Here is a 49273-nt window from a genome sequence, read left to right on the forward strand (position 1 = left end):
GCGGCAAGAAACGGAAAAAGTCTGAAGCGACACTAAGCGGAAAATTAACACCTGCTCAATCTAGAAACCCGGCAAGAAATGAACTGTATCTAGTAGAGGGCGACTCAGCGGGTGGATCAGCCAAGCAAGGACGTGATCGAAAATTCCAAGCGGTGCTGCCGCTTCGAGGTAAGGTCATTAATACAGAGAAAGCAAAGCTTGCGGATATTTTCAAAAACGAAGAAATCAACACCATTATCCATGCTATTGGCGGCGGGGTTGGTGTCGATTTTAATGTAGAAGACATCAATTATGACAAAATTGTCATTATGACAGATGCTGATACAGATGGCGCGCATATTCAGGTTCTATTGCTTACATTCTTCTACCGCTATATGAAGCCGCTGATTGAGCATGGCAAAGTATTCATTGCCCTTCCGCCTTTATATAAAGTCAGCAAAGGCTCAGGGAAGAAAGAAGTCATTGAATATGCTTGGTCTGATGAAGAAATGGATGACGTACTAAAGAAAGTTGGAAAAGGATATACGATTCAGCGCTATAAAGGTTTAGGTGAAATGAATGCCGACCAGCTATGGGAAACGACAATGAATCCAGAGTCGAGAACGCTTGTCAGGGTGAAGATCGATGATGCTGCACGGGTGGAGCGCCGCGTCACGACACTGATGGGTGACAAAGTAGAACCACGCCGTAAATGGATTGAAAAGAATGTCGCCTTTGGACTTGATGAGGAAAGCAACATTCTTGAAAATGAAAACTTGTCGCTAGCTGAGGAGGTTTAAACATGGCACAACAAGAACGATTTCATGATTTACCGTTAGAAGAAGTGATTGGGGACCGTTTTGGTCGCTATAGTAAATATATTATCCAAGATCGTGCACTTCCAGATGCACGTGATGGATTAAAGCCTGTACAACGAAGAATTTTATATGCGATGTATGCAGAAGGAAATACACAAGATAAAAACTTCCGTAAAGCTGCCAAAACAGTCGGTAACGTCATTGGTAACTATCATCCGCATGGTGATTCATCTGTTTATGAAGCCATGGTGAGAATGAGCCAGGATTGGAAAGTGCGAAATGTGCTGATTGAGATGCATGGAAATAACGGGAGTATCGACGGAGATCCTCCTGCTGCCATGCGTTATACGGAAGCAAGGCTTTCTGCCATTGCATCAGAGCTTTTAAAGGACCTCGACAAGGAGACGGTCGAATTTGTCGCGAACTTTGATGATACAAGCAAAGAGCCTGTTGTCTTACCAGCGATGTTTCCCAACCTTCTTGTGAACGGGTCAACAGGGATTTCAGCCGGTTATGCGACTGATATTCCGCCGCACCATCTAGGAGAAGTAATTGATGGCGTGATTAAGCGAATCGAACAGCCGCATTGTACGGTTGAAGATTTAATGACAGTCATCAAAGGGCCTGATTTCCCAACAGGCGGGATCATTCAAGGTGTGGATGGTATTAAGAAGGCATATGAAACAGGAAAAGGAAAGATTATGATTCGCGGAAAAGCGGAGATTGAAACCATCCGCGGTGGACGCCAGCAAATCGTGATCACAGAAATTCCTTATGAAGTGAATAAAGCCAATCTTGTCAAAAAGATGGACGAGTTCCGCATTGAAAGAAAAGTAGAAGGAATTTCTGAGGTTCGGGATGAGACGGATCGTACCGGCCTTCGGATTGTTGTAGAGCTGAAAAAAGAAGCGGATGCGAATGGTGTCTTGAATTTCTTATATAAAAATTCTGATCTGCAAATCCCATATAACTTTAATATGGTCGCGATACATAACAGAAGACCGACTTTAATGACGCTTACAACTGTACTAGACGCTTACATTGCTCATCAAAAAGAAGTGGTGACGAACCGCTCAGCATACGAGCTTCGAAAAGCAAAAGAACGTCATCATATTGTAGATGGATTAATTAAAGCTCTTTCCATTTTAGATGAAGTCATTGCGACGATTCGTTCGTCTAATGATAAGCGTGATGCGAAAAACAATTTGATGGAGAAATATGATTTTACAGAAGCACAATCAGAAGCGATCGTTTCTCTCCAGTTATATCGTTTAACAAATACAGATATCACCCAACTAAGAGACGAAGCAAGAGAGCTTGACGTGCGAATTGCAGAACTTGAAGACATTTTAGCGAATGAGAAAAAGCTGTTTAAAGTCATTACGAACAACTTGAAGAAGTTGAAAAAGACGTATGCTGATGAAAGACGATCTGTCATTGAGGAAAAAATTGAAGAAATTAAGATTAACCTTGAAGTGATGATCGCATCAGAAGACGTGTACGTCACAGTCACAAAGGATGGATACATCAAACGGACAAGCCAGCGTTCCTATGCTGCATCAAACGGTAAGGACTTCGGTATGAAGGATACAGACCGACTGATTCACCAGTTTGAAATGAATACAACAGATGTTCTTCTGCTCTTTACGAATAAAGGGAGCTATATTTACTGTCCAGTTCATCAGCTGCCAGATATACGCTGGAAAGACATGGGGCAGCATATTACGAATATTATTTCGATTGATCGCGATGAATCCATTCAAAAAGCGATCCCAATTAAAGAATTCGATGAATCATCGTATCTCCTGTTCTTCACAAAAGGCGGTATGGTGAAGAAAACAGAGCTTCTCCAATATAAAGCGCAGCGTTATTCAAAACCGCTTGTCGCCTTGAATTTAAAAGGTGATGATGAACTTGTAGATGTTCATGTCACAACAGGTCAGCAAGAATTGTTTATTGCAACGAAAAATGGCTATGGATTATGGTTTGATGAAGAAGAAGTGAGTGTGGTCGGTCCGAGAGCGGCTGGTGTGAAAGGCATCAATTTGAAGGACGGAGACGAGGTGGTCTCTGGACAAATGATTGATCCGAAGAACAATGTGCTTGTTCTCACGACACAAAGAGGTGCTGTGAAGCGGATGAACCTCTCTGAATTTGATAAGACATCAAGGGCAAAACGTGGAGTGATCATGCTAAGAGAATTAAAGAAAAACCCTCACAGAATTGTTGCTGTGATTGCTGCTTCACTACACGATACACTTGAGATTGATACGGAAAAGGGTGCCACGATCCCGCTCGATATTTCCACACTAAGGGCAAATGATCGTTATAGCAATGGATCGTTTATTTTAGATGAGGAAGAGCAGGGAGAAGTAACTCAAGTTCTTTTATCACCTGCTGCATCTGACCAAGATGACAATAAATAAGCAAAATGAAAACCCCCTGCGTAAGGCAGGGGGTTTTTTATGATGAGGTCAATTTAACTCTCGTGATTGCCAAACATGCTTGTGATGGCATGCACTACTTCAATTCCTTGGTAAACGAAAAGAGAAAGTGAAGTGACAGAGAACAGACCTAGAATGAATACTCTTAAGAAAAATAACATCGTGTAAAACCTCCCAATTTTTGTTTGATTTAAATGGTTGGGTTAACACGAGCTACTCGGAAATTCGAAGACTGGTAGAACACTGCAAGTAAATGCTTCTTTTTCCGGTCAAATCGATCAGTATAAGTGATGCGTGCAAATCCAGCTGCCATACTGCCAATGACTAGCAGTGCTGTAAATGCCGCAAATACTGCGTTCACATGTTTTTGTTTCTTTTCATCGCCTGCTGTCTGAACGATTTTCATTTCATGTGATTCTTGATCAGCAACCACCTTTGCATGATGGTATACCTGAACGGAATGAGGCATTGAGAACAAATGAAAACTTGCAAGTGCTATGAATAAGACTGCTAATTTTAACAGCATATTTTTTTTCATTTTTCTCACCCCTTCCTGTTTATTTTCATGATCTTACCACGTTTTCAGTTATTTGAAAAGTCTTATTTTTTTACTTTCCCTCTTTAAAAAAGCGCTAAACATCAAGACATCTATAGGACTGTTTCACTTCATGAAAGGTTTCAATTTTATTTTTTAAATTTAAAAAAAGTACCGAGATCAAAGATCTGGCACTTTTCAAAAAGAATGTATTGATGTCGGTTTTGCAACAGCTTTTGTAAAGATTCCTGCAATACAAATGGCAAACAGAACAAAAATAAACGCATGAAGCAGACCGACTTGATTGGCGAGCAGTCCTAAAACAGGGGGCCCTGATAGAGAGGCTGTATACCCAGATAAAGTGACGATACTGACACGTTTGACAGCATAGCGGCTATCATCACCAGCTGCTGAAATGGTCAGCGGGAAGCCTAAGGACGCGCCAAGTCCCCATAAAAAGATAGATATCATACACACGACGAGTGAAATCTTTAAAATCACCAAGAATAGTCCGGCGGCAGCAGATAAGATCGCGATTCTTAGCAATAGCACCCTGCCAAAGCGATCAATGAAACGTCCGCTCAGTAGTCTTCCACTAATCATCCCGCACAAAAATAATGCATAGATGACCGTACTCATTGAATGAGAAACCTGATAGCCATCAACCATTGCTAGTGGAATCCAATCATTTGCAGAACCTTCTACAAATGCGAGACATAAGGCAATCATCGCTAATGAGATCGTCCGTTTGTTCAGCCATGATGTTTGACAAGCCTCAACTGATTCTGACTGCGTCTCATCCGGATCTTTTCCTGTCCCGTGCGGAATAAACCGTGTACAAATCAGGATACTGAGAAAGAAAAGGAGTGCAATGGTGAGAAGGTGAATGAGGACAGACACACCTAAATAAATAAAGAGAATTCCGGCACCTGCACCAATTAACGTTCCAATACTGAAAGAAGCATGCAAAATCGGCAGGATCGTTCTCTTGATCTGATACTCAATCTCCGTTCCTTCTAAGTTCATGGCTACATTGCACATGCCTGATCCTGAACCAAAAAGAAAAAGGCCAGCAGTGACAATTAGCGTAGAAGAGAGGGCGGCTCCGATTGCAAGGGTTGAGAATCCAATAAACATCAAAAAAGCGCTGACCACAATCGCCACTCGGCCGCCTTTTTTGCGAACGAATACATTGGAAAGAATCAGCCCGACAATGGAACCTACAGATAGGCCGAGTAAAATGAGTCCCATAGTGCCTGTATCTGCTTGCAACAAATCTCTCACTTCTGGTGTTCTTGAAAACCAAGTGGAGATGGAGATCCCAGACATCGTAAAAATAACAATGATCGCTTTATACCACTTTAATTTCATCTAATCCCTCATATCTATGTAGTCATACAGAACAAATCTACTCGATTATAAAGGAGACTTCCTGATTCGTAAATAACATGAGGGAGGATCATCATGAAGAAAATATTCCAACTTCATCATTCTTTGATAGAATAAAGACAAAAGGGGCGATACATATGTCATATCGAATAGGTGTTTTAAAGGGAGACGGGATTGGACCGGAAATTGTTAATTCTAGTATGCGTATTTTAAAGACAGCGCTGTCACAGTTCAATGAACCATTTGTGGAATTTGTAGAGTGTCCTATCGGTGCTGAAGCCATTCATTCTCATCAAGATCCAGTGCCAGCATCTACTATAGCCGCCTTGAAAAAATGCCATGGCTGGATATTAGGACCTCATGATTCAGCTTCATATCCTGATCAATTGAAAGAAAGAAGAAATCCAAGTGGAGAACTGCGTCATACATTTGATTTATTTGCAAATATTCGTCCATCGCAATCGCTGCCAGGTGTGAAAAGCGTTGCCAGTGGCGTCGACCTTGTCATTTTTCGAGAAAATACAGAAGGCTTTTATCCAGACCGGAATATGTATCAGGGGACAGGAGAGTGGATGATTACACCAGATGTCGCCATATCTACAGGTGTGTTTACAAAAAAAGCAATTACCCGTATTGCCCACGCAGCCTTTCAACGTTCAGTGGAGAGGAGGGGGAAAGTCACCATTGTTCATAAAGCGAACGTGATCAAATTAGGATCTGGCTTGTTTTTACGAACATGTCAAGAGGTAGCGAAAGCATATCCACAAGTGGAGGTTGAGGATATTCATATTGATGCGATGGCTGCTCATTTAGTGAGACGTGCAGGTGATTTTGATGTGATTGTGACAGAAAATATGTTTGGCGACATATTATCTGATCTTGCAGGGGAACTAGTCGGCAGTTTAGGAATGGCACCCTCATTAAATTGTAACGAAAATCAAGCGATGGCACAGGCGGCACATGGATCAGCACCTGATATAGCTGGTCAAAATATCGCCAATCCAATGGGCATGATTCTTTCTACAGTGATGCTTTGTAACTGGCTACATGTGAAATATCAAGATGAAAGATTAAAACAGACAGCCAGTCTGATCGAACATACTCTTGGTGAGACCTTAAAAAAGAACTTGAAAACGAAGGATTTAGGAGGAAATGAGACGACGACACAATTCACCGAGGCATTCATTCAAACGATGAATGAAGTTTCAATAAAAGGGAGATGAACATGAAAACAGAAAAAGAAAAGATGATCAAGGGAGAATACTATCACCCAAATGACCACACATTGATGAAAGATCGAGCAAAAGCGCGACAATTGACATTTGCCTATCAGCAAACAAATGAGCCATCACAGAGAATGGCCATTTTAAAGGAGCTTTTAGGCGCTTGCGGAGATGATGTGGTATTTGAAGGCAGAATACAATGTGATTATGGATACAATATCGAGGTTGGCGAGCATTTTTTTGCAAATTTTGATGCTGTGTTATTAGATGTTTGCAAGATTACAATTGGAGATCATTGTTTGTTAGGTCCGAATGTCCATATATATACAGCTGGACATCCGTTAAATCCAGAAGAACGTCAAACAGGTATTGAATTCGGCAAACCAGTCACAATTGGACATCATGTATGGATTGGCGGTGGTGCCATTATCAATCCAGGTGTGACAATCGGAGATCATGCTGTCATTGCATCAGGATCCGTTGTGACAAAAGATGTTCCGTCAAATGTGATTGTTGGCGGGAATCCTGCAAAAATCTTAAAACATTTAGAGGAATGAAAATCTGACGAATCAACCGTTGGATTTTCATTTTTTATTTTATCTCAATAAGATAAGTATACTTAATAATGAGACAAAGAAAATTCAATTGTTTCTTAACTTCCTAGAATATATATTATGTAAACTAGATATTAATTAATGCAAAAAGAGAATCTTTGACTTGATCCTCTTTATTATTAGATTTTATATTCAATCGACTCAAACGCAGCACTACTTTCCAGTCTCAGCAAACTGTTTCAATCGATCTCCAATTTCATCTCTTACCCTTTGGAAAAATGACCACTTCTCTTCTTCTGTTCCTTCTGCTTTTGCTGGATCATCAAAGTCCCAATGGACACGTTTGACATGAGGTGGAGTCATCGGGCATTTATCAGCTGCGTCCCCGCATAGTGTGACGACTAAGTCAGCGTGATGCAATATTTTCTGATCAATCAGGTCAGACGTTTGATTAGAAATATCAATCCCTATTTCTTTCATTGCTTTTACAGCATTCGGATTTAATCCATGAGCTTCGATACCAGCACTATAGACCTTCCACTCATCTCCAAGATGTTTTTTAGCCCAACCTTCAGCCATTTGACTGCGGCAAGAATTACCGGTACATAAAAAGTATATTGTTTTCTTTGACATGTTGATCGTCTCCTTTAATGTATAATCATTAGCCAGAAATACAATGCTAAAAGTGTGATGAATAGCGTTGGTACAGTTAAAATGACCCCTATTTTGAAATATGTCCCCCAGGAAATCTTCACACCTTTTTGAGAAAGGACGTGGAGCCATAGTAGTGTTGCTAAGGAGCCAATGGGCGTAATTTTTGGTCCTAAATCAGAACCAATGACATTTGCGTATATTAACGCTTCTCTCATCATTCCTTGTGTATCGGTGCCGGAAATGGCTAATGCATCGATCATGACCGTCGGCATATTATTCATGACAGATGAAAGAATCGCTGCGATAAATCCCATACCAAGAGTCCCTGCCAATAAACCTTGATCTGCTACAGCTTGAATCACGCTAGAAAGAGCATCAGTAAGCCCTGCATTTCGCATGCCATAGACAACAACGTACATACCTATGGAAAAGAATACGATCGCCCAGGGAGCTTCTTTTAGAACGCTTTTTGTTTGAACAGCAGGGCTTTTTTGTGCAATGACCAAGAATAAAATGGCAATCACTCCAGCTATGACCGATACAGGTATAGATAAAAATTCGCTTGCAAAATAACCAATCAACAAAAAAGCTAATATATACCAAGATAATCTAAACATCTTTGGATCTTTTATTGCTTCCCTAGGTTGCTTTAACTCAGTCATATCATAGCGTTTTGGTATACTCTTTCTAAAGAAAAGGTACAGCACAGTGATACTCGCTAGCAATGAAAAAAGGTTTGGAACAACCATTCTGGATGCATATTCAATAAACGTAATGTTGAAATAGTCGGCTGTTACAATGTTCACCAAATTACTTACGACAAGTGGAAGCGACGTTGTATCTGCAATAAACCCACTCGCGATAATAAAAGGGAATACAATTTTTTCATTGAAGTGTAATGCTCTGACCATGGCTAAAACAATGGGTGTCAAAATAAGTGCTGCACCATCGTTTGCAAATAAAGCAGCGACGATTGCCCCAAGGATGGTCACATACACAAACATACGTAGCCCACTGCCTTTTGCAGCCTTTGCCATATGCAATGCTGCCCATTCAAAAAAGCCGATTCGATCAAGTATAAGTGAAATGACGATAATGGCGACAAAAGCTAAAGTCGCATTCCAAACGATGCCTGTCACGGTGATCACATCGTCAACATTCACAACACCTACGATTAAAGCTAAAATAGCTCCTCCACAAGCGGACCACCCTATGGATAAATTTTTTGGCTGCCAAATAACCAATACCAAAGTGAACAAAAATATGATTAATGATAAAACGGCAAAACTCAAACCCATCCCTCCTTACGAACAAGACATGTTTGTTGCTTTATGTTGTATACTTTTTATAAGGTCGTCTTCTTTATCAATTTGATTTAAGATGATCCGAATCGTCTCAAATTCTGGACACAGTGTATTGATTGAATAATAACGCCACTGCCCTTTTCTGTTCTCCTGAACAAATCCAGCTTTTTTTAATTTTCGTAAATGCTGACTAATCGCTGGTTGACTCATTTCGAACATATCTACCAGTTCACACACACAATATTCCTTCTCCAAAAACAATTTCATCATGATCAGTCTTGTTTGATCACTGAGTGTTTTTAAACAATTCGACATATGTGTCACACCAATTGAAACATCTGTAGTCACAATGATTCCCCCTCTTTTCAACTCCTTCAATAGTATATAACTGAAAACTTATATAATCAATTGATTATATGAATTCAAACAAAGATTCATTCGTGTGAAAATGATTGATTTAAATACCCACTTCTCTTCTTTAAATGAAACCACATAGTTATTTAAATAGCCCAGTCCTCCTAATTGGCAAAAAGGTGTTGATAAAAACAAAAGACAGAGGTCTTGTGCCTTTTATCATTCGAGTGAAATTAAATAATCAAGAAGAAAAAACTTACGAGCAAAGGCGGTTATACATGCCACTGGTACGTGGAAAAACCCTAACCCAATAAATGCTGAAGGGATTATGACAGAAAATGAACAATCGAATGGTATTCCTGATATTTTAAATCGCGATCTGACTCGGTATCAGAATTGCAGTAGTTGGCATTGGGCATTCTGCTGTTAACACTTTGCTCGAGCTGCCAAAGCTAAAGAGAGACATCAAAAAGCACAGAAATGATATGGATTTTAAGAAAGCAGGATATTAGTGAGGTATTAAGAGGAGAAAACAATGATCAATTGCCTGCAAGAGGTCAACTAGATGGAAAGGACCCTTCTTGGTGTCCTTTGATCAGAAGGAGAAAGAGGGTCCATTAATAAAGATACAGTTATTGTTTCAACTAATTAAAGGACCCTTGTTCTTGACTTGGTACAAATTAGATAGTTCATAAAGGTTTTTGGGGTAATTCCATTATTTGAATCTCCATTCCCCATGAAGTTGTGATATAGAAAAATCCAAGAGGGCTCAGCTCTCTAACTTTAACATCAGACTGTTCTGCAAAATATTTTAAAGCCTCTTCTATATTGGTGACTGTAATAGCTAGATGGGCTACACCGATATCACTGGGTTTTAGGTGAACATTCTGTTGATCTGGCGTCGACCATTGAACCAGTTCAATCTTTCTACCGCCATATTGCAAAAATGCCGCCCCTTCTACAACTGAATGTTCGTGAACCCCAAAGTATCTTTTTAAACTATCGTCTTCAAACTGCATCCGTCCTGGCCGGAACAAGACTTCAAAACCCAAAATATGAGTGAAGAATTCAACTGCTACTTCGATATCGGGTACTACAAATCCTGAATGCTCGATTGTGCCTTGGAAAATTGTATTTTTCATATCGCTAAACCCCTTTGATTTTTGGAAGTAAATGTTTCATTATAAAGTGGTATTTAAAGTAGCTATATCAATCTTTTGTGATTTCTATATCTTTTTTGAATATCCATTAAAATTTACATGTTCCATCTGAACAATATTCATCGAGCGACGACTCTAATTTATGCTCTTCAACCTTACGATTCCCGTACTCTTCTTTCCATACCTGTTGTAATGTTTCTAAAAACACTTCGCTAGGTTGTGCTCCTGAGATGACATATTTATCATTCACAACGTAAAAGGGCACGCCCTGAATCCCAATTTTAGATCCCTCGGCTCTATCAGCTGCGATATTCTCGCTATATTGATCATTTGATAAAACATCCAAAGCTTCGTTGCCATCAAGACCTATTTCACTTGAAAGTTGAGCAAGTGTTGCGTGATCACCGATATCTAGTGAATCTGTGAAATGAGCTTTCAAAATACGTTCCATAAACTCCCGAATCTTCCCTTTCTCTTTTGCATAATAAGAAAGACGAAGTGCATCATATGAATTCGTAGGAATCATTGTATCAAATTGATAATCTAACCCAACCTCTTTTGCTTTCTGTTTCAATTGATTGTTCAGTACTTTTGCTTTTTCATATGGGACACCATGCTTAGAGGATAATACTTGATGGATATCCATTCCTGTATTTTTTTTCGCATATGGATCTAATTGAAAATGTCGAAATAAGACTTCGACCTCTTCTTTATGTTCAAACTGTTCTAACCCTATTTCAAATTGACGTTTGCCAATAAAACAAAACGGGCAAACAAAATCAGACCAAATTTCTACTTTCATCCTATGTTCCCCCTTTATGATTTTAATGAATGTATTTTGTCTATTCTTCTTTATTACGCTTTTGAACGTGCGAGGTGGGATGATGTTAATTAAAATCTTTTTAACTAATCCCACCAATGCTCTTTTTTAAAACGTTCGTGCTACCGTTTTTGCTTTTTCAATTGTTGAAGTAACAATTTCTTCTTCTTTAGTTGGATCATAGTCAATACCTTCAACAAAAATCGTTGGTTCCACTTCAATTCCAACAAACTTCAGCGCACCTCTTACGTAACAATCGGAATGTTCCATTCCAATTGCCTGCGAATAAAATCCTCCCATACCATGAATATGGATTGCTTTTTTCCCTTTCATCAATCCTTCTGGACCTTCTGATGTATATTTAAACGTTTTTCCAGCACTCATGATTGTATCAAAATAGGCTTTTAATAAAGGTTGGATTCCTAAATTCCACATTGAAGACTGAATGATATATTTATCTGCTTCCATAAATTGCTTTGTGAATGCATTCACTGCTTCTATTTTTTGTGATTCAACATCTGTTAGCACTTCCCCACTTCTTAACTTCTTTTGTCCAGTTAAAAAATCAGCATCGATTAATGGCACATTTGCATAATAGACATCTACTTCTATTATTTCATCCGTTGGATTTACTTTCTTATATTCAGTGATAAATGCTCTAGCAACTTGCGTACTTCTTGATTGTTCCTCACTTTGAGGTGTTCCTTTAACAAATAATACTTTTGACATGATCATGTCCCCTTTATGATTTTGATTTTGAATACTTATAAAAAGAATGCACACGCAATATTTTGGTATGACCCTAAATGATTCCTATAATTTCTGCTGAATCAACAACCTCATACAAAAAGCTGATTTAATGATTATAGACAATGGGCATTTTTCCGATTAATTGGTGTTGCCTAGCAGCGTCATACATGAGTTTAGCGACATTTTCCCTAGATACGGACATTTTAGCTGGCTGATCGCCGAATGAATAACCGTAAGATTGCCCGTTGTATTTGATATTAGGATTAATGATTCGAACGACTGTCCAATCCAGGTTCGATTCTTTAATCAGTTCTCCTATCTTCTTCATTTCGGCATAACCATTTGGCATGAGAAGTTTAGGCAATATTCTTGGCAATATCGTCGATAAGCTTTTCTTATCGTCTTCAGATTGCAAGGCTGGCGTCGCGAGTGTAATCAACCTTTTTTTGGTGAACTTCTTCATCGCTTTGACAATTCGGTTATGTCCATCGGCGATCGGTGTACCTTTTTGTTTTCGAGACAAATCAATGCCGGGACCTAAGGTGCTTATCACGACATCAGCTTCTGAAACTGCCGTTTCAATAGCTGAAGTGTTCGTTAGTTCACCCGTTACAATGCGTAAATTCGAATGCTTTTGCTTGATTTTCTCAGGGTTTCTAACATATACCGTAACGATATCTCCGTTTTCTAATGCAAACTGTGTTAAAAGTTGACCGATTGCACCAGTTGCACCAAAAATAGTGATGTTCATGGTCGTCTATCTCCTTTTGTTATTCAGAATGATCACAATGATTTCCTTGATCAAAAATCTTTCGTAATAACATGTGTTATTTAAGCAACGCGCGTTGTATAATTGATGATAAGATGAAAAAGAATAATAAACAATAACCAAAATAGCCAATATGTAGTTTACGCAACACTTCTAATGTATTGTCGTTTTTAGACAAGATGATGAACCCTAAAAGGAGAAGAAAAAATAATTATGCCAAAAAAAGATCCGAGAATACTTCGTACAAGACAATTGATTGTAGACTCTTTTCTTTCGTTAGCTAGTGAAAAAGATTTCAACCATATAACGGTACGTGATATCACAGAAAAGGCTACTATTAACCGGGCTACATTTTATGCGCACTTTGACGATAAATTTGATTTATTACATTCTACAATCACCAATACATTTACAGACAAATTGAAAAAAAGACTCAATGATCACGATGGATTCAATGAAAAAGTCATTGCAAATATTTTTCTAGCCATGTGTGATCACCATAAAGAGATAAGCGACCTATGTCCCAAAGGTTATCATTCTTTAGGAACTATTATCGAAAGTAAAATTAAAGAGGAGTTACAGAAACTAATAGCTGATCTTATGCTAAAAGGAACTAAAAACATCATCGAATTAGAGGATAAACAAATGGTAGCAACCCTATCTACTATGCTAAGTTGGGGGATATACGGAGCTGCATACACATGGAATAAGGATGGAAGACTTATTTCATCAGAAGAGCTAGTGACTAAGACCCTGCCTATCTTTAGAAATGGTATGAGTCAGTATTTTCTTTAATGAAATGATGTTAACAATCTGCTTGAGCCGGCAGTGCTAAAAGAAATATTAAAAAAACACAGAAATGGTATGGATTTAAATAGTGGGGTATTTGGAGGAGAAAGCAATGATCAATTGTCTGCAAGAGGTCAATTAGGCAGGCTCGATTTGTTGTTGCTTAAATGACTGGTGATAAAGAGTCTACTGAAACGTGTAGCACTAAAGTTATAAAGCTTTACTTTAAATAGTGGGATTCTTATACGACTATTGTTTATCAGATCATACAATGGATCTACATTTACCTTCTTGTACAAGTCTATCCTTTTGTTTGTCTAAATCTCACCTCTTTCAAATTTCAAAACTTCTACGACCTTCTCAAGAAATTAAATCGGTCGTAGAAGATGGGCCTTATTTGTTGTACTGTAAATCAAATAATCTGGGATATTTCTTTTAAAAATTGCTTTCTCTTTTCATCTGTTGTTAAGTTCACTCTAGAAAAATGAATCCATTTCGTGGATTCATTTTTCAATCCCAAATCAGCTAGCGTTCTGTTAATAAAAACGCTTTGAATAGCATTTCCAGCTTCAGATTCAATATAATCCTTATCTGTTGTAGATGTTGAGATCACGGTTGTTTTTTTTATATTTGTCAATAAACCTTTCAAAGTACCAGTGTTTTGATCTTCAATGAATGCGAAACCGCTTAACATCACTTTATCAATAAATCCTTTTAACATAGCAGGTAGATCCCACCACCAGACTGGGAAAATAAATACCAATTCTGTTGACTGTTTTAATTTTTCTTGATAATCCTTCACTAATGAATAAGGCGTTTCTCCTTTATGAAAATGCTTTAATTCTTCAGCTGTAAACACAGGATTAAATCCATCTTTATATAAATCGATTACTTGAAACGGTTCTCTCTTTGTTTCTAATTTTTCTGTTATGGAAGTCAAAATGGCATGATTATAGCTTCCATCCCAAGGATGTGCATAGACAATCGTTTTCATTATTCATTCACCCTTTTTCTGAGTTTTGCATCATTTTTTGATGTACATTGATTTTATTGTATGCTATAACATACTACAAGTACGGTAATCAAAGTGCGATACTAACCCAAAGGAGAGTATAAAATGAATGAGGAGTCCTTCCAGACGAAAGCTGAGCTAAAAGATACTGGTTTTGGGTATACTTTGTCATTAATTGGTGGGAAATATAAAATGCCAGTTCTGTATGCTTTATATTCAAACGATGGTCCTGTTCGCTATAATCAGCTGAAATGTAAGCTCGGAACGATTTCTTTTAAAACATTAACCAATACACTAAAAGAGCTTGAAGCGGATCACTTAATTCATCGTAAAGAATATCCCCAAGTGCCTCCAAAAGTAGAATATAGTTTATCTGAAAAGGGTTTATCACTGATGCCTGTATTAGATGAGATATGTTATTGGGGAGAGGAACAAATGAAAAATAATTAGGTAGAGTGGAAAGAAAGCTACTACGGTTTAAACATGCTTTCTAAAGTAGCTTTCTTCTCATCTTATATCAATCCGATTGGCTCATTTTGTTGATGCGCTAACTCCATTCCTTCTGCCAGATAGAGAGCGTTCTTCCCGATACATGCTGCTAACTTGCATCTAAAATCATGGAAGTCGGTGTAAGACCAATGTGCTTCGAAATGAGTAAAATCCATTCCCACGAATCATTCCTCCGTTTTCAAATTGTGATGGTCAATGTATTCAACATTCGCAAATATTACTCCTGATTGATCCTATAATAGGACAACGAGGCACGCAACGGAGTCCTAAGGTTATTTTGATTTAATCCCTGCCCCACAAAGAGGGATGATAATGGTTTCTTCTGATTCCTTTTGATATTTCATGTAGCCAGCAAAATTGATGGCAGATGTCACTTCGACATAAAATCCTTTCTGACTCAGTTTAGAGCGTGCATGTATAATTTCTTCTTCTTCAATATCAATAAACGTACCATTCGTCTTGTATACAGCTTCTAAAATTTGTTTAGAACGCGCTGGGGCAGCAATAGCGATCCCTTCTGCTACAGTCCCTTTATTTGTGACAGGTGATGCTGATTCCTCCGCATGTTGAAAAGCTTTCACAAGTGGTGCGCAGTTCTTTGCTTGTATGGCAATAATTTTCGGTATTTTATGAATGAGACCATTTTCGAATAACTCTCTAAAGCCATAATACGCACCGAGCAGCAGAGTGCCGTTTCCAACCGGAATGATTAAAGCATCCGGTGCTCCTTTTAGTTGCTCATAGATTTCATAGGCGTATGTTTTTGTACCTTCGAAAAAATAAGGGTTATAGACATGGCTTGCATAAAAAACGTTTTCTTCGTCTACTGCCTTTTGGGCCGCAGCTGCAATGTCCTCTCGTGTACCATGAATTTCTTTAATCGTTGCCCCGTGGGCTTTTATTTGAGCGACTTTTTTAGGTGATGTTTGATCACTTAGATAGATGTCACAGGCAATACCACAACGCGCCGCATACGCAGCAATTGCCGTTCCTGCATTCCCGCTGCTATCAGCAATGACTTTTGTTACCCCTAATTCCTTAGCTTTTGTCATTAACACAGCTGCTCCACGGTCTTTAAATGATAGTGTAGGCATCATATAATCAACTTTTACATATGTGTTTGGCTCATTAGGATCTAGAACGATTAAAGGAGATTGGCCCTCGCCCATTGTCACAGTTTCCCACGTCTTAGAATCTTTTTGAAATGGCATGGTTTCAACATAACGCCATAATGAATTTGGATAGTGATCCCAAGCTGTGACGTCTATTTTCGGGGTATCTTTCACTAGATTGAATACTCCACCACAATCACATTTCCATAGAGTTGGTGTCATCTCATATTTTTCCCCGCAATGGTTACAAATTAATTGATTCATTCATCATCTACCCCTTTGAATATTTTTTTATATAAAATATAATTTTTTATATAGGGTGGTCAAAAAAATATTCTAAATATATGCAATGGCATCCATTTCAATTTTGAAACCAAAATGTAATTCATTCGTTGGTACAATCGTACGTGCTGGTTTATGTTCACCGAAAAATTCAGTATAAACCGCATCTACTTTGTCCCATAATTCAATATCTGAAATGTATAATGTCATGCGCAAAATCTTTTCTTTTTGACTTCCAGCAGCCTCTACAATCATCTCTACATTCTTAAGCGCTTGTAATGTCTCTTTTTCAATGGGGCCGAACTCTTTTTCTGTCGTTTCAGGATTGATAGCAAATTGTCCCGACACATAGACCGTGTTTTGATGAATGGTTGCGAATGCATAGTGTCCGTTTGATTTTAGATTTCCTACCTCGAGTATGCTTTCCATTTTGACACTCCTTACCTCGATTTATTTTTGATTTCATCCAAATAGCTATAGACCGTTACTTTGGAAATGCCTAACATAGATGCGACCTTCTCAACAGATCCTTTCATTAAAAAAATGCCCTTTTCATCCATGAATTTGATTAGTTCAATTTTTTCATGACGTTTCATAACTGGATGAACACTGTTTTGAATGATTTGTTGGATCAATTGATCTACTATTTCTTCCACATTTTCAAGATCATCATTTGATGTTGTTTCTTTTTCTTGAGCTTCCACTTGTGTAGAAAGAAATGTGTCCATAAATTGCTGCATTTGATTTAGTGCTTCAACATCAAAATTGATACAGAAAGCACCGATTACTTTTTGCTTTGAATCACGTATTAATGAAGTCGAAGAACGAATCGTACGCTTATCTTCTGTTACAAATGTATAACCAGCCAAATAATCTTCTTTAAAATCTTCTGATTGTAATACAGTCTTGACTAGATGATCAAATGATTGGCCTATTTCTCTTCCTGTCACATGGTTATTTACTGTAAACATGACAGATGCTTGAGGATTCGTTAAATCATGAATCACCACTTCACAATTTGTTCCAAACATTTTTGCAGTAGATTTTGCTAAAGGAATATAACTCTCTAATAACTTTTTAATATGTTCCACGCCTAAGCACCTCATTTTTTTATTCCACTAGATTATATAATTTTTTATATATAAAAACAATATATAGATTTATTTATATATCATAATGCTCACAAGATCACAAATATGAAAATCACCATATAAAAAAAGCAGCCATTGACTGCTTTTTGCTTGTGCTCCTTTCTAATTGTCTTCCTGCTGGATGCCATACAAAATGACGTCAATTCCCCATCGGAACCGTTTCATTGATACGGTATCACCTGCAAACATTTCTTCTTTTACATGATGAATGAAAGGAAACTGCGTTTTGTCTGCTTGAAGAAATGCTTTTTTTGTGTCTGTAATTTGTGAAGAGCCTTGTTTCTTCCAAGAGACCTTTTCGTATGCTACAGAAGATACGTATAACAGCAATAGGTCTACTCCCCATGCTGCGGATGTAGATTTGATCCCGCCTTCATGCAATGCAGCGAGAAGATGTTCGGTCAACTGAAGAAAGTTCGTTCCTTGTGGAATGGTGGAAAGAGAAATTTCAGCGAGACCAGGTTTTTCGAACAGCAGGAGGAAATAAGTATGCAATATGTCGAATAACTGTTCTTTCCATGTGCTATCCTTTGAATCTGGATAAACCATTTGTCCGAGACCATAATCCAATACGTAAGCACTGAGTTCTTGAACATTGTTCACGTAGACATACAAGGATGCAGGTCCCGTATCGAGTGCTTTAGCCACCTTACGCATACTCATGCCCTCTATCCCATGCTCCTTAAGAAGCTCATAGGCCGTTTTCACAATAAGCTCACGGCTTAAGGGTTGTTTAGCCGGCCGAGACCGGCGACTGATCATACGACGATTTGAATTGTTCATACTCTCTTTATAACATGTCAAAGTAAAATAGTAAATTGAGCATCAATTATCATCCTTTTGAAAAGAATTCATCATATTTGCAAGCTTGACCGCAGCGTCATTTGAAAAACACAGTTTTAAACTATTCTCCGATTCATGCGCTTTTTCCGATGAATATTCATACATCATGTCTTCGTATTCTTCAATCGCCTTTTCAATATGATGAGGATGTCGGACAATAGCAAGTGCTAGCTCCCTTGCATCAAACATCGCCATGTTCACACCCTCGCCTGCGAATGGCGACATGACGTGAGCTGCATCACCGATAAGCGTTACTCCTTTATGACGATTCCATTTGAAACCGACAGGAAGCGTATAAATCCGTCTTGGAATGATGGCATCTTCTGCATAACGAATATAATTTTTCAGCTGATCATCCCAATCACTAAATAACGCTAATAATTGTTCTTTTGCTTCTTTCGCTTGATGAAACGGTATACCACAAGTCTCGATCCAGTTGCGTTCTACCATAAGGCTTGCATACACTTTGATTCGGCCATCTCCGTTTAACTGCCCAATCAGTCCTTTGTGGTCTGCCAAAGCAAACATCTTACCTCGTTTATTAAATTCAGCTAAATCAGGGTGTTTCTCCTCTACGCTTAAGACATTCAGTTCTAGCATCGTGAGCCCAGAGTATTCAATCTCAATATCTGTTAACAGAGGACGCACACGAGAAAAAGCACCATCAGCCCCAATCAAAAGGTCAACTGTTTCGACAACTCCGTTTTCAAAATGAAGCTCTGTCATACCACTTTCTAATGAAACGCATCTTTCTAGTTTATACCCATATTTGATGGTTTCAGCATCAATTTGTTCTAACAGTAGTTCACATAACACACCACGATCAATTTCCGGGCGAGTACCTGTTTGATCTGATTCCGTTTCTTCATCTAAATAAATTCTTCCTGATTTATCAAGTAATCGGAAATCTTCCCCTTCATAGCGGGCGTTCTTTTGAAATTTCTCATAAACTTCTGCTTCTTTTAAGGCTTTTTGACCTGTTTCTTCGTGAATATCCAGTGAGCCGCCTCGTTCAAGGCTCTTGTCATGCATCTCCCGTTCATAAATGGTTGTTTGTATACCGTAATTTTGCAAAATTAAGGCGAGTGTTAGTCCCCCAGGTCCTCCTCCAATGATAGCGATTTGCTTTTGATTCTTAGATAATGACGTCATCTTCTGCATCTCCTCATCCCTTTGTGGAAATCGTTTTAAATTCCATTTCATTTATATTATAACGAACATCGTTCGTAAAGAACAGTGTTCGTTTAAAATCGTTTGTTGTACGATTTTGTTTTCATGAAAAGAAACCCATCGCCCACCCTCATATGATACACTCCATCTAGGAAGGTTAAAGGTTGTCGAATCATAACAATGATACTTAGATCAGTAGGTCTCCAGTGTTCTCACTCTAAGTGTAAGAGGTGTTTCTATGAATAAATTGTTTGCCATGTTGATATTAGGATTAGGCTTTAGTGGTGCCGCACTTATTCTTTCTATCCCTTTGTTATTCAAAGTCAAACCAGAGCAAACTGAGCTGGTGTTTGCTGCTGGATCAGCGGGCGCTTTCGCAGTATTTGCGGCCTCATGCCTAGTGCTTCGAAAGCAATTCAATCGCTAAAAAACCTAAACAAATATCCACCATTATAACAATGGAGATGTGTTTAGGTTTTTGTGATTTACCAGGGAATCTATTTATCCAAAACAAAGAGACTGCTGAAATATATCACGATATGCACTCTAAACGAATCACTAGCTTTGGCATAATAGACATCAATGCGAAAATCTTTGATTCCTCGTATCACAAAAGGTCCATTAAACGCATATTGTTTTGTGATATAATCTTGAGTCAAAGACAAGCGCTAAGAGAAAATGAACTTGCTGAATGGACATCATGACTGTGAAAATTTCTAAAGAAATGATAGGGTGATAGCGATGAGAAGACTTGAGTCTGGTACATCAGTTTCGAGTATATTTGAGCGGAATGAGTTCTTCGATTTTCACCTTGACCAGCTCCCCATCCATATCAAGGATGACAAAACATGTTGGTCCAAAGTCTGAAATGAGCTCTCGGCAGATGCCGCAAGGGCTGACTACCCTAATTCTTCTATCTTTTTCATCTGAATAAGGGTGTCTCACTGCAACAATAGATCAAACGTTTTCATTTCGTTCCCCTTTCGCCTCACTGCTCGTATGTATTATGACAAACATGAGGTGATGAACTGAACTTCACTCTCCTTTACTAACCAGCTAAAAGACCGTTTAATCTGTAGTGAATTGCCATTTTGAATGTATTTCATATTCAATTGAAAAAGGCTGCTTTCAAGTAAGCAACCTTTTCCCTTATTTACATCAGAACATTTACCCTTTCTAGGTGTGAACTGAATCCCTATCGATTGATCACTTGAATGATTTTCTTCAGAGCATCTGCCGCTTCTGGAATTGGCATGACAACAAACACATGCAGCATTTCAGGATAAACAAAGGTTTTGATGTCTATTCCTTGTGCTGTTAATTTTTCATCAAGCTTGATGGCATCTGGATATAACATATCATGTGTTCCAATGAAATGAGTGATCTTCGCTAGTCCTTTGAAGTCGCCGTATATGGGACTGATCAATGGATCTGTGAGACTTTGATCAGCTGCCCACAATTTTGTGATGACTTCCATTCCTTCATGACCTAGAATCGGGTCCTTTTTTGCATATTCAAAAATGAGAGGGTTGCTCATACTCATATCAACACACGCAGATAGTAACACGATATCCTTTGGCTGCGGCAGATCTTCCTTCTTTAAAAGATGCGCAAGACCAAGTGAGATGTTTCCGCCAGCTGAATCTCCCATGATCGTCAATTGATTGGCACTTCCGGCAGTTTTCAGAAGGTCTTTATATAGGTTAAGCATTTTCGGATATGTATCCTGGTTGCTATAATGAGGTACTTTTGGGTAAATAGGAGCGACTACTTTCGCACCTAGTGATTGCGCCATTTTATCCATGAACCACCAATGGACATTCAAAGGCTGATTTGTCCACGCGCCACCATGTAGATAGAGAATGACTTTTTGATTTTGTGATGATTGTTCATTCAATGTGAAAACTTGCATGCCTTCGAAAGTCTGCTCTTGTACCTCACTGATTAACTTCACACCCTCCCCAATGGCATAAGGCTGTGTATTTTCATTTCCTTTTTGCTCAAGAAATTTTTTTGTCTGTTCGATACTGGAAAAACTCTCTTTATTACTTTGCGAAGCGAATAATGTTTCAAATTGAATACTTTCTTTAGAACGTTCACCATGATACATTTCTACACTCATTTTTTTCTCTCCTTCACCCAATAGGTTTATTGATCATCCTGCTTCGGAACACGAAATGATTCCAGGTAGACTTGTACTTTTTTCTCAGGGGTTTTTAATAAGTTAGATAAAAGGTCTTGAATGAGACGAAGGCTTTTAATTTTCTTTTCAATTTCTTCATGTTTAAGATGGACAATTTGTCTTAGGGTATCAAGGTCTATGTCTTGACTTAGCATGTCCATAATTTCAGCTATTTCTTTTAATGAATAACCGAGCGTTTTCGCATCTTTGATCAATTGAATTTTCACAACATAGTCGTCTGTATAGAATCTGTAACCGTTTGAACGTCGTCTTGGAGCAGGTAATATGTTGTGCTCTTCATAGTAACGAATTGCGGCAGGACTTACTCCTGTTTTTTTGGCAAGTTCTCCTCTAGTCATCAACTCCATCGTTACTCCTTTTTTATTATTTTGTTTTACTATATGTACATTATAAAGGTTGAACTATACTTCAAGGTCAAGGTGAAACATTTTTCGGCCAACTTTTGTTATCAAATGATTGTAGCAAAGAGATCTCTAGCGCTTGCTATGACATAATTGAGGTTACTTTTCGGTAAACAAAAAAACACCATCGTACCCGGCCAATTAAGGCGGATGCAATGGTGTCATCATCATTCTATCTGGATTATGATAAATCTTCCCCATTTGTTGCAATCACTTTTTTGTACCAGTAGAAGGAATCTTTTTTGTAACGATTTAATGTCCCATTCCCTCTGTCGTCTTGATCTACATAGATCAAACCATAGCGTTTACTCATTTGAGATGTTCCGCAGCTAATTAAGTCAATACAACCCCATGGTGTATACCCCATTAAGTCGACACCTTCTTTGACTGCTTCTTTCATCTGTTCAATATGTTGTTTTAAATAATCAATTCGATAATCGTCGTGAATTTCTCTGTCTGGTGTCAATGTATCTCTTGCGCCAAGTCCGTTTTCACAAACAAATAAAGGTTTTTGGTATCTGTCATACAGTTTAATTAATGAAATGCGCAGACCCATTGGATCAATTGGCCAATCCCATTGTGATAACTCCAAATGCTCATTTTTGATCGGACTATCAAATGTACCCGCTAGCTCGGCTGCATCTTCTCGGGCTTCTGCTACGTGGGACATATAGTAGCTGATCGCCACAAAATCAACGATGCCCTCTTTCAAAATTTGCTCATCCTGCTCTTCGATATCAAGTTTGATGTCGTTGTCAGCAAAATATTTCACCATGTATGTTGGATATTCACCTCTAGCTTGAACATCCGGATAGAACATATTCAATTGGTTCGATTTTACCGCTTGCAGCTGGTCCTCTGGTTTCGTTGTTTTTGCATAGGCTTCAATTTGGTTTATCATACAGCCAATTTGGACATTTGGAATGATTTCTTTTGCAGCCTTCACAGTGAGAGCGCTGGCGATAAATTGATGATGTGATGCTTGATACGCAGCCTGTAATTTATGGTCTACTAGGTCCTCTAAAATTCCAGCACCGGTGTAAAGGCTGTTGAGGTTCATATTCATTTCATTGAATGTAATCCAATACTTCACTTTATTTTTATATCTTTCTAAAATGGCACGGGCATATTTTTCAAACAACGGGACAAGTTCTCTACTCATCCAGCCATTATATTTCTCTGTTAAAGTAATCGGCATTTCATAGTGAGACATCGTGACTAACGGTTCAATTCCATATTTCGCACACTCATCAAATACGTTATCGTAAAAAGCCAATCCTTCTTCGTTCGGCTTGTCTTCTAAACCAGTTGGAAAGATTCTTGCCCATGAAATAGACAAGCGAAACACTTTAAAGCCCATCTCTGCAAATAGTGCAATATCCTCTTCATATCGATGGTAAAAATCGATTCCGCGTCTTTTCGGGAAATCAAATTCATCGGGTTGTTCCTTGTATCTTGTTAATTCAGCTGAACTCACATCGAAAGTAAAGTTGTTCACTTTTCCTTTTTCATAAGGATCTTTATATGCAGCAAAGTCTGATGTCGACAGGCCCTTGCCACCTTCTAAGTATGCGCCCTCTATTTGATTGGCAGCAGTTGCGCCACCCCATAAAAAATCATCTGAAAATCCTTTTTTTAATTCTTTCATTTCAATCATCCCTTCTCTTTATATTAGTGAATAAGCATTAAGAGCTTATTTTGACCTGCGGTGACATGAGCGTCACCTGTATGAATCACATCAAGGTATTGCGTTGAATTTGTGACGATAATAGGTGTCACTACATCTAAATGGTTTGATTGAATGCCTTCTATATCAAACGATAATAAATGATCCCCCGTCTTTATCTTATCGCCCTCTTTTACCAGTACATCAAAGAATTGGCCGTTTAGGCTGACCGTATCAATCCCCACGTGGATCAATAATTCAATCCCATCATCTGAAACGAGTCCGATGGCATGTTTAGTAGGTGTAACAGTCACTACTTTTCCTGAGAACGGTGCTTGTACCACCCCCTTATCAGGCAAAATTGCGACTCCCTTCCCCATCATTTCACTTGAGAACACGGAATCATTCACTTCAGATAAAGGAATGACCTTTCCACTCATAGGTGCTTGAACTTCATAAGGGTTTGTTTGCTTAGACATTTGTTGATTCTCTGTACTCTCAGTGTGATTTGGCTTTTCTGCAGCTTGCTCATTAAAAGCCGTGACAGACTCCTGAAATCCAAGGAGAATGGTGATGAGAAGTGACACGATGAAGCTAAGGGCGATTCCAATCAGAGCCAGCTGAAAATTATTTGTCCCTTTCATAATGTAAGTTGGCAGTGAAGTAATGCCTGGGATCGAAAAGGCTGTCGTTTTAACTGAAAATAAACCGTAAAAACATCCACCGACTGCGCCGCCAATTAATGAAGCATAAAAAGGTTTTTTTAGTCTAAGTGTGACTCCATAAATGGCTGGTTCTGTGATCCCGAAGAAACTAGGAAGCAATGTTGAAAGTGCTAAAGACCTTGTTTCTACCCGCTTGGTGCGGATGATGACACCTAACACAGCGCCTGCTTGTGCCATATTCGCAATGAAATTCATCGGAAGCAGCATGATATCGTAACCCACTTTTTCAAAGCTGGCTAACGTGCTTGGGAAGAATGCGTAATGCATTCCAGTTAACACAATGAGTGGCATAAGGCCCCCCATTAATAAACCGGCAATCGGACCAGCGAAATTGAACAAAGAAGTGAAAAAGATTTCTAAATATTGCCCAGAAACGTTCCCAATAGGAGCGATAAAAGCCAGTGTAAGAGGAGCCGTGATCATCAGGCTCAGTACCGGTGTAAATACGATACTTAAAGATTTTGGGATCGCTTTTGTTATCCACTTATCGACAAAACTTAGTAATAGCACACCTAAAATAATTGGTAATACAGAAGATGTGTAATTATTTAGTGGAATACTTAACCCTAATAAATTTAACGGATCTGCTCCTTTTGCTGCACCTTCGATTATCGTTGGATATAGTAAAATCCCTGCTAATGCGAGCGCAAGAGATTCTCGCGTTTTAAATTTCTTCGCTGCCGAATAAGCAATGAGGAAAGGTAAAAAGTAAAAGACAGCATTTGAAAAAATTTGAAGTACTTGATAGGTAGAACTTGTCTCCGTCAGCCAGCCTAAGCTAACGAACAGTGCCATGATTCCTTTGATCAATCCACTACCAACAATCGCTGGCAAAATAGGTGTGAAAATCCCGCTGATCACATCGAATACGACTTCAATTGGGTTCATCTTTGACGTGTTTTTAACAGGAGCAGAATCATTGCTACTATGACCGGCCAGATGATCGATTTCCTCATAAACCTCTGCTACCTTTGCTCCAATAATGACTTGGAACTGTCCACTTTGGAATTGAGCACCTAAAACACCATCTAATGTTTTCAGCTCATCTACTTTTACCTGACTTTCATCGTTGAGATTAAATCTTAGCCGTGTGATACAATGCCAACTTTGAGATATATTTTCGGTTCCACCGATTAATTTCACAATTTTTCCAGCCAATTCTTTGTTTTCCATGCTTTCACCCCTTCATTTTCACAAAAAAAACCTAAACAAAATCCACCATAGAAAAGATCATTCTTTCTCATGGAGATTTGTTTAGGTTAATGCTTTTTCATAACACGCCTAAAAGAAATCATTTATTTTTTTGGTGTTCCTTTGTGATTCTCTCAATATGGATGACTAAAAAAACAAGTTCGTCTTCTGTCACATTCCAATTGAATTCTCGTTTTAACATTTCTTTGATGATCAATCCGCAGGCATAACTCTTCATATAACGATCCTGTATTAATTCTTTTAACGAGTCATCCATCTGCTGCGGTGGTTGGTTGGTTTCCTGCCTGACAATAAAATATCTCAAGTGGGTAATAAACCTCGAATAATTAATGGATGATTTATCCAATATCATCTCGAAAATATTTTGAATGATTTTGACGATTTCTTTCGTCAGGTGAGTCATCTTAATGGTGTCTCCCATAGACTGACCATCTATTTGAGCGTTTACAAAATGCAGGGCAATGAGTGAAGCTTCAGTATCTTCAAAAGAAATGCCCATCATCTTTTGAATAATTGTCAGTGCTTTTTTCCCGACTTGATATTCTTGAAAATAGAGATGTGGAATTTCCCACACAATGGGGTTTTCATACGCCATTTTTTCTTCGTGCCTTTGAATAGCGAAGGTGAGATGATCGGATAGCGAAAAGAGCGCGCTGGAACCTAACTTCTTATTCAACATCTCTTCGCCTACGCGAATGATTTTTTCAGTTAATAAAAGGATATCAGTTGGGATAGCGGCAAGTTGAGATTCTAATGGAGACGTCTGATCAGAATAAAATGTCTTACTGACAGCGCTCTCATCAAGTGTATCACCTTTCTTCTTTTTAAAACCTATTCCTGTTCCAAACACAACGACTTCATTTTGAGCCTCTGTTAGAGCTAATACGATATTATTATTTAAAACTTTAACGACGGTGAACATCCTCATCCCACCTTACCTAAAATGCTAAAAAAAGCATAAAAAAACACCAAAATCTCAGCAAACAACGTACAAATGTACAATCTGTTTACCTGACTTGGTGGTGCCTGATCATATCAGTAACACTCCTGCATCGGTTACGACTTTATTTTAAATAGAGGAATGACCAAAGTCAACTATTTTTTTCTGAAAAAATAGATTGAAATACCCAGAATCATTTTATCTTTCCTTGTCTTTTTAAAGTTTAACATATTTAAGGTTGCTGTAAGGTTCGGATTAATACAAGTTAAGGTTGAGGTTGTACAATGGGTTTGTAAGGAATTGAGGGATGAGTCAAATGGTCCCCTCTTCTAAATCAATCATAGAGGTGAAAAGCTTTGAGAGAAAATAAAATTTTGTCTTCATTATGTTACTTCAGTATCTTTTTTGCACCGTTTCTATTTCCGATTATCGTTTATTTCTTAGGAAAAGACGAAGTGAAATACCATGCGAAAAAATCACTATGGACACATATTATTCCTTATTTGATTTTCGGTCTTGGTATTGCCGGTTCAGGTATACTTGGCATGAACGATATCAGTCATGCTGGTCCGTTCTTAATTGCAACGTATGCTGTGACATTCCTTGTGGCGATCTACTTCTTCATTTGGAACATTGTGAAAGGCATAAAAGTGTTTTCAGAATAAGAGTTAGAAAAAACGGTTCTGTGATTGAGCAGAACCGTTTTTTTGTATGTCCGTTTAAGCGGGTAATTGGATATCAATCGTTGTTCCTTCTCCTATCATACTTTGTATTGTAATATCTCCCCCGTGTTTTTGGATGATATCTTTTGCAATCGCCATTCCAAGACCTGAGCCTGCATGTGTCCCTCCAGTATTCGTCCCTCTATAGTAGCGGTCAAACACTTTTTCTAGCTCTGCCTCTTCAATTCCTTTGCCGTTGTCTTGAATGGTGATGTGGGTATGTTCTTTTTGTTCAAGCTGTACAATGATTTTCACATCAGCATCATTGTGAACAAGGGCATTTAAAATGAGATTGGTGACCGCTCTTCGTATGAGGATCGTATCAATATTTAGCATAAGCTTGTCTACATTCGTTTGCAGCTCAATGGTCTGATCTGCATATCTCGAATCGTTGAGGATATCAATTAACGTTTCACGCAGCAATGGCACAATGTTCACCAGTTCTTTATGCAACATCACGTCGTTATTTTTCAGCCTTGTTGTTAAATTGAGATCCTCCATCACATCTTTGATGTACAATGATTTATTCTCTATGATGCTGGCATAATGTCTAATGTCTTGATTTGAAAGAGGATAATTTGGATCTTTTATGATTTCTGCATAGCCTTGAATAGAGGATAATGGTGTTTTAATATCATGAGAAATATGACTGATCCACTCTTCTCGCATTTGCTCTAATTTGTCTTTTTCTTTTTGGCTTGAAGCGAGCTGCTCTGATAAGTGATTGACATTATAGAACACATCTTTATATATCCCCTTCGTTGGCAGCTTCGTCGTATAATCTCCGTTTGCGAGCCTCTGGATGCCATAAATGGCACGGCCGAGCGGTTTGATGAGTTGCCGGCTGAATAAGTATCCAATGAATAAGGCAATGATGGCATCAATCGATAATAAAATCATCGTCCCGATATTGAATTGCGATATTAATTCTTTCGTATCAAAAGAAAATAAATATTTTCCGATGGAAGGGTCCTTAAATCCGATGAAGTAGCTGTATTCCTTACCCTTTCCATTTTTCCCTCCAGCATAGATCGTCGACATCAATTGCTTATCTTTATATTTATGTAAGTTTACAATTTCTATAGGTGTGTATTTGCTCTTTAAGCCTTTAGGTGCTAGTGCATGATAGACGTCTTGTCCATTTTCGTCTAATATTTGAATCCACGCATTTTGTTGTTTTAAAGCTTGCTGTCCTTCTTTACTCACAGTGATATCTTGATCAGACAAGGTGATGTATTGTTCAAATGTTCTTGTGAAGGTTTCCGGCGTATTTTCTTCGTTTTGCTGACTGCTTGCTTGTAGTACAAGCCATATCATGAATCCAAATAAGTTAATAAAGACCGTGATAATGGTCACGATAATGACAGAGACCATGTATCTGCCTGTTAATCGCCATTTCATCTTTACGCATCCTTTACAACAAATTTATAGCCAAGCCCTTTGACCGTCACGAGAAATTCTGGTGTAGATGGGGAATTTTCTATTTTTTCCCGAAGTCTTCGTATATGAACCATTACCGTATTATCAGAACCGAAGAAATCCTCTCCCCAAACCGTTTGATAAAGCGTTTCTTTACTGATGACGCGATTCGGATGCTGCAAGAAATAAGTCATCAACATAAGTTCTTTCGGTGTGAGTTCAATTGCCGCTCCGTTTTTCGTCAGTTCGGCTTGCTGCTCGTTTAACTCAAATGGTCCTTTTTTGATCACGGGCTCCGCTTGAGAAGGCTGTAAGTAGGATGACCGTCTTAGCTGGGCTTTTACCCGGTAGGCGACTTCTTTTGGACTGAACGGTTTTGTAATGTAATCATCGCCGCCAATGGCAAGTCCTACAATTTTGTCTGATTCCTCTCCCTTTGCTGATAAAAAGATAATCGGAACATGTGAGACATCTCTGATTTGTTTGCAAATATCGTAGCCTTCTCCGTCTGGCAACATAATATCCAGTATGACGAGATCTGGTTGTTCTTGATGAAATTGCGTGAGCCCATCACGGGCAGTTGAAGCTGTTAACACCTGGTCAATGCCTTCTCTTGTTAATACGGTATGGATTAATTCTAAAATTTCTTTTTCGTCATCTATAATCAATACTTTGCTTTGAACCTTTGGCATAATGATCACTCTCCTGAAGTCATTGTTATTATTATACCCAAAGTGTTGACGTCGTGAAAAATCAACTTTCTATTTACACAGAAAAAAGCCAATTTTCTTTTTTAATGAGAAAATTGGCTTTTCGTGTTTCTCTAGCGTTTGACCACAAATGTTGTCACACTTTGAGCAGGGAGATGAGCCCAAAATTGATTTCCTGATATGTTTAAGTCAGTTCCAGGTTGAAGGTTGCTGCTGCCGCTCGTCACCCATCTAGACGCCTGAGAAACAGAGCCATTTTGCACGACGAAGTGTTGATTGACCCCTGCATTGTTTTTATTAATCGCCACAATGACGACCTGATTGTTTCCTTTATAAGCTGAGACGAAAACATTTGATTCAGGGCTTTTCGTTGCATCAATTCTGACGTACCCTGGACGCACAAACTTGGAGAAATGCGCCATGTTGTATCCGCGCTTGCTAATCATTCCATCTTCTTTCATAGGACCGTATGATCTCCGGATGTACCACCACACATACGCCTGAAAGTCCCCTTCCACCATTGAATGGTGAATATGCTCTGATACCCCTAATGCCTCAGGCCAGCGGTCCGCTGAATTGTTATCACTATTCGGGTAGTAGACCTCTGTCATCCATAGCTCTTTCCCTGCCCCTTTTTGTTTGAAAAGAGGGTACGGAAGCTGGCTAATTTGGGTTCCGTATAGATGAGCGCCGAGAATGTCCATATTCCTTAGCGCCTGCGGATCGTTTAAGATAGGATCTGAGATATTCTTAAGGTATTGAAACGATTCTGGTGCAATCACACGTGCATTAATGGAGCCGGCATTTTCTCTCATGAATCGCAGGATTTCCTGAGGTGTCCACCATGTCCATTCATGCGCATAATCAGGCTCGTTTTGTACAGAAATGGCATAAAGATTGACTCCGTTGTTTTTCATGTAAGTGACAAAATCATTCAGATGCTGAGCATATGCTGCGTATTGATTGTATTTAAGCCGCTTGGCAGGTGATCCATTCCGGTTAAATGTTTCAACCATACTGCTTGGAGGATTCCAAGGGGAAGCAATGACTAGAGCACCATGCTCGATCGCTCGTTTGGCCGTCGCGACTTCTCTGCTCCAATTGTTTCTGTTTTCGTCTACATAAATTCTAAGAATGGAAAACCCTAACTGATTTTGTCCATTGCCAAAGGCGGTTTCCCTTTGTGGTGCTGTCAAATCACCAATCCAAGCTGGATGGTTCATTCCGCCAAAACCACGAATCACTTGTCTTTCTGCATTAAGGTTAATGTTTGCGTCAGCTGCTGATACTTCAGCTACTCCGGGGCCTATGAACATGACAGACAGCATGGTGAAACACACCAATAAAGCAAGCATTGGTTTTTTTATACATGACATCAAATTTCCCACTCCTCTATCAAACATTTAAGCACCTTTATTCGCTACCTTTGAGTAAACTGCCAAGAATCAAATTGGAATAGATTTCCCCCGCCAGTTCCGGTAAAGACAAAAAATACGTTGTGCACTCCGGATGCGCCGTTAATCGATGTTTCTATTTCCCGCCAGTTTTGTGTTCCACCGGTGGAAGGAACATCAAGTGTACCGACCAGTCTGCCGTTTGCGCTGCCAAGGCGTACTTCTATTTTCCCGCCTACTGTCGATGCGACATTGGCTTTAAATGTTCTAGCGCCATTTGAACCAAAGTCTACATTCCCTAAAGCCACCCAATCGCCATTTTGAATATTGGTGACATGCTGGTTATTCACTGGTCCTCCTGGTGCTGACGAGGCTTCTGTCAAAATGCGTCCATTCCAAGCGAATGTTTCAGCTTCAACACGTTGATATGGATTCAGATTAGATAGCTGTTTCACCCCTTCATAATTGGCTGCTACTTCTCGAAGGGAGCCATCTGCATTATGCACAAGCTTGTTAATATGTGGAGAGCGATAGCCTTTGCCGCTTCCGTATAATGCAGAGCTAACGGTTTGCGTATGATACACCACATACCACTCATTTTTAAAATTGAACACCGCATGATGGTTGTTACCGCCGCCACCAAAAAAAGCACCCGGATTTTTCAGAAAGTGTCCTTTATACGTGAAGGGTCCCATCGGACTTGAGCTCGTCATATAGCCGATTTCACCAGGTGGTTTATCAGCAGGATGTGAGCCGCCAAAATTGATGCAATAGGAATAGTAATAGGTACCGTTATACTTATGCATCCCTGAATCTTCAAACATAAAAGGAGCATCAATGGTGGATGCGATACTGGCCACACTTGTCATATCAGCACCTAGCTTCAGGACTCTTGCTGTTTTAGGATTTGCCCATTGTCCCTGCGTTGGATTGGAACCGCCTGGAACGCCACCGCCGGCATATAGATAACCAGTACCGTCATCATCTACAAATACGGCCGGATCAAAAAGCCATACAACTCCAGACATGCCAGGTGTACTTGGCGTAACGAGTGGTTTTCCAATCGGATCAGTCCATGGGCCGATCGGGCTGTCTGCTGTAAGGACTCCAATCCCTCCGCCGCTGTTAGCGAAATAAAGGAAAAATTTATCCTTTCCATTGATCTTCTTTACCGCTGCTGATGGGGCCCATGATGCGCCTGCCCATTTGGCAATGCCTCTGCCGCCATTTGCCCCATTTGCTCCCGCTACTGGAATCGCTCCGTGATCGGTCCAGTTGACCATATCCGCCGAAGAGATGACGAATACTCTATTCAGATTTGCAAATGAATTGTCCTTAATTGTTCCGTTGCTTTGATATTCATAGTCATCACTCGACATATAAAGGTACACTCTTCCGTTATAGGTAAGCGCAAACGGGTCTGCTCCTAAGTGATGATCAATGAGCGGGTTTGCATTTCCTACTTGCTTGGCAATTGGTGTGCTTGCCGCATGAGCTTCATATACTGGCAAACAACTCAGTACCAAAGTGAAGATCAATAAACAAACGCTACACTTCATCCTCGTCCTCATCCTCATCGTGTCATTTCCTCCTGTTTTCATCTTCCTGATATTGGGGTTTAGGCCCAATTTCAAATTATGTTGATGTTTCGTGATGAAGAATGAATACAAAGAATGATTTCTCCCTGTGAATCCTTGTAAAGAGTGCGATGAAAACCCTTACTTTTTAACTAGAAGACAACAAAAAAATGCAGTCTCCATGATGGAGCTGCATTCTTCCTCAATGTTCAATAAATGTAGACTACATATAACGAGCGGTCACCATTTTCTTTCTCGTGTAAAACTCTACTCCATCTGTCCCATTGGCGTGCAAGTCTCCGTAGAAGGAGTCTTTCCAGCCGGAAAATGGGAAGAAAGCCATTGGAGCAGGGACACCAATGTTAATGCCTAACATGCCGGCTTCGATGTTTTCACGAAATTCTCTTATGCTTGAAGCGCTGTCTGTGTATAGGCAGGCACCGTTTGCGAATTTTGATTGATTGGACAGGTCGATTGCTTCTGCGAGTGATGAGACACGGACAATGGATAAGACTGGGGCAAAAATCTCGTCCTGCCAGATTTTCATTTGATTTGTGACATGATCAAAGATCGTTGGTCCGACAAAATACCCTTCTCCATTTGTTTCGTTATCTTGTCTGCCATCACGAATCAGGCTTGCGCCTTCTTCAATTCCTGATTGAATATATTGAAGAGTTCGTTCTTTATGCTCTTTCCGAATGACTGGTCCGAGAAAGACATCTTTATTTATTCCGTTTCCGATGACAAGCTGGTTGGATTCATCGACCAATTGTTGAATCAAGTCGTCCGCCACGTCTTCTTCCACTGCGACAACGGCTGCTGCCATACAGCGTTCACCTGCTGATCCAAAAGCAGCGCCAATGATTTGTTTTGTTGCTGATTCTAAATCAGCATCTTTCAAGACGATAGAGTGATTTTTTGCACCGGCAAGTGCTTGTACACGTTTACCATGTGATGTCCCTTTTTTATAGACGTATTCTGCGACTGGCTGAGAGCCGACAAACGAAATGGCTTTTACCTTTTCATGTTCAAGAAGACCGTTTACTACATCGTGAGCGCCATTGACAATGTTGAGCACACCTTTTGGAAGTCCCGCTTCTTCAAATAGTTCTGCTAACCGTGCAGCAAGGATTGGCGTCCGTTCTGAAGGCTTTAAAACAAATGTATTTCCGCAAGCGATGGCAAGCGGGAACATCCAGCATGGGACCATCATCGGAAAGTTAAACGGGGTAATGCCGCCGATGACGCCAATTGGGTAGCGGTACATGCCAGACTCTAGACCAGTCGCAATATCAGGTAGTTGTTTCCCCATCATTAAGGTTGGTGCACCAGCGGCAAATTCCACACATTCAATTCCTCGCTGCACCTCTCCTTTTGCTTCTGTTACACTTTTTCCGTTTTCCAGCGTGACGAGTTCAGCTAACTCATCCCATTTCTCAACGAGTAACTGTTGGTATTTAAATAAGATACGTGCGCGCCGGGGAACAGCTGTTTTAGACCAAGTGGTGAACGCTTCTTGTGCAGCTTGGACTGCATGTTCTACATCCGTTTTTGTTGAAAGTGGTACTTCTGCGATGACTTCGCCAGTAGCTGGATTATAAACAGCTTCCGTTTGGTTCGTTTCGGCGTCCACCCATTGTCCGCCAATATAATTTTTCAACGTTTGTACATCTGTTTTGGTCATGTTCCCTCTCTCCTCTTTGTTTGGATTGTGATGCAGTCGTGTGTTGATTTATCGTCATTGTCTCATCTAAGGGGTCTTCATCTGTATACACTCTTTGTCAAATGAAACCACAGTTTTGCTTTACGTTCTGATAAAACATGTGAAGTCTATACCTTTCAGCTTCTTTGGTTCCGCAGATCTGTCCCCCTTTTAGGTCGTTTTGTCTGTGTGTCATGTGGCATGATCATGTTAATTAATTGATGATATGTTTTTGGTTAACTGTTGGTTAACTTTAGAAAAATCATAATATTAAAAACGCTTTCAGTCAATGATCAGTTTGTTGATTTAAAAAAACCTGATGCCAGGTGCATCAGGCTAAGACCGTTTATTTTAGTTATTTAGAAGAAATTGCGTATTGACTCGGCTCTGTATAAGCCGGGAGCATCTCCCCGTGTGCTTCAATTAATTCATTACATAGTTTGATGGTGTCATCAATTGATAATTCAGCACTTGTATGCGGGTCTAATAATGCCGCTTGGTAAATGTGTTCTTTTTTGCCGCTGATTGCAGCTTCAATCGTCATGAGCTGTGAGCTGATATTGGTCCGGTTGAGTCCTGCCAATTGTTCAGGTATCTCTCCGATATAACATGGCATGATACCGCTCCGGTCGGCGACACACGGTACTTCTACACAGGCTTTTTCAGGAAGATTGTGAATGAGTCCACCTGTGTTCAGTACATTTCCACCAAATTTAAAGGGAACGTTCGTTTCAATCGCTTCAATGATACGTGAACCATATTCTTTAGAGCGCGTATGTGTGATCTGTGTGTTTCCCACAAGGTCATGCTTCATCGTATTCCAATTGTTGATTTGTTCCTCGCAGCGTCTTGGATATTCATCGAGCGGAATGTTAAACTGTCCAATCAGTTCTGGATAACGAGATTTGATAAAATACGGATGATATTCTGCATTGTGCTCTGAGGATTCGGTGACATAGTAGCCGAATTTATCCATTAGTTCAAAACGAACCATATCTGGATGCCGTGTTTTTTGTTTTTCTTTTGCTCTTGCTTTGATTTCTGGATACAAGTCTTGACCGTCCCGTTTCACTTCTAATAACCATGCCATGTGATTAATGCCGGCAATTTTTTCTTCAATGCCTTCATGGTCCATTTCAAGTGATTGAAATAAATCTTTCGTACACACCTGTACGCTATGGCAAAGACCAACCGTTTGAACCCGAGTATAACGCAGCATAGCGCCAGTCAGTGTGGCCATTGGATTCGTGTAATTTAATAATAAGGCGTGTGGACATACTTCTTCCATATCCTTTGCGAAGTCCAGCATCACGGGAATGGTTCGAAGTGAACGGAAAATACCGCCGATGCCAACCGTATCCGCAATCGTTTGTCTTAATCCATATTTTTTTGGAATCTCAAAATCAATAACAGTGCTTGGCTGATAGCCTCCCACCTGGATGGCATTGATGACATATTTCGCATTCTTTAAGGCTTCTTTCCGGTTGTGATACGACTGAATTGTCACATGTGCACCGTAGTTCTCTTTTAAGTGACGCAGCATTGTTTCTGATTCTTTCAGCCGGTTATGGTCGATATCATATAACGCAAATTCAAAGCCGGCAAGTGCGGGAACGAACAGACAATCTCCTAATATATTTTTAGCAAACACGGTACTTCCTGCACCGATAAATGTAATTTTAGACATAGACGACACTCCTTTTTACATCAAGGTTGGATTACCCTTTAACAGAGCCTTGAGACAGCCCTGCGATAAAGTATTTTTGCAAAAGTAAAAACATCGTGACCATTGGCAGCATCGCAATAAGAGCAGCGGCGCCAACTAGCTGGAGCTGGTGTTGATTTTGACCAAAGAAATTGGATAAGGCGACTGTCAGTGTATGCATCTCTTTATCTTGCAAGAAGAAGATGGCAAATTGATAGTCGTTCCAAATATACACACAGGCAATGATTAAAACAGAAGCGGTAATCGGCTTCAGCAGCGGAAAAACGACGGTGAAAAAGACTCTAAGTGTTCCCGCGCCATCAATACGAGCGGCTTCTTCAAGCTCCTTTGGAATCGTCGACCGGATAAAACCGGCATATAGAAAAATCGTCAGTGGCAAAAAAGCAGCAACATTGTTTAAAATAGCGATTTGATAAGTATTCATCATGCCAATTTGTACAACCATTTTGTATAAAGGGACAAGGGCTGTGAGCGGCGGTATGACCATAATGGCAATGAATAAGAGATACACCGCTTGATTCAGCTTTGTTCCTCTTCTTGCGAGTGGATAGGCGGCAAGTGATCCAAAGATAATGAGTAGGGCAGCCGAGCTGAACGTAATGATCACTGTATTCAAAAAGGACTGGCCAAGCTGAGCATCTGTCCATGCCATCAGAAAGTTTTCAAAATGAAGCGTTGATGGGAACAACCATTTTGAGCTAAAATCTCCTATCCCCTTTAGAGAGGTCGTGACTAAAATATAAAATGGAATCAGGTGCAGCAATGTGATCAAAAGGGCGAGTAAGGAGTACCATCTTTTCTTTCGTTTATAGGCGTTATCCATCACACCTCGGTCTCCTTTCGTTTGAAATAAATGAGCGCTGCGACACTAACGACAAGGATGATGACAGCCATGAAGACACCTTGCGTCGCTGCATAGCCTGCATCCTGCCGTTTGAAATACAGATCGTACATAAAAGTCGACATCGATTGCGAGGAATCTCCGGGTCCTCCGCCAGTGAGGGCGACAATGACATCAAATAATTTAAGTCCACCGATCACATTGAGCACAACATTGATGGTGATAGATGGCATTAAAAGCGGTAATGTGATTCGCCAAAATTGCTGAAGACCTGAAGCTCCGTCGAGTTGTGCTGCTTCATAATAATCTTTAGGTATGCTTTGGAGTCCTGCTAAATAAATGATCATGGCAATCCCGACGAATTGATACGTATTCACAAACACAATGATCCAAGTGTTTAGCTGCGGATTACCAAGTGCGTTCATTGGATCAAATCCAAAAAAGGTAACAACGTCGTTTAAAGCACCACCTTGGTACGCAAAGACAAAATACCAAATATAGCCCATAGCAATCGGGCTGATCATGACGGGTAGATAGATCACGGTTCTTGTGATGGCTCTCATTTTTAAACTTTGATTTAATAAGAGTGCATATCCAAGACCAATCATATTTTGTAAGATGGTGCTCCCGATGCCGTAAAGAAGGGTATTTTTCACAACAAGCCATGTAGTTGGATCTTGCAGCAATCGTTTGTATTGATCCAGTCCGATCCACTCATACTGTTGTGAGAAACCGTTCCAATTTGTAAAAGAGAGCTGAATCCCGTTAAAAAAGGGATAAATGATAAAGGCACTGACAACGAGAACAGCAGGCAGATACATCCACCAAAGTGAAGAATTTTGGCTATTTTTCATCTTCTGTTTTGGAAAAGAGGTAAATGTCGCCGCCTGGTTTTCTTTTGTGATGTCACTCATTGGCTTCACTCCTGTTTCAGCATGAGCCTGCTATTGTTTTTTCAGACGTTTATATTCCTCTTCCATTTTCTTCGATAGTTGTTCCGGTGTGATGGAGCCTGCTAATAATTCTTGACCGGTCGTTGCCATGACAGCCCACATGCCGCTCGGTAAGTATTTTCGATCAAAATAGGGTTCAATCTTAATATCTTCATATTGCTCGTAAAATGTAGAGTAATAGTTTTTGGCTTTGACTTCTTTTAAGGCCGTTTCAGAGGAAGTGCCCTCTGCGATTTTTTTTGCGTTTTCAGGCTTTGCTAAAAAGTCAATGAATTGTTTTGCTTCTTTTAGATGCTTTGAGTCTTTCCATGCCGCGACAGTAAAGCGTTCCCCGCCAATCCAGCTTTGCTCATCTCCTTCATGAATCGCTGGTACGGGCATGGTGCCTACTTTGGTCGATTGATTGAGTTCAGTCGCCTCAGGTCCTAAAGATCCTCCCACAAAGGTGAAAGCGATTTTGTTTTGTGCCATCAGCTCAGGTGCTTGGGATAGTTTCGCAGTGAGTACATCTTTGTTTAAAAGGTCTTGATCTTTCAGCTCCTTCATAAACTGTGCAAGCGGTGTATAGTGAGACCAATCAAATGATCCATTTTCAAGGTCTTTTCCGTATTGATGTTTTTGATCGGTAATGAGTAAAGGCGTTGCCAGCTCATCAAAGACTTGGGCAATATTTGAATTATCGCCTCCTGGGATCCAGAGCGGCACAACGTCCCCTTTACTTTTTTCTTTGACAGTTTGTAAAGCACTTTCCAGTTCATCCAGTGTTTTAGGAACTTTAATGCCATATTCTTTTAATAGATTGGCATTAAAACTAAGTCCGTCTTTTGCTTGATTCAGCGGATAAGCATAGACTTTGCCATCTTTGTCTTTTAAAATTTGATCGAGTGAAGGATCGAGTTGTTTTACCCAGTCCATCTCCTTTAGATCAGCCACGTATTCGCTATATCGCAGTTTGGCCCAGCCGTGTGTATCAAATAGGTCTGGCATGTCGTTTGCGCCCATTTTGACACGTATCATATCTTCATAGCTGTTGCCAGGGAAGTTGGCATCAATTCGGATGTTTTGATGTTCTTTTTCAAAGTCACGGATCACTTCTTCAAATGCCTTTCTCTCCCCGCTGTTGCTCATTGTGGAGAATAGAGTCAAGGTCACTTTTCCGTTTGCTTCAGACGCACCGTTATTGCCACAAGCAGACAAGATCATCGACAAAACTAGAGCTGCACACAGCATCAGAATTTTTTTACTCATCGTTTCCTCCTTTTGATCACTGAAAATTCAGACGATTATCGGTAGAATTCATGCAGTTGCGGAAACAAAAGAAGTCCATTATACTGGAATTCTATTCTTTTCAAAGAGATAAGAGAGCAATTGGGTGAACTGCGTTGTTTTCAGCATGATCTGGCCATCATGCTCAGCAGATCCCTTCCTGCTTTTTTGTCTCTTTTTTGTTTGCTGAAATGCTCGTTCACCCCCTTTCATGGATTGGGCATGTGCTGCCTCTTTGCATGAGCTTTGTTGGCACGACGACTTTTAGGGGAAGCTTTCTTCCTTCTATCCGCTCAAGCAAAAGCTTTAGACCTACTTCCCCCATTTGTTCTGTATATACTTTAACCGTTGTGAGCGGCGGGCTTGAAAAGGAAGCGGCTTCGATATCATTAAATCCCGCGATTGAGACATCTTGAGGTACACGAAGACCGGCTTCATGTAGCGCACGCATAGCGCCTATTGCCATAGAATCACTTCCGATAAAAAAGGCTTCTGGAAGCTTTCCTTTTTGAATGGCTTTTTGCATAAGTGAGTAGCCTTCTTGCATCGAATATTCGCCTATGTGGATGTCATTCATATGAAGAGTTCCCGCTTCTTGCATTCTTTTGATAAACGTTGTTTGTCTTTCGTCCTCAATCACAGCATTTCCTTCGAAATAATGCTCCCTCTCTTTCCCGCCAATATAGCCTAGATGTGTATAGCCGAGAGATTGCAGATGACGAATGGCACGATCTGCCGCTCTGACAAAATCCACATGTACACAATCATACAAATCTTCATCCGCATAATGATTGATAAACACAATATGTTCCATTCGGTTTGTCATCTTTTCAACCGTATCAGGGCTGATTCGTCCAATGACGATCAAACCGTCAATATCCTTTAGTATCGCCCCTTTATCCATGTTTCTTAGGCGAAAAGTATGGAGAGTGGACAGACCTTGTTTGGCATATTCTTTTTCAATTCCTTTTCGAATCGATGAAAAAAAAGGATCATTTAATTCTTCGTCAATGGATTGGGCGACAACGACACCGATGACTGGGGAGGCGGGTGGGCTTTTTACTTCTGCTTGATCGGCTTTTCTTGCTCTGACTGGGGTATAGTTTAATTTCTTGGCTATGTCGAGGATGTTTTGTCTTGTTGCGTGTGAAACGGCAAGCGTTTGGTCGCCATTTAACACACGGGATACAGTAGAGACGGATACTTTTGCATCATGAGCAATATCTTTGAGTGTAGTCATAGGCAAACTCCTCATCATTTTTGACTAAATGTTTACTAAAGATATTTGAAGAATAACACATAAATAAAGCGCTTTCAATTATAAATTTATGTTTTTATGAAGTTTTTGAGTATGTTTTGATAAGGAGATAGGTTGTTTAGTAAAATTGCGTAAAAAAGAGGATGGGCTTCATCCTCCTTTTTACTAAGGTGATTTCATTGTGGCTGTTTCTTTTGCGAACAATTGCTTCATTATTTCCCATGCTTTATCTAATTCTTCGTGAAGTCCAAATAAACCTGAGGTACCGATGATGTAAATTTCATTTCCTGCCTCAGCAAGCAACCGAAACGTGCTTTCATTACAAGAGCCGTCTACCTCAATTGAAAATGAGTATCCCCCCTTCTCTTTGATTTCTTTCACCTCTTTCAATTTCGGAAGCATTTCTTTGATAAAAGGCTGACCCGCAAACCCTGGATCAATTGTCATGATCGTCACCCGGTCTATTAAATGAATAAAAGCATCTAATGCTGCAACTGGTGTGGCGGGATTGAGAACAAAGCCGACCTCACACTTTCTTTCTTGGATATGCCGAATGATTCGAAAAACGTCTTTTTGCACCACTTCTGGATGTAAACAAATCATCGTTGCGCCTGCATCAATACATGCATCAATTAAAAATTCCTGAGGCTGTTCGGCCATTAGATGAACATCAATCGGAACATCTGTCAGTTTCCGAAGTTGTTCAATGAAAAAGGGTGATAAGGTCAGATTTTTCACATAATGACCATCCATGACGTCGACATGATAACGGTCTGCCCTTGTGTTCAGAAGCTGAATTTGTTCACGGAAGTGTGTTAAATCCATGCACATCAATGAAGGTGAGAAAATAGCTGTCATCCTGAAATGCCTCCTTTTTAAAGATGAAATAAAAATTTGATCAATCCAATCAATATTCCGATGATACCGAAGTCTGTATCTCCAAATGTTGTCCCTTCAAAGCCAAGAGTGCCTAACACAGGAAGTAAACAAGCTGGTAAAAATGAAAGGAGTATTCCATTTACAAAGGAACCGGCGACTGCACCTCTCACTCCCCCCGTTGCATTGCCATATACGCCCGCTGTCGCACCGCAGAAAAAGTGTGGCACAAGTCCAGGAACAATGACAGTTAAACCAAACAAAGGAAGAAGGAAAATAGACACGATGCCTCCAGCAAAACTGCATAAAAAACCGATGATCACCGCATTTGGAGCAAATGGGAAAACAGTTGGTGCATCAAGTGCCGGCTTTGCCCCTTTGACGAAACGATCGGCAATCCCTTTGAAAGCAGGCACAATTTCTCCGATGGCCATCCGTACACCTGCTAAAATAATGTACACCCCAGCAGCAAAGGTAATGGCCTGAATGAGAATGAAGACAGCAAAGTTCGTACCACCACTAATGTTTTCTATGAATGAAATTCCCGCAAACGGTGCAATCGCAAAGAAAAGCAAAGCCATTGTAATGGAGATGGCCACCGATGTATCTCTTAGAAAACCGAGTGATTTAGGCACTTGAATGGTTTCCGTTGATTTCTCTGGGCGCCCGACCCATTTGCCGATCATTCCCGCTGTAAAATAGCCGAACGTACTGAAATGACCGAGCGCCAGATCATCATTTCCAGTGACTTTCCTTGTAAACGGCTGAAGGATTGCGGGAGCAATGACCATTGCTGCACCTAATACGATTGAACCAGTGGTGATCAGCAGCGTTCCTTGCATGCCAGCTGTTGACAGAACGACTGCAAGCATAGCCGCCATATATAGCGTATGATGACCAGTTAAAAAGACGTATTTAAAGGGTGTGAATTTTGCCAAAAGCAAATTGACCACCATACCAAAAATCATAATAAGCGCTGTCTGTGTACCGAATTCCTTTTGGGCAATGGCCGCCATGGCATCAGTATTTGGGACAACCCCTTGAATGTGAAAGGCTGCTTCAAACATCTTTCTGAAAACCCCAAGTGAATCAGATACGACTGTGGCGCCCGCTCCTAATATTAAAAAACCCATTGTTGTTTTTAAGGTGCCTGATACAGTATCGGCAGCTGACTTTTTCTGCAAAAGTAAACCAGCGAGTGCAAACAAACCGATGAGAATTGCGGGTGTGCCCAATATATCGTTCATGATCAGTTCTATCATGATGTGAATCCCCCTTTTTCCGTCGATTATATGTGTTTACGAAGGACGTCTTTAATGGCTTCCTGGTCTAACAAGTTATTTAATCCAGCGACCTTTCTTGTGCCGTCATCCAGCTGATCGATAATATCTGTTGCTCCGATATAAAGATCTGCTTGTTCATTTTTGCTTGTACTGAGATCGGTGTGATCCACTTCCGCTAAAAGTCCTAATTCTTCTAATGCCTTTTTGACATTCATTTCAACAATAAAGCTGCTTCCTAAACCGTTTCCGCATACAACAAGAATTTTTTTCATTCTCTTTTTCCTCCTTTATACTTGTGAAAATCGATTGATTAGTTGTTGAATGGCTGCTAATTCCTCTGCTTCAATCAATTGTCTCACCCGTTTTTCTTCACTTAACAGCATCGTCAGCTGTTTGAGTGCTTTCAGGTGGGTCATACTGTCAATGGCAGCTAATACAATGATGAGCCGAACTTGCTTTTTTCCATCCTTTGAAAAGGAAACGGGCTGATGACATGACATAAGTGACATGCTTAATTTGTTCACGCCATCTTCTGGTCTGGCATGCGGAATCGCCACTTGTGGCGCAATCACAATATAAGGGCCATTTTGATGAACAGACTGGATCATCGCTTTCACATAACTTTCCTGAATCGCTTGTTGATCAAGCAAAGGCTGCGCTGCTTTTGTAATGGCCTCCTGCCATGTGTCTGCTGTTTGCTGGAGCTGAATGGTTTCTTCTGTTAATAAATCGTTTAACACTGGTTTCCACCCTTTCTGGTGTGATACATATGTCGGATGAAGCAGCTCCTTCAGGTCATGAAGCAATGCTTTTTCATTTTGAACGATGGTATGCTGCTGAATGATATTGAATAAAGCATTCACATGGTGCTCATCAAGCTTAGGTTCTGAGCCTTCTCCATATTGAAGCAATATTTTTTTCTCATAAGCAGTGAGAATCGGGTGAACGAGATGAACAGGTTTTCCTTTAAACGAAATAGGTGTCGTTGATACAACAAAGTCGGCATCAATGGATGTTAATTCTTCATATGAACGTTTTGATAACAGTCCGCGTATGTCGATGTAGCCGATTAATTCAAGAAGCTGCGTTTTCAGCATGTGACTGGTGCCAATTCCTTCTCCGCAGACAATGTAAACAGAACGTTTCGCAATCGATGAAATCCCTTCTCTTCTCATCCAGCCGCCAAAATGCATCGCCACATAGGCAATTTCATGATCGCTCATCTTTGAACAGGCTGCCTTCTCTAAATGGCAAGCAACCTTTTGCGTGATGTCAAACACCTCTGGCTGTGCATGTTTCATGGAATCTGTTAATTCATTGATGATCTCAATGTGATAGATGAGCCTATAATAGGCCGGAATTAAATGCATGGTTAAGTTTTGTTCCAAGACTTCTACTTCCTGGAAGGAAATACACGCATAACGCTGAAAGTCCATGATCATTTGTCTCGCAATGGTTCGAATGAGATGTTCTTCTGGTTTTTGACTTGTTGGAAGTTTTTGTTTTTTGGCACTGAGCCATAAGGTGCTAAGAAAATAGATTTCATCATCATGAACCAAAAGACTGGTTTCTTTTTGAATTTGCGCCATGAAACGAATAGCAGCCAAGCATTCATCTGTTTTCTGCAATGTCCGTTTTTCTTCTGTTGAAATGTGTACAGCACGTCCTAGCTTCATCCGTTTAAAGTAGAAAAAGAGATCCATAGACAGCTGATCCAGCATGTCATCTGCAAACTCAAGCTTCAGATCTTGTTCGGATTGTTGAAGGAGATCATGTATTCTCTTATATGAGATAGGACCCTTTAACCAAACCGATGGAAACGTTTTTTCATTTTTTATCATGGTGCGAATGAAATGAATATAAGGTTTCAGCGCCAACCGAATTGTTCTTTCTTCTCCTGAAATTAAATAGCCACTGGCCGCCTGATAATGAAGTGTAAGCTGCTGTTTTGAAAGTGCTTCTTTTAGTTGTTTCATATCTTCAAGCAGTGTATTGCGGCTTACCTTCGTCATCTCCATAAAATCATCAATTTTTAGATGCTTTTCACTGCATGCAATGGATAGGAGCAAGATGGCACGTCTTTCTTTTACACATGGTTCATAGTCATGACCGACAAGAACAGTGTCAGCTTTTTCGATAATGACTTCTTTCTCGTGTGGATGTAAATAGTAGCCTCGTTGATCTTTTCGCTGGACGCCACTAAGCTGATGGGTTTCCAGCCAACTATTCATTCGTTTGATTTCAGCGTAGACCGTTCGAGTAGAGACATTCAGTCGATTCTGTAAATCTTCAATTGATAGATAAGTGGTCGTGTGAAGCAGCATCGATAATAAAGTCGTGCCCCTTTTGGTTAAGTGCAGTTGGAATCCCTCCCTTCTTCCCTTTGGTTATAAGTCTAATCAACTCGCATGTGTCAAAGAAGTCCAAATGTTTTCAGTAAATGTTGTGCAGGTTTTTGGGTGTTCTTTGTTATAAGAAAAAGCACACTCGTTTGAGTGTGCTTTGAGACTTGTATACAAAGAGCTCTTTGTCTTCTTTTACATGTTTGAGGACGAATAAACGCAAAAAACCTAGAATGGTATAAAGCCAGTCAAGGTTTTTTCACTTCTTATTCATTTTTTATTTTTCCTATATGTGACGCTTAAACTTATTTTTTGTTTAAACTAAATCCGAAATCCAAATCGTTTTCAAATGAAATACAAATACTCCAATCACCTTCTAATGATATAAAGTAGTGGTGCTGTGGGATATCTAAAAAATAGACTAGTAACTCTTCTAGATGTTTTAATTCAAACTGGTACCCAAACTCTGTAAGGTTATCCCCTATGTAAATTACTTGTAAGTTATTATCTAAATATTTTTCTTTTAATTCAGTTATAAAGAGAAGAGCATCAGAAAGTAACGATTCATGATTTGAGCTCTTACTATAATGTTTATTGGTTTGTAACCAATCTATTTTTGAACCAGCAAAATCAAATTTTTGTTCTATTAAGTCTAAATAAATTTTTGGATTTTTATGTACTTTGACATATTTAAGAAGGTCTTTTAATTCCAAATCCTTTATTAGATCTTCATCATAAGAATTCAATAAAATTACCCCCCTTTGTGTTTTTTAAAGTCTTTCTTGTCAAAATCCATAGGAATCGCTGTTTTGTCATTTTGTTGCAATCAATTCAGTGTACAATGCCATTGTAGCTTGCTGATCCGTCTCTGACAAAGCATATTCATCTTTTTTTGACCGAGTTATATTAAATTTTCTGCCATACCAAAAATTCATTCTTCTGTGTTCAATCCCAATAATAAATATAGTGCTGAGTTGAAGAATCGCTTGTCATCCCCATTTTTTCATACAATTGTTGTGCTTTTATATTAGAAGTCGCTGTTTCTAAACAGATAAATCGGGCTCCTTTATCGTTTGCAAATGAAAATGCTTTTTTCATCAATTCCTTACCTACTCCCTTTTGACGAAAATCGTTTATAACAAACAAATCATTTAAAATGAACGCATCTTTCATCGCAACAGATGAAAATGTGGGATACAGTTGTACAAATCCTACATATTGTTCACCTTGCTTTGCAACAAACAAAATAGACTCTTGTTTACGGTATCGTTCCACTAGAAAATGATAAGCACCTTCTATATTAGAAGTCTGTTTATAAAATTGGCGATATTGATCAAATAGAACCGAAACTTGTTTTAAATCATTTTCATTAGCTCTTACTATATCCACTCTTCTATCCCCTTTTCATATCAATTAGTAGTATAATAATTGATATTCTGACATGTAAAAATGTACAGATTTATACTTTATTAAATGTCAGAAGGGAGGAATGAAGAAATGAAACATTATATTTTCCCTTTCAGTGCCAATCAACCAAAATATAAACAAATTTATGAGCAATTTAAAAAATTAATCGAGGAGGGAAAGTTAAAAACAGGAGAAAATCTTCCTTCCATTCGTTCACTAGCCAATGACCTAGGTGTTAGTCGCCACACTACACTACAAGCATATGATCAATTATTAGCTGAAGGATATATTCAAGCCAATGAGCGTAAAAGCTATAGTGTCAATGAATTTGAACCGATATTTCTTCAAACCTCTATTCCAGAAGTACCTAGAAATGAACCAATACAATTGATCGATTTCATTGATTTCAAAGCAAGTACTGTTGATGAGGAACAATTCCCTTTAAAAGTTTGGCGGCAAATCTCCAACAAAGTGCTGCAGCAATCCATTAGCTTTCAATACGGAGATCCTTTTGGAGAACCGGGGTTTAAACAAGAACTGGCTGATTATTTATTTCAAGCCAGAGGTATGATCATTAACCTCAAAAATATTATCGTTGGAAGTAATACACAGCAACTACTGTTGTATTTGGGATTTCTATTAAAAGAACGTTTTTCTAGTATGATTGTTGAAAACCCTGGTTATAGCGGTGTACGTGAGGTCTGTCATTTACATGGATTTGAGATTGAAAGTATTCCTGCATCAAAACAAGGTGTATTATTGGACTCACTCGTAAATAAAAGCGGGAAATTATTGTACATAACACCTTCACATCAATATCCTACTGGTACTGCACTATCGATTCAACAGAGAATTGAATTGATTCAATGGGTACGATCAAATAACGGTTTCTTATTAGAGGACGATTACGATGGAGAATTTCGATATGGACAAAAACCATTTCCTGCTTTAGCCTCTTTAGATGCTGCACATGTCATTTATTTTGGTACGTTTTCAAAAGCATTTCTACCAGCTATACGATTAGCATATATGGTGTTACCTGATTCATTAATCAATATCTATATGAGCAAATTTGAACATTTCGAACATAATGCTTCGTTATTGCACCAACTGACCATGACTGAATTTATGAAAAGTGGTGAATGGACAAAACATATTAAGCGTATGCGCAATACTTATAAAAGGAAAATGAATTTATTGGTACAACAAGTTCAACATTTATTTGGAAAACAAATTGAGATCATTGGTGACAATGCAGGGTTATATATCATGTTACGTATACACACTCCCTATTCCGAAAAAGAATTAATTGAAAAAGCTCTTCAACAGCATGTTAAAGTTTATCCAACAAGTCATTTATTTATCGAAAATCCACCTGTACAACCGCACATACTGCTCGGTTTCGCAAACCTTTCTCTTGAACAAATCGAAAGAGGTATTTGTTTATTAAAAGAAGCATGGGAATAAGATTGGTGGTTCATGAACGATTTTGTTTGAAACTTAGAGCGTGAATTTCATAATTGAATGTTGTGAATCGACTCTTTATCAAAATACCACTTCAACTTTCTATTTTTATCTCCACTTTTTTCGGTATGAAGTTCAATCAACACAAAAAACCTTGAAAGGTATTAGCCAATCAAGGTTCATTTTGTTACTGCATTTTCACTGCTTTTTTCATTTCCTCTATTATTTGATTAAACCACTGTATAGGGTTTAATGAGATCGCCGGAAAGTATATTTCTGCATTATTTTCAATAAAGCTTTCTTTTTTTTGTATTGTTAGAGTACTATTCAAAAAACCCTGACAATCCTTTATAGTAGACAGCAGACATTCTTTGCTAGCTTCATGGATAAACTCATCTAACGCTTCCTCTGGTGAATCAATATCCTGATGAAATGTCCCACCTAAAAAATCTTCTAACTTCTTTAAATAACTAGAGCTCTCATTCATTGAATCACCTATTATCATTAAAATTATCAGTTTAAATAGTCGAGTTTAAAAACCTTCATCTCATAGAAAACAGGTTGTGGTTCTGCTCTTTGATCAATTAATCTTGCTTACAATTAAATTGCGCAGTTTCCAATATGAAGTTCAAAGTGTTTTTCTTCTGAAAATATTTGAGCAATTTTACCTGTTATTTTATCTGCTACAATGATGCTATGATTCTCTGAAAATAGCCAAATTTCTTCAATTGCCTTATCGAAATCTAAAGCTTTTACATTTGCCCAAACAGGAAAAGGGTCATTTTCAATTAAAATAAACCATTCTTTTTTCTCTTTGAGAAAATCTAATGAATTTTTTAACCAAGTCATAATCGAGTCTTTGTCTGTATTTGTTAATATTTCGGAAGGTGTTGAATCTATTTGACGAAATTGTTTTAATACTGTTTCACATAATTTTAGCCATTGAGAAGTATCATCTTCAAAATCAATTACCTCAATATATGCTAAATGTTGTATTTTCTTTTTAGCATTCATCAAAGCAATTTTTTTCTGTATTTTTTCATTTTTATATGCCATATTTTTCATACCTCGTTATTCATTGTAATAGATATGGTGATCACCATTTGGTCCATATATATTTGAATATCTTTCTTTTTTAAAATCATAATTAAATGGATCTGCACCCTCTTTTGGTTTCCCTGCGTGAGTGTGTAATTTTCCATCATTAGTATGTTGCACTATAACTCTTTTTCCTTTTGGGGTATCAAATTCATAGTACCGGCCATGGTGAGTATGGTTAGAACTGTACTCATAATTACGATATTCTTGCCCTTTCTTAAAAACATTATCTCCTACTTGCCATTGACGAGTAGGCTGTTGAGACCTAGGTATCCCCCCCTAAATCCTTAGCGTGTCGCAAAGCCCTTTTTCGATTAAATCCTTCTGGACTTTGAGAACTTAAACCTATCTTCCCATGAAACCCTTTTGCCCCAAACGGCAAAAGCATCCCTAGCGCCGCATTCATACTCGCTTCCTGCTGTTCTTTCGAGACTTTATTTCCAAACATATCTCGACCTGTAATTGC

49 protein-coding genes and 2 pseudogenes (1 of these 51 only partly in view) are annotated in these 49273 nt (G+C 39.3%); 9 read left to right on the plus strand and 42 right to left on the minus strand.

Translation table 11 applies throughout. From position 1 onward, the window contains the following. Both parE and parC read left to right on the plus strand, forming a co-directional pair. Positions 1-779, plus strand: the 3' end of a protein-coding gene (gene parE / locus ACTJKA_RS14530; RefSeq protein ID WP_007499323.1) for a DNA topoisomerase IV subunit B. Its footprint begins 1189 nt before the window's first position; only the last 779 of its 1968 coding nucleotides appear in the window; its start codon lies beyond the left edge, outside the window; it ends in the stop codon at positions 777-779. A gap of 2 nt (positions 780-781) precedes the next feature. Continuing rightward, positions 782-3223, plus strand: a complete 2442-nt coding sequence (gene parC, locus ACTJKA_RS14535) for a DNA topoisomerase IV subunit A (RefSeq protein WP_008343788.1) — start codon at positions 782-784, stop codon at positions 3221-3223. Positions 3224-3276: 53 nt separating this feature from the next. Here the strand turns inward: parC and ACTJKA_RS14540 are convergent, their stop codons facing one another. The 3 genes from ACTJKA_RS14540 to ACTJKA_RS14550 form a co-directional block, all read right to left on the minus strand. Continuing rightward, positions 3277-3402, minus strand: coding sequence for a hypothetical protein (locus ACTJKA_RS14540; protein ID WP_008343787.1), 126 nt, complete (start codon positions 3400-3402; stop codon positions 3277-3279). Positions 3403-3431: 29 nt separating this feature from the next. Beyond that, a complete protein-coding gene (locus tag ACTJKA_RS14545) occupies positions 3432-3779 on the minus strand; it encodes a hypothetical protein (protein WP_008343786.1) in 348 nt (115 codons plus the stop codon). Between the two features lie 195 nt (positions 3780-3974). Further along, the gene (locus tag ACTJKA_RS14550; protein WP_046527312.1) at positions 3975-5147 is read right to left on the minus strand and encodes an MFS transporter; all 1173 of its coding nucleotides are present in this window, start codon (positions 5145-5147) and stop codon (positions 3975-3977) included. A 77-nt stretch (positions 5148-5224) separates the two neighbouring features. Between ACTJKA_RS14550 and ACTJKA_RS14555 the strand changes: the two genes are divergently transcribed. Both ACTJKA_RS14555 and ACTJKA_RS14560 read left to right on the plus strand, forming a co-directional pair. Then, positions 5225-6388, plus strand: coding sequence for an isocitrate/isopropylmalate dehydrogenase family protein (locus ACTJKA_RS14555; protein WP_440607815.1), 1164 nt, complete (start codon positions 5225-5227; stop codon positions 6386-6388). A gap of 2 nt (positions 6389-6390) precedes the next feature. Beyond that, positions 6391-6945: a sugar O-acetyltransferase gene (locus tag ACTJKA_RS14560; RefSeq protein ID WP_046527314.1), complete on the plus strand. Its 555-nt coding sequence runs from the start codon at positions 6391-6393 to the stop codon at positions 6943-6945. 210 nt (positions 6946-7155) lie between these two features. Here the strand turns inward: ACTJKA_RS14560 and arsC are convergent, their stop codons facing one another. The 7 genes from arsC to ACTJKA_RS14595 all read right to left on the minus strand — a co-directional run bounded on the left by arsC (position 7156) and on the right by ACTJKA_RS14595 (position 12735). After that, entirely contained in the window at positions 7156-7575 is a 420-nt protein-coding gene (gene arsC / locus ACTJKA_RS14565) for an arsenate reductase (thioredoxin) (RefSeq protein ID WP_025207406.1), read from the minus strand. Positions 7576-7589: 14 nt separating this feature from the next. Then, complete coding sequence (locus ACTJKA_RS14570; RefSeq protein ID WP_017367334.1) at positions 7590-8888, minus strand: arsenical efflux pump membrane protein ArsB; 1299 nt, start codon at positions 8886-8888, stop codon at positions 7590-7592. 12 nt (positions 8889-8900) lie between these two features. Next, complete coding sequence (locus ACTJKA_RS14575) at positions 8901-9248, minus strand: ArsR/SmtB family transcription factor (protein ID WP_017359573.1); 348 nt, start codon at positions 9246-9248, stop codon at positions 8901-8903. Positions 9249-9943: 695 nt separating this feature from the next. Continuing rightward, complete coding sequence (locus ACTJKA_RS14580; protein WP_017359572.1) at positions 9944-10396, minus strand: VOC family protein; 453 nt, start codon at positions 10394-10396, stop codon at positions 9944-9946. A 106-nt stretch (positions 10397-10502) separates the two neighbouring features. After that, entirely contained in the window at positions 10503-11216 is a 714-nt protein-coding gene (locus ACTJKA_RS14585; RefSeq protein WP_440607816.1) for a DsbA family oxidoreductase, read from the minus strand. A 126-nt stretch (positions 11217-11342) separates the two neighbouring features. Beyond that, on the minus strand, positions 11343-11963 hold the full coding sequence (locus ACTJKA_RS14590) for an FMN-dependent NADH-azoreductase (RefSeq protein ID WP_270107722.1): 621 nt from the start codon (positions 11961-11963) through the stop codon (positions 11343-11345). Positions 11964-12090: 127 nt separating this feature from the next. Next, on the minus strand, positions 12091-12735 hold the full coding sequence (locus ACTJKA_RS14595) for an NAD(P)-dependent oxidoreductase (RefSeq protein WP_007499309.1): 645 nt from the start codon (positions 12733-12735) through the stop codon (positions 12091-12093). 231 nt (positions 12736-12966) lie between these two features. On the opposite strand from ACTJKA_RS14595, the gene ACTJKA_RS14600 reads away from it, so the two are divergent. Beyond that, on the plus strand, positions 12967-13548 hold the full coding sequence (locus ACTJKA_RS14600) for a TetR/AcrR family transcriptional regulator (RefSeq protein WP_440607817.1): 582 nt from the start codon (positions 12967-12969) through the stop codon (positions 13546-13548). Between the two features lie 406 nt (positions 13549-13954). Here the strand turns inward: ACTJKA_RS14600 and ACTJKA_RS14605 are convergent, their stop codons facing one another. Further along, entirely contained in the window at positions 13955-14536 is a 582-nt protein-coding gene (locus ACTJKA_RS14605) for an NAD(P)H-dependent oxidoreductase (protein WP_017359568.1), read from the minus strand. A gap of 123 nt (positions 14537-14659) precedes the next feature. Here ACTJKA_RS14605 and ACTJKA_RS14610 point away from each other — a divergent pair, with 123 nt between their 5' ends. Next, complete coding sequence (locus tag ACTJKA_RS14610) at positions 14660-15004, plus strand: winged helix-turn-helix transcriptional regulator (RefSeq protein ID WP_440607818.1); 345 nt, start codon at positions 14660-14662, stop codon at positions 15002-15004. Positions 15005-15336: 332 nt separating this feature from the next. On the opposite strand, the gene ACTJKA_RS14615 is transcribed toward ACTJKA_RS14610, so the two are convergent. The 5 genes from ACTJKA_RS14615 to ACTJKA_RS14635 all read right to left on the minus strand — a co-directional run bounded on the left by ACTJKA_RS14615 (position 15337) and on the right by ACTJKA_RS14635 (position 19604). Next, positions 15337-16440, minus strand: coding sequence for a threonine synthase (locus ACTJKA_RS14615; protein WP_440607819.1), 1104 nt, complete (start codon positions 16438-16440; stop codon positions 15337-15339). A 72-nt stretch (positions 16441-16512) separates the two neighbouring features. After that, positions 16513-16887 (minus strand): RidA family protein, encoded by a 375-nt coding sequence (locus ACTJKA_RS14620; protein WP_017367342.1) that lies wholly within the window; start codon positions 16885-16887, stop codon positions 16513-16515. 11 nt (positions 16888-16898) lie between these two features. Further along, entirely contained in the window at positions 16899-17549 is a 651-nt protein-coding gene (locus ACTJKA_RS14625) for a helix-turn-helix transcriptional regulator (RefSeq protein WP_025207415.1), read from the minus strand. A gap of 162 nt (positions 17550-17711) precedes the next feature. After that, entirely contained in the window at positions 17712-18392 is a 681-nt protein-coding gene (locus ACTJKA_RS14630) for a TetR/AcrR family transcriptional regulator (RefSeq protein ID WP_440607820.1), read from the minus strand. Positions 18393-18434: 42 nt separating this feature from the next. Next, a complete protein-coding gene (locus ACTJKA_RS14635; protein ID WP_035391902.1) occupies positions 18435-19604 on the minus strand; it encodes an FAD-dependent oxidoreductase in 1170 nt (389 codons plus the stop codon). Between the two features lie 256 nt (positions 19605-19860). Between ACTJKA_RS14635 and ACTJKA_RS14640 the strand changes: the two genes are divergently transcribed. Further along, positions 19861-20049, plus strand: a complete 189-nt coding sequence (locus ACTJKA_RS14640) for a hypothetical protein (protein WP_017359560.1) — start codon at positions 19861-19863, stop codon at positions 20047-20049. A 338-nt stretch (positions 20050-20387) separates the two neighbouring features. Here the strand turns inward: ACTJKA_RS14640 and ACTJKA_RS14645 are convergent. The 6 genes and pseudogenes from ACTJKA_RS14645 to ACTJKA_RS14670 all read right to left on the minus strand — a co-directional run. After that, positions 20388-20579: pseudogene (locus ACTJKA_RS14645) on the minus strand (cytidine deaminase); the annotation flags it as partial. Between the two features lie 238 nt (positions 20580-20817). Next, complete coding sequence (locus tag ACTJKA_RS14650) at positions 20818-21744, minus strand: alpha/beta hydrolase fold domain-containing protein (RefSeq protein ID WP_052320588.1); 927 nt, start codon at positions 21742-21744, stop codon at positions 20818-20820. Positions 21745-21770: 26 nt separating this feature from the next. Beyond that, positions 21771-22172 (minus strand): MerR family transcriptional regulator, encoded by a 402-nt coding sequence (locus ACTJKA_RS14655; RefSeq protein WP_017367349.1) that lies wholly within the window; start codon positions 22170-22172, stop codon positions 21771-21773. Positions 22173-22407: 235 nt separating this feature from the next. Further along, entirely contained in the window at positions 22408-23883 is a 1476-nt protein-coding gene (locus ACTJKA_RS14660) for a glycoside hydrolase family 1 protein (protein WP_058213716.1), read from the minus strand. A 14-nt stretch (positions 23884-23897) separates the two neighbouring features. After that, the gene (locus tag ACTJKA_RS14665) at positions 23898-25790 is read right to left on the minus strand and encodes a beta-glucoside-specific PTS transporter subunit IIABC (RefSeq protein WP_440607821.1); all 1893 of its coding nucleotides are present in this window, start codon (positions 25788-25790) and stop codon (positions 23898-23900) included. A gap of 118 nt (positions 25791-25908) precedes the next feature. After that, on the minus strand, positions 25909-26751 hold the full coding sequence (locus ACTJKA_RS14670; RefSeq protein ID WP_008343748.1) for a PRD domain-containing protein: 843 nt from the start codon (positions 26749-26751) through the stop codon (positions 25909-25911). A gap of 374 nt (positions 26752-27125) precedes the next feature. Between ACTJKA_RS14670 and ACTJKA_RS14675 the strand changes: the two genes are divergently transcribed. Next, positions 27126-27434: a DUF4870 domain-containing protein gene (locus ACTJKA_RS14675; protein ID WP_098680451.1), complete on the plus strand. Its 309-nt coding sequence runs from the start codon at positions 27126-27128 to the stop codon at positions 27432-27434. A gap of 54 nt (positions 27435-27488) precedes the next feature. Here the strand turns inward: ACTJKA_RS14675 and ACTJKA_RS14680 are convergent, their stop codons facing one another. The 16 genes from ACTJKA_RS14680 to ACTJKA_RS14755 all read right to left on the minus strand — a co-directional run bounded on the left by ACTJKA_RS14680 (position 27489) and on the right by ACTJKA_RS14755 (position 46227). Further along, a complete protein-coding gene (locus ACTJKA_RS14680) occupies positions 27489-28892 on the minus strand; it encodes a sensor histidine kinase (RefSeq protein ID WP_156061676.1) in 1404 nt (467 codons plus the stop codon). A 2-nt stretch (positions 28893-28894) separates the two neighbouring features. Next, positions 28895-29602, minus strand: coding sequence for a response regulator transcription factor (locus ACTJKA_RS14685; RefSeq protein ID WP_342468055.1), 708 nt, complete (start codon positions 29600-29602; stop codon positions 28895-28897). 131 nt (positions 29603-29733) lie between these two features. Further along, positions 29734-30999, minus strand: coding sequence for a glycoside hydrolase family 30 beta sandwich domain-containing protein (locus ACTJKA_RS14690; RefSeq protein WP_025207427.1), 1266 nt, complete (start codon positions 30997-30999; stop codon positions 29734-29736). A 41-nt stretch (positions 31000-31040) separates the two neighbouring features. Then, positions 31041-32585 carry a glycoside hydrolase family 43 protein gene (locus ACTJKA_RS14695; protein ID WP_212339158.1) on the minus strand — a complete coding sequence of 515 codons (1545 nt, stop codon included), beginning with the start codon at positions 32583-32585 and terminating at the stop codon, positions 31041-31043. Between the two features lie 229 nt (positions 32586-32814). After that, a complete protein-coding gene (locus ACTJKA_RS14700) occupies positions 32815-34275 on the minus strand; it encodes a CoA-acylating methylmalonate-semialdehyde dehydrogenase (RefSeq protein ID WP_025207429.1) in 1461 nt (486 codons plus the stop codon). Between the two features lie 373 nt (positions 34276-34648). Beyond that, positions 34649-35980 (minus strand): alpha-glucosidase/alpha-galactosidase, encoded by a 1332-nt coding sequence (locus ACTJKA_RS14705; protein WP_007499268.1) that lies wholly within the window; start codon positions 35978-35980, stop codon positions 34649-34651. A 31-nt stretch (positions 35981-36011) separates the two neighbouring features. Further along, positions 36012-36842, minus strand: a complete 831-nt coding sequence (locus ACTJKA_RS14710) for a carbohydrate ABC transporter permease (protein WP_007499267.1) — start codon at positions 36840-36842, stop codon at positions 36012-36014. Continuing rightward, entirely contained in the window at positions 36842-37774 is a 933-nt protein-coding gene (locus tag ACTJKA_RS14715; protein ID WP_116306933.1) for a carbohydrate ABC transporter permease, read from the minus strand. The genes ACTJKA_RS14710 and ACTJKA_RS14715 overlap by 1 nt, the downstream gene beginning before the upstream one ends. 30 nt (positions 37775-37804) lie before the next feature. Further along, the gene (locus tag ACTJKA_RS14720; RefSeq protein WP_440607822.1) at positions 37805-39061 is read right to left on the minus strand and encodes an ABC transporter substrate-binding protein; all 1257 of its coding nucleotides are present in this window, start codon (positions 39059-39061) and stop codon (positions 37805-37807) included. Positions 39062-39278: 217 nt separating this feature from the next. Further along, positions 39279-40319: a LacI family DNA-binding transcriptional regulator gene (locus ACTJKA_RS14725; protein ID WP_017359547.1), complete on the minus strand. Its 1041-nt coding sequence runs from the start codon at positions 40317-40319 to the stop codon at positions 39279-39281. A gap of 183 nt (positions 40320-40502) precedes the next feature. Next, positions 40503-41195 carry a D-allulose 6-phosphate 3-epimerase gene (gene alsE, locus ACTJKA_RS14730; RefSeq protein ID WP_058213709.1) on the minus strand — a complete coding sequence of 231 codons (693 nt, stop codon included), beginning with the start codon at positions 41193-41195 and terminating at the stop codon, positions 40503-40505. A 17-nt stretch (positions 41196-41212) separates the two neighbouring features. After that, the gene (locus ACTJKA_RS14735; RefSeq protein ID WP_025207436.1) at positions 41213-42475 is read right to left on the minus strand and encodes a PTS ascorbate transporter subunit IIC; all 1263 of its coding nucleotides are present in this window, start codon (positions 42473-42475) and stop codon (positions 41213-41215) included. 26 nt (positions 42476-42501) lie between these two features. Then, the gene (locus ACTJKA_RS14740; RefSeq protein ID WP_017359544.1) at positions 42502-42768 is read right to left on the minus strand and encodes a PTS sugar transporter subunit IIB; all 267 of its coding nucleotides are present in this window, start codon (positions 42766-42768) and stop codon (positions 42502-42504) included. A gap of 15 nt (positions 42769-42783) precedes the next feature. Next, positions 42784-44856, minus strand: a complete 2073-nt coding sequence (locus tag ACTJKA_RS14745) for a BglG family transcription antiterminator (RefSeq protein WP_322536437.1) — start codon at positions 44854-44856, stop codon at positions 42784-42786. Between the two features lie 287 nt (positions 44857-45143). Continuing rightward, a complete protein-coding gene (locus ACTJKA_RS14750; protein WP_008343720.1) occupies positions 45144-45584 on the minus strand; it encodes a hypothetical protein in 441 nt (146 codons plus the stop codon). A 199-nt stretch (positions 45585-45783) separates the two neighbouring features. Next, positions 45784-46227 (minus strand): GNAT family N-acetyltransferase, encoded by a 444-nt coding sequence (locus ACTJKA_RS14755; RefSeq protein WP_074042008.1) that lies wholly within the window; start codon positions 46225-46227, stop codon positions 45784-45786. A gap of 108 nt (positions 46228-46335) precedes the next feature. Between ACTJKA_RS14755 and pdxR the strand changes: the two genes are divergently transcribed. Beyond that, complete coding sequence (gene pdxR, locus ACTJKA_RS14760) at positions 46336-47712, plus strand: MocR-like pyridoxine biosynthesis transcription factor PdxR (protein ID WP_099496539.1); 1377 nt, start codon at positions 46336-46338, stop codon at positions 47710-47712. Positions 47713-47896: 184 nt separating this feature from the next. On the opposite strand, the gene ACTJKA_RS14765 is transcribed toward pdxR, so the two are convergent. The 4 genes and pseudogenes from ACTJKA_RS14765 to ACTJKA_RS14780 form a co-directional block, all read right to left on the minus strand. Beyond that, positions 47897-48196 (minus strand): contact-dependent growth inhibition system immunity protein, encoded by a 300-nt coding sequence (locus ACTJKA_RS14765; RefSeq protein WP_017359539.1) that lies wholly within the window; start codon positions 48194-48196, stop codon positions 47897-47899. A gap of 113 nt (positions 48197-48309) precedes the next feature. Continuing rightward, positions 48310-48765, minus strand: coding sequence for a hypothetical protein (locus ACTJKA_RS14770; RefSeq protein ID WP_017359538.1), 456 nt, complete (start codon positions 48763-48765; stop codon positions 48310-48312). 15 nt (positions 48766-48780) lie between these two features. Then, positions 48781-49080, minus strand: a complete 300-nt coding sequence (locus tag ACTJKA_RS14775; RefSeq protein ID WP_232516959.1) for an HNH/endonuclease VII fold putative polymorphic toxin — start codon at positions 49078-49080, stop codon at positions 48781-48783. Further along, a pseudogene (locus tag ACTJKA_RS14780) lies at positions 49073-49273 on the minus strand (T7SS effector LXG polymorphic toxin); the annotation flags it as partial. The pseudogene ACTJKA_RS14780 and the gene ACTJKA_RS14775, both read right to left, overlap by 8 nt.

The sequence above is a fragment of the Bacillus sp. 22190 genome, from assembly GCF_052045575.1.
GTDB classification, from domain to species: Bacteria; Bacillota; Bacilli; order Bacillales; family Bacillaceae; genus Bacillus; species Bacillus altitudinis.

Bases quoted from the DNA above. Each gene is read 5' to 3' on its own strand.
- ACTJKA_RS14620 (WP_017367342.1), bottom strand. From the start codon at position 16,887: ATGGAAAGCATACTCGAGGTAGGAAATCTAAAATCAAACGGACACTAT.
- ACTJKA_RS14580 (WP_017359572.1), bottom strand. From the start codon at position 10,396: ATGAAAAATACAATTTTCCAAGGCACAATCGAGCATTCAGGATTTGTA.
- ACTJKA_RS14705 (WP_007499268.1), bottom strand. From the start codon at position 35,980: ATGTCTAAAATTACATTTATCGGTGCAGGAAGTACCGTGTTTGCTAAA.
- ACTJKA_RS14590 (WP_270107722.1), bottom strand. From the start codon at position 11,963: ATGTCAAAAGTATTATTTGTTAAAGGAACACCTCAAAGTGAGGAACAA.
- ACTJKA_RS14640 (WP_017359560.1), top strand. From the start codon at position 19,861: ATGAATAAATTGTTTGCCATGTTGATATTAGGATTAGGCTTTAGTGGT.
- ACTJKA_RS14665 (WP_440607821.1), bottom strand. From the start codon at position 25,790: ATGGAAAACAAAGAATTGGCTGGAAAAATTGTGAAATTAATCGGTGGA.
- ACTJKA_RS14695 (WP_212339158.1), bottom strand. From the start codon at position 32,585: ATGAGGACGAGGATGAAGTGTAGCGTTTGTTTATTGATCTTCACTTTG.
- ACTJKA_RS14740 (WP_017359544.1), bottom strand. From the start codon at position 42,768: ATGAAAAAAATTCTTGTTGTATGCGGAAACGGTTTAGGAAGCAGCTTT.
- alsE (WP_058213709.1), bottom strand. From the start codon at position 41,195: ATGACAGCTATTTTCTCACCTTCATTGATGTGCATGGATTTAACACAC.
- ACTJKA_RS14715 (WP_116306933.1), bottom strand. From the start codon at position 37,774: ATGAGTGACATCACAAAAGAAAACCAGGCGGCGACATTTACCTCTTTT.
- arsC (WP_025207406.1), bottom strand. From the start codon at position 7,575: ATGTCAAAGAAAACAATATACTTTTTATGTACCGGTAATTCTTGCCGC.
- parC (WP_008343788.1), top strand. From the start codon at position 782: ATGGCACAACAAGAACGATTTCATGATTTACCGTTAGAAGAAGTGATT.
- ACTJKA_RS14540 (WP_008343787.1), bottom strand. From the start codon at position 3,402: ATGTTATTTTTCTTAAGAGTATTCATTCTAGGTCTGTTCTCTGTCACT.
- ACTJKA_RS14605 (WP_017359568.1), bottom strand. From the start codon at position 14,536: ATGAAAACGATTGTCTATGCACATCCTTGGGATGGAAGCTATAATCAT.
- ACTJKA_RS14710 (WP_007499267.1), bottom strand. From the start codon at position 36,842: ATGGATAACGCCTATAAACGAAAGAAAAGATGGTACTCCTTACTCGCC.
- ACTJKA_RS14680 (WP_156061676.1), bottom strand. From the start codon at position 28,892: ATGAAATGGCGATTAACAGGCAGATACATGGTCTCTGTCATTATCGTG.
- ACTJKA_RS14725 (WP_017359547.1), bottom strand. From the start codon at position 40,319: ATGACTACACTCAAAGATATTGCTCATGATGCAAAAGTATCCGTCTCT.
- ACTJKA_RS14655 (WP_017367349.1), bottom strand. From the start codon at position 22,172: ATGGAGTTGATGACTAGAGGAGAACTTGCCAAAAAAACAGGAGTAAGT.
- ACTJKA_RS14670 (WP_008343748.1), bottom strand. From the start codon at position 26,751: ATGTTCACCGTCGTTAAAGTTTTAAATAATAATATCGTATTAGCTCTA.
- ACTJKA_RS14595 (WP_007499309.1), bottom strand. From the start codon at position 12,735: ATGAACATCACTATTTTTGGTGCAACTGGTGCAATCGGTCAACTTTTA.
- ACTJKA_RS14735 (WP_025207436.1), bottom strand. From the start codon at position 42,475: ATGATAGAACTGATCATGAACGATATATTGGGCACACCCGCAATTCTC.
- ACTJKA_RS14545 (WP_008343786.1), bottom strand. From the start codon at position 3,779: ATGAAAAAAAATATGCTGTTAAAATTAGCAGTCTTATTCATAGCACTT.
- ACTJKA_RS14660 (WP_058213716.1), bottom strand. From the start codon at position 23,883: ATGATTGAAATGAAAGAATTAAAAAAAGGATTTTCAGATGATTTTTTA.
- ACTJKA_RS14635 (WP_035391902.1), bottom strand. From the start codon at position 19,604: ATGACGTCATTATCTAAGAATCAAAAGCAAATCGCTATCATTGGAGGA.
- ACTJKA_RS14585 (WP_440607816.1), bottom strand. From the start codon at position 11,216: ATGAAAGTAGAAATTTGGTCTGATTTTGTTTGCCCGTTTTGTTTTATT.
- ACTJKA_RS14720 (WP_440607822.1), bottom strand. From the start codon at position 39,061: ATGAGTAAAAAAATTCTGATGCTGTGTGCAGCTCTAGTTTTGTCGATG.
- ACTJKA_RS14600 (WP_440607817.1), top strand. From the start codon at position 12,967: ATGCCAAAAAAAGATCCGAGAATACTTCGTACAAGACAATTGATTGTA.
- ACTJKA_RS14560 (WP_046527314.1), top strand. From the start codon at position 6,391: ATGAAAACAGAAAAAGAAAAGATGATCAAGGGAGAATACTATCACCCA.
- ACTJKA_RS14630 (WP_440607820.1), bottom strand. From the start codon at position 18,392: ATGAACAATTCAAATCGTCGTATGATCAGTCGCCGGTCTCGGCCGGCT.
- ACTJKA_RS14615 (WP_440607819.1), bottom strand. From the start codon at position 16,440: ATGAATCAATTAATTTGTAACCATTGCGGGGAAAAATATGAGATGACA.
- ACTJKA_RS14700 (WP_025207429.1), bottom strand. From the start codon at position 34,275: ATGACCAAAACAGATGTACAAACGTTGAAAAATTATATTGGCGGACAA.
- ACTJKA_RS14765 (WP_017359539.1), bottom strand. From the start codon at position 48,196: ATGAATGAGAGCTCTAGTTATTTAAAGAAGTTAGAAGATTTTTTAGGT.
- ACTJKA_RS14685 (WP_342468055.1), bottom strand. From the start codon at position 29,602: ATGCCAAAGGTTCAAAGCAAAGTATTGATTATAGATGACGAAAAAGAA.
- ACTJKA_RS14770 (WP_017359538.1), bottom strand. From the start codon at position 48,765: ATGGCATATAAAAATGAAAAAATACAGAAAAAAATTGCTTTGATGAAT.
- ACTJKA_RS14610 (WP_440607818.1), top strand. From the start codon at position 14,660: ATGAATGAGGAGTCCTTCCAGACGAAAGCTGAGCTAAAAGATACTGGT.
- pdxR (WP_099496539.1), top strand. From the start codon at position 46,336: ATGAAACATTATATTTTCCCTTTCAGTGCCAATCAACCAAAATATAAA.
- ACTJKA_RS14650 (WP_052320588.1), bottom strand. From the start codon at position 21,744: ATGAGTGTAGAAATGTATCATGGTGAACGTTCTAAAGAAAGTATTCAA.
- ACTJKA_RS14550 (WP_046527312.1), bottom strand. From the start codon at position 5,147: ATGAAATTAAAGTGGTATAAAGCGATCATTGTTATTTTTACGATGTCT.
- ACTJKA_RS14555 (WP_440607815.1), top strand. From the start codon at position 5,225: ATGAGGGAGGATCATCATGAAGAAAATATTCCAACTTCATCATTCTTT.